Annotated in this window: 50 protein-coding genes and 5 pseudogenes (2 of these 55 cut by a window edge); 20 read left to right on the top strand and 35 right to left on the bottom strand. The window is 60.8% G+C overall.

All coding sequences use genetic code 11. From position 1 onward, the window contains the following. The 3 genes in view from LUU92_RS15265 to LUU92_RS15255 are tightly spaced (at most 48 nt apart) and all read left to right on the top strand, a layout consistent with a single transcriptional unit that may run on beyond the window. A protein-coding gene (locus tag LUU92_RS15265) for an apurinic/apyrimidinic endonuclease family protein (protein WP_257102220.1) crosses the window boundary here: on the top strand, positions 1–656 show its 3' portion. It extends 373 nt beyond the left edge of the window; 656 of the gene's 1029 nt are visible here — the last part of the coding sequence; its start codon lies beyond the left edge, outside the window; it ends in the stop codon at positions 654–656. A 48-nt stretch (positions 657–704) separates the two neighbouring features. Next, on the top strand, positions 705–1184 hold the full coding sequence (locus LUU92_RS15260; protein ID WP_071487885.1) for a P-loop nucleotide/nucleoside kinase family protein: 480 nt from the start codon (positions 705–707) through the stop codon (positions 1182–1184). After that, positions 1181–1957, top strand: a complete 777-nt coding sequence (locus LUU92_RS15255) for a nucleotidyltransferase domain-containing protein (protein ID WP_071487884.1) — start codon at positions 1181–1183, stop codon at positions 1955–1957. The genes LUU92_RS15260 and LUU92_RS15255 overlap by 4 nt, the downstream gene beginning before the upstream one ends. Positions 1958–1991: 34 nt before the next feature. On the opposite strand, the gene LUU92_RS29245 is transcribed toward LUU92_RS15255, so the two are convergent. The 3 genes and pseudogenes from LUU92_RS29245 to LUU92_RS15245 all read right to left on the bottom strand — a co-directional run bounded on the left by LUU92_RS29245 (position 1992) and on the right by LUU92_RS15245 (position 8055). Further along, the gene (locus tag LUU92_RS29245; RefSeq protein ID WP_428842195.1) at positions 1992–2696 is read right to left on the bottom strand and encodes a methyl-accepting chemotaxis protein; all 705 of its coding nucleotides are present in this window, start codon (positions 2694–2696) and stop codon (positions 1992–1994) included. Between the two features lie 198 nt (positions 2697–2894). Then, positions 2895–3848 (bottom strand): annotated as a pseudogene (locus LUU92_RS29240) (cache domain-containing protein); the annotation flags it as partial. 232 nt (positions 3849–4080) lie between these two features. Then, positions 4081–8055, bottom strand: coding sequence for a bifunctional nitrate reductase/sulfite reductase flavoprotein subunit alpha (locus LUU92_RS15245; protein ID WP_257102218.1), 3975 nt, complete (start codon positions 8053–8055; stop codon positions 4081–4083). 581 nt (positions 8056–8636) lie between these two features. Between LUU92_RS15245 and nirB the strand changes: the two genes are divergently transcribed. Together nirB and nirD are read left to right on the top strand one after the other, a co-directional pair. Beyond that, positions 8637–11177, top strand: a complete 2541-nt coding sequence (nirB, locus tag LUU92_RS15240; protein WP_257102217.1) for a nitrite reductase large subunit NirB — start codon at positions 8637–8639, stop codon at positions 11175–11177. Further along, entirely contained in the window at positions 11177–11539 is a 363-nt protein-coding gene (gene nirD, locus LUU92_RS15235; RefSeq protein WP_071487881.1) for a nitrite reductase small subunit NirD, read from the top strand. The genes nirB and nirD overlap by 1 nt, the downstream gene beginning before the upstream one ends. Positions 11540–11619: 80 nt before the next feature. Here the strand turns inward: nirD and LUU92_RS15230 are convergent, their stop codons facing one another. Then, on the bottom strand, positions 11620–12117 hold the full coding sequence (locus tag LUU92_RS15230; protein WP_231999501.1) for a MarR family winged helix-turn-helix transcriptional regulator: 498 nt from the start codon (positions 12115–12117) through the stop codon (positions 11620–11622). A 49-nt stretch (positions 12118–12166) separates the two neighbouring features. Between LUU92_RS15230 and LUU92_RS15225 the strand changes: the two genes are divergently transcribed. Beyond that, positions 12167–13669, top strand: a complete 1503-nt coding sequence (locus LUU92_RS15225; RefSeq protein ID WP_257102216.1) for an FAD-dependent oxidoreductase — start codon at positions 12167–12169, stop codon at positions 13667–13669. Between the two features lie 143 nt (positions 13670–13812). On the opposite strand, the gene LUU92_RS15220 is transcribed toward LUU92_RS15225, so the two are convergent. Next, positions 13813–14373 (bottom strand): cysteine hydrolase family protein, encoded by a 561-nt coding sequence (locus LUU92_RS15220; protein WP_257102215.1) that lies wholly within the window; start codon positions 14371–14373, stop codon positions 13813–13815. Between the two features lie 162 nt (positions 14374–14535). Between LUU92_RS15220 and LUU92_RS15215 the strand changes: the two genes are divergently transcribed. Continuing rightward, complete coding sequence (locus tag LUU92_RS15215; protein ID WP_257102214.1) at positions 14536–15063, top strand: GNAT family N-acetyltransferase; 528 nt, start codon at positions 14536–14538, stop codon at positions 15061–15063. A gap of 9 nt (positions 15064–15072) precedes the next feature. Here the strand turns inward: LUU92_RS15215 and LUU92_RS15210 are convergent, their stop codons facing one another. From LUU92_RS15210 to LUU92_RS15200, 3 genes are all read right to left on the bottom strand, one after another. Next, the gene (locus LUU92_RS15210; RefSeq protein ID WP_222539614.1) at positions 15073–15555 is read right to left on the bottom strand and encodes a GNAT family N-acetyltransferase; all 483 of its coding nucleotides are present in this window, start codon (positions 15553–15555) and stop codon (positions 15073–15075) included. A 171-nt stretch (positions 15556–15726) separates the two neighbouring features. Further along, positions 15727–16518: a suppressor of fused domain protein gene (locus LUU92_RS15205; RefSeq protein ID WP_257102213.1), complete on the bottom strand. Its 792-nt coding sequence runs from the start codon at positions 16516–16518 to the stop codon at positions 15727–15729. A 29-nt stretch (positions 16519–16547) separates the two neighbouring features. After that, positions 16548–17180: a TetR/AcrR family transcriptional regulator gene (locus tag LUU92_RS15200; protein ID WP_071488120.1), complete on the bottom strand. Its 633-nt coding sequence runs from the start codon at positions 17178–17180 to the stop codon at positions 16548–16550. Positions 17181–17291: 111 nt separating this feature from the next. Between LUU92_RS15200 and LUU92_RS15195 the strand changes: the two genes are divergently transcribed. Further along, entirely contained in the window at positions 17292–17954 is a 663-nt protein-coding gene (locus LUU92_RS15195) for an O-methyltransferase (RefSeq protein WP_257102212.1), read from the top strand. Here LUU92_RS15195 and LUU92_RS15190 read toward each other — a convergent pair. From LUU92_RS15190 to LUU92_RS29360, 3 genes and pseudogenes are all read right to left on the bottom strand, one after another. Beyond that, positions 17941–18561 carry a LysE family translocator gene (locus tag LUU92_RS15190; protein ID WP_257102211.1) on the bottom strand — a complete coding sequence of 207 codons (621 nt, stop codon included), beginning with the start codon at positions 18559–18561 and terminating at the stop codon, positions 17941–17943. The genes LUU92_RS15195 and LUU92_RS15190 overlap by 14 nt on opposite strands. A 267-nt stretch (positions 18562–18828) precedes the next feature. Beyond that, positions 18829–19863 carry a methyl-accepting chemotaxis protein gene (locus LUU92_RS15185; RefSeq protein ID WP_439653465.1) on the bottom strand — a complete coding sequence of 345 codons (1035 nt, stop codon included), beginning with the start codon at positions 19861–19863 and terminating at the stop codon, positions 18829–18831. Positions 19864–20121: 258 nt separating this feature from the next. Beyond that, positions 20122–20394 (bottom strand): annotated as a pseudogene (locus LUU92_RS29360) (PAS domain-containing protein); the annotation flags it as partial. 162 nt (positions 20395–20556) lie between these two features. On the opposite strand from LUU92_RS29360, the gene LUU92_RS15180 reads away from it, so the two are divergent. After that, positions 20557–22755, top strand: a complete 2199-nt coding sequence (locus tag LUU92_RS15180; protein WP_071488124.1) for an OsmC domain/YcaO domain-containing protein — start codon at positions 20557–20559, stop codon at positions 22753–22755. Positions 22756–22978: 223 nt separating this feature from the next. On the opposite strand, the gene LUU92_RS15175 is transcribed toward LUU92_RS15180, so the two are convergent. The 4 genes from LUU92_RS15175 to LUU92_RS15160 all read right to left on the bottom strand — a co-directional run bounded on the left by LUU92_RS15175 (position 22979) and on the right by LUU92_RS15160 (position 28183). Further along, a complete protein-coding gene (locus LUU92_RS15175) occupies positions 22979–24145 on the bottom strand; it encodes a cystathionine gamma-synthase (protein WP_257102209.1) in 1167 nt (388 codons plus the stop codon). Beyond that, positions 24142–25518, bottom strand: coding sequence for a pyridoxal-phosphate dependent enzyme (locus tag LUU92_RS15170; protein ID WP_257102208.1), 1377 nt, complete (start codon positions 25516–25518; stop codon positions 24142–24144). Before LUU92_RS15170 ends, LUU92_RS15175 begins: the two co-directional genes overlap by 4 nt. A gap of 116 nt (positions 25519–25634) precedes the next feature. Then, on the bottom strand, positions 25635–26498 hold the full coding sequence (dapA, locus tag LUU92_RS15165; protein WP_222539620.1) for a 4-hydroxy-tetrahydrodipicolinate synthase: 864 nt from the start codon (positions 26496–26498) through the stop codon (positions 25635–25637). A 293-nt stretch (positions 26499–26791) separates the two neighbouring features. Next, positions 26792–28183: a hypothetical protein gene (locus tag LUU92_RS15160; RefSeq protein ID WP_257102207.1), complete on the bottom strand. Its 1392-nt coding sequence runs from the start codon at positions 28181–28183 to the stop codon at positions 26792–26794. Positions 28184–28391: 208 nt separating this feature from the next. On the opposite strand from LUU92_RS15160, the gene LUU92_RS15155 reads away from it, so the two are divergent. Further along, positions 28392–29288, top strand: coding sequence for an SGNH/GDSL hydrolase family protein (locus LUU92_RS15155; protein ID WP_257102206.1), 897 nt, complete (start codon positions 28392–28394; stop codon positions 29286–29288). On the opposite strand, the gene LUU92_RS15150 is transcribed toward LUU92_RS15155, so the two are convergent. From LUU92_RS15150 to LUU92_RS15135, 4 genes are all read right to left on the bottom strand, one after another. Further along, complete coding sequence (locus LUU92_RS15150) at positions 29285–29767, bottom strand: VOC family protein (RefSeq protein WP_092243970.1); 483 nt, start codon at positions 29765–29767, stop codon at positions 29285–29287. The two genes, LUU92_RS15155 and LUU92_RS15150, sit on opposite strands and share 4 nt — an antisense overlap. A gap of 34 nt (positions 29768–29801) precedes the next feature. After that, entirely contained in the window at positions 29802–30194 is a 393-nt protein-coding gene (locus tag LUU92_RS15145) for an ester cyclase (RefSeq protein WP_071488131.1), read from the bottom strand. A gap of 3 nt (positions 30195–30197) precedes the next feature. Beyond that, complete coding sequence (locus tag LUU92_RS15140; protein ID WP_257102205.1) at positions 30198–30818, bottom strand: LysE family translocator; 621 nt, start codon at positions 30816–30818, stop codon at positions 30198–30200. 109 nt (positions 30819–30927) lie between these two features. Next, complete coding sequence (locus tag LUU92_RS15135) at positions 30928–31227, bottom strand: hypothetical protein (RefSeq protein ID WP_071488133.1); 300 nt, start codon at positions 31225–31227, stop codon at positions 30928–30930. Between the two features lie 345 nt (positions 31228–31572). Between LUU92_RS15135 and LUU92_RS15130 the strand changes: the two are divergent. Then, positions 31573–32678, top strand: a pseudogene (locus LUU92_RS15130) (Y-family DNA polymerase); the annotation flags it as partial. A gap of 162 nt (positions 32679–32840) precedes the next feature. Beyond that, positions 32841–33278, top strand: coding sequence for a hypothetical protein (locus tag LUU92_RS15125; RefSeq protein WP_231999500.1), 438 nt, complete (start codon positions 32841–32843; stop codon positions 33276–33278). 165 nt (positions 33279–33443) lie between these two features. Here LUU92_RS15125 and LUU92_RS15120 read toward each other — a convergent pair whose 3' ends face one another. Beyond that, entirely contained in the window at positions 33444–34346 is a 903-nt protein-coding gene (locus LUU92_RS15120) for an alpha/beta fold hydrolase (RefSeq protein ID WP_071488135.1), read from the bottom strand. 237 nt (positions 34347–34583) lie between these two features. Here LUU92_RS15120 and LUU92_RS15115 point away from each other — a divergent pair, with 237 nt between their 5' ends. Continuing rightward, the gene (locus LUU92_RS15115; protein WP_071488136.1) at positions 34584–34934 is read left to right on the top strand and encodes a hypothetical protein; all 351 of its coding nucleotides are present in this window, start codon (positions 34584–34586) and stop codon (positions 34932–34934) included. 120 nt (positions 34935–35054) lie between these two features. Here LUU92_RS15115 and LUU92_RS15110 read toward each other — a convergent pair whose 3' ends face one another. The 8 genes and pseudogenes from LUU92_RS15110 to LUU92_RS15080 all read right to left on the bottom strand — a co-directional run bounded on the left by LUU92_RS15110 (position 35055) and on the right by LUU92_RS15080 (position 41491). Continuing rightward, the gene (locus tag LUU92_RS15110; RefSeq protein WP_257102204.1) at positions 35055–35774 is read right to left on the bottom strand and encodes a PA1136 family autoinducer-binding transcriptional regulator; all 720 of its coding nucleotides are present in this window, start codon (positions 35772–35774) and stop codon (positions 35055–35057) included. Beyond that, entirely contained in the window at positions 35771–36649 is an 879-nt protein-coding gene (gene hchA, locus LUU92_RS15105) for a glyoxalase III HchA (protein WP_071488138.1), read from the bottom strand. The genes LUU92_RS15110 and hchA overlap by 4 nt, the downstream gene beginning before the upstream one ends. 272 nt (positions 36650–36921) lie before the next feature. Continuing rightward, the gene (locus LUU92_RS29235) at positions 36922–37785 is read right to left on the bottom strand and encodes a methyl-accepting chemotaxis protein (protein ID WP_371322058.1); all 864 of its coding nucleotides are present in this window, start codon (positions 37783–37785) and stop codon (positions 36922–36924) included. Then, a pseudogene (locus LUU92_RS29230) lies at positions 37777–38559 on the bottom strand (MCP four helix bundle domain-containing protein); the annotation flags it as partial. The pseudogene LUU92_RS29230 and the gene LUU92_RS29235, both read right to left, overlap by 9 nt. 324 nt (positions 38560–38883) lie before the next feature. Further along, positions 38884–39069 (bottom strand): annotated as a pseudogene (locus LUU92_RS15095) (LysE family transporter); the annotation flags it as partial. A 108-nt stretch (positions 39070–39177) separates the two neighbouring features. Next, complete coding sequence (locus LUU92_RS15090) at positions 39178–39732, bottom strand: ATP-binding protein (RefSeq protein WP_257103858.1); 555 nt, start codon at positions 39730–39732, stop codon at positions 39178–39180. An 84-nt stretch (positions 39733–39816) separates the two neighbouring features. Then, a complete protein-coding gene (locus LUU92_RS15085) occupies positions 39817–40455 on the bottom strand; it encodes a hypothetical protein (protein WP_071488141.1) in 639 nt (212 codons plus the stop codon). A gap of 103 nt (positions 40456–40558) precedes the next feature. Further along, the gene (locus LUU92_RS15080; protein ID WP_071488250.1) at positions 40559–41491 is read right to left on the bottom strand and encodes a LysR family transcriptional regulator; all 933 of its coding nucleotides are present in this window, start codon (positions 41489–41491) and stop codon (positions 40559–40561) included. Positions 41492–41661: 170 nt separating this feature from the next. Here LUU92_RS15080 and LUU92_RS15075 point away from each other — a divergent pair, with 170 nt between their 5' ends. After that, positions 41662–42672: a zinc-dependent alcohol dehydrogenase family protein gene (locus tag LUU92_RS15075; protein WP_257102203.1), complete on the top strand. Its 1011-nt coding sequence runs from the start codon at positions 41662–41664 to the stop codon at positions 42670–42672. A gap of 58 nt (positions 42673–42730) precedes the next feature. Here the strand turns inward: LUU92_RS15075 and LUU92_RS15070 are convergent, their stop codons facing one another. Then, the gene (locus LUU92_RS15070) at positions 42731–43087 is read right to left on the bottom strand and encodes a VOC family protein (RefSeq protein ID WP_071488143.1); all 357 of its coding nucleotides are present in this window, start codon (positions 43085–43087) and stop codon (positions 42731–42733) included. Between the two features lie 116 nt (positions 43088–43203). Between LUU92_RS15070 and LUU92_RS15065 the strand changes: the two genes are divergently transcribed. Then, positions 43204–43977: an NAD(P)-binding domain-containing protein gene (locus LUU92_RS15065; protein WP_257102202.1), complete on the top strand. Its 774-nt coding sequence runs from the start codon at positions 43204–43206 to the stop codon at positions 43975–43977. On the opposite strand, the gene LUU92_RS15060 is transcribed toward LUU92_RS15065, so the two are convergent. After that, positions 43972–44865 (bottom strand): LysR family transcriptional regulator, encoded by an 894-nt coding sequence (locus LUU92_RS15060; RefSeq protein WP_257102201.1) that lies wholly within the window; start codon positions 44863–44865, stop codon positions 43972–43974. The two genes, LUU92_RS15065 and LUU92_RS15060, sit on opposite strands and share 6 nt — an antisense overlap. A 94-nt stretch (positions 44866–44959) precedes the next feature. Between LUU92_RS15060 and LUU92_RS15055 the strand changes: the two genes are divergently transcribed. Then, the gene (locus LUU92_RS15055) at positions 44960–46126 is read left to right on the top strand and encodes an MFS transporter (RefSeq protein WP_102593287.1); all 1167 of its coding nucleotides are present in this window, start codon (positions 44960–44962) and stop codon (positions 46124–46126) included. Between the two features lie 123 nt (positions 46127–46249). Here the strand turns inward: LUU92_RS15055 and LUU92_RS15050 are convergent, their stop codons facing one another. Together LUU92_RS15050 and pdxR are read right to left on the bottom strand one after the other, a co-directional pair. Further along, the gene (locus LUU92_RS15050; RefSeq protein WP_257102200.1) at positions 46250–47587 is read right to left on the bottom strand and encodes an MFS transporter; all 1338 of its coding nucleotides are present in this window, start codon (positions 47585–47587) and stop codon (positions 46250–46252) included. 123 nt (positions 47588–47710) lie between these two features. Beyond that, complete coding sequence (pdxR, locus tag LUU92_RS15045) at positions 47711–49171, bottom strand: MocR-like pyridoxine biosynthesis transcription factor PdxR (protein WP_257102199.1); 1461 nt, start codon at positions 49169–49171, stop codon at positions 47711–47713. Between the two features lie 85 nt (positions 49172–49256). Between pdxR and LUU92_RS15040 the strand changes: the two genes are divergently transcribed. After that, a complete protein-coding gene (locus tag LUU92_RS15040) occupies positions 49257–49529 on the top strand; it encodes an FMN-binding negative transcriptional regulator (RefSeq protein WP_257102198.1) in 273 nt (90 codons plus the stop codon). After that, positions 49514–50278, top strand: a complete 765-nt coding sequence (locus LUU92_RS15035) for a sulfite exporter TauE/SafE family protein (protein WP_257102197.1) — start codon at positions 49514–49516, stop codon at positions 50276–50278. Before LUU92_RS15040 ends, LUU92_RS15035 begins: the two co-directional genes overlap by 16 nt. Here LUU92_RS15035 and LUU92_RS29355 read toward each other — a convergent pair. From LUU92_RS29355 to LUU92_RS15020, 3 genes are all read right to left on the bottom strand, one after another. Next, entirely contained in the window at positions 50275–50967 is a 693-nt protein-coding gene (locus LUU92_RS29355; RefSeq protein ID WP_223204536.1) for a methyl-accepting chemotaxis protein, read from the bottom strand. The two genes, LUU92_RS15035 and LUU92_RS29355, sit on opposite strands and share 4 nt — an antisense overlap. A gap of 971 nt (positions 50968–51938) precedes the next feature. Beyond that, a complete protein-coding gene (locus tag LUU92_RS15025) occupies positions 51939–54101 on the bottom strand; it encodes a TonB-dependent siderophore receptor (protein WP_257102196.1) in 2163 nt (720 codons plus the stop codon). A gap of 174 nt (positions 54102–54275) precedes the next feature. Beyond that, positions 54276–54767, bottom strand: a complete 492-nt coding sequence (locus LUU92_RS15020) for an Lrp/AsnC family transcriptional regulator (RefSeq protein WP_058426187.1) — start codon at positions 54765–54767, stop codon at positions 54276–54278. Between the two features lie 121 nt (positions 54768–54888). Here LUU92_RS15020 and LUU92_RS15015 point away from each other — a divergent pair, with 121 nt between their 5' ends. Together LUU92_RS15015 and LUU92_RS15010 are read left to right on the top strand one after the other, a co-directional pair. After that, positions 54889–55923 (top strand): histone deacetylase family protein, encoded by a 1035-nt coding sequence (locus LUU92_RS15015; RefSeq protein WP_071488153.1) that lies wholly within the window; start codon positions 54889–54891, stop codon positions 55921–55923. Between the two features lie 58 nt (positions 55924–55981). Next, positions 55982–56771: the 5' portion of an amino acid permease gene (locus tag LUU92_RS15010; protein WP_222539634.1), read on the top strand. It continues 608 nt past the right edge of the window; the window shows 790 of its 1398 coding nt (coding positions 1–790); it begins with the start codon at positions 55982–55984; its stop codon lies beyond the right edge, outside the window.

Below are 56771 nucleotides of genomic sequence, written 5' to 3'. Positions count from 1 at the left end.
TCCGCCTGTCATTCCACCCGGGCCAATACTGTGTACTCGGCTCCGAAAACCCCGGCGTGGTGGAAAACAGCCTTGCCGAATTCGAATACCACGCCGACATGATCCGCATGATGGGTTATGGCCGGCGCTTCCAGGACCTCAAGTGCAACGTGCATATCGCCGGCCGCCTCGGCGTGGAAGGCACCCGCGCCGTGTGGTCGCGCCTGTCGGAGGTGGCGCGCAACTGCATCACGTTCGAGAACGACGAAAAGACCTATGGCCTGGACCATTGCCTGCAAGTCGCCGACCTGGCACCGGTGGTCCTGGACATCCACCACTGCTGGATCAACGAAAACGACTACATCGACCCCTACTCGGAGCGGGTCGCCCGGGTGATTGAAAGCTGGCGCGGCGTGCGACCGACCATGCATTACTCCCAGCCCCCGGAGAGCCTGCAAGAGCTGGGCTTTGATGCCGAGCACAAGCTGGAAATGGACGCGTTGTTGCAGGTGGTGTCCAAGCGCGACCTCTACGCCCACAGCGCACAGATGTGGAACCGCTGGACCAACGATTATGCGCTGCAGTTTCTCGACCGCTTCGACATCATGCTCGAAGCCAAGGACAAGAATGTCGCGGCCCTGGCGTTCCACGAGCATTGGAAACGGGGCGTTGTGTGATCAATCCATGGCGGTCATGCTGGCGGGACTGACATAAGGAACCGCCCCATGCCAACCCTGCATTTGCTCTGCGGCAAGATCGCCTCCGGCAAGTCCACGCTCGCCAAGACCCTCGCCACTGAGCACGCTGCCATTGTGCTCAGTGAAGACCACTGGCTCGCCACGCTTTACCCCGGTGAAATCCACGCGATTGCGGATTACATCAAATGCGCCCAGCGTATTCGCGGCGTACTGGGCCCCTTGGTGATCAATGTGCTGCAGTCGGGCCTCGACGTGGTGCTGGATTTCCCTGCCAATACAGTGGCCAGTCGCGAATGGCTGCTGGGGTTGGCACACGCCGCCAAGGCCCGGCACTGCCTGCACTACCTGGAACTGGATGACGCCACCTGCCGGGCCAGGCTGCATGCGCGCAACGCCCAGGGTGAGCATGACTTTGCCGCCACTGATGCTGAGTTTGATCTGATTACCCGCCATTTCAGTGTACCGAGCGAGGCTGAAGGCCTGGTGATCGAGAGGCATCACCCATGAGCCCGGCGCAATCCGTGGGGGTGGACGCCGAGGGCTTTATCCTTACGGTTCCCCACGTCCCCGTGCAGCGTGAGTTTCAGCCACTGCTCGAGGCTGCCTGCAACGTGCTCTCGCAGCCTGACTTGGGAGTGGACGGCCTTTATCTTTATGGCAGCGTCGCGCGTGGCGATGCGCTGCCGGGCGTTTCCGATCTTGATCTGACGGTGGTGCTATGTGAGCCGCCGACTTCTGCAGTTTTGGAGCGGTTGGAGCGGGTGCGATGTGACCTGGCCGTGCGGTACCCGCAAGTCACCAAGGTGGATTTCGATATCGGCAGCCGCGCACAGGTACTGGCCATCGAAAACGGCAACAGCTGGGGATTCTGGCTCAAGCACCACTGCCGGTGCGTGTGGGGCAATGATCTGTCGGCGCAGTTCGAGCGGTTTCGGCCATCACTGGATATTGCCCTGGCCGTGAACGGTGACTTTGAAGCGGTGCTCACCGCTTACCTTGGCCGCATCGCACATGCCGCCAACGAACAGGAGCGACTCCGCCTGCAGCGCGAAGCGTCACGCAAGCTGCTCAGAGCCACCCAGATACTCTGCGGTGAGCAGGCATCGTGGCCGCATACGCTGGAAATGCATGTGGCGCTGTTCGTAAAGGAGTACCCATCCAAGATGACTCAGGTGGCCTTCTTTTTGTTCGAGGCCCGGAACCCGAGTGCCGACCGTGAAACATTCACGGCTCGACTTCAGGCGTTCCAGGCCTGGATGGTTGCGCAATCGCGCATTTGAGCGTTTGCCATGTGGCGCCAGAGCACTGACTTCCTCAGGACTTGAAGCGCCCCACCAATCCATTCAATTCATCCGACAGAGTGGACAAGCGCCCCGAGTCGTCCTGCGCCGAGTTGGCCAGGCTCTCCACCAGGCGTGCCTCGTCGTAGATCTGCTGGATGTGCCGGTTGATCTCTTCGGCCACGCTGTGTTGTTCCTCGGCGGCGGCGGAAATCTGCAGGTTCTGGTCGCGGATCTCGTTCACCGACGTCTGGATACCTTCGAAGCTGTCCCGCGCACTTTCGATGGATGACACACTGGCCCGCGACAAGTCCAGGCAACTGCCCATCTTCTGGGTGACTTCCTGGGTCTTGTTTTCCAGGGTGCCGAGCAGTTGCTCGATCTCGCCGGTGGAGTCGGACGTGCGCTTGGCCAGGGCACGCACTTCATCGGCCACCACCGCGAAGCCACGGCCCTGGTCACCGGCACGGGCGGCCTCGATGGCGGCGTTGAGGGCCAACAGGTTGGTCTGTTCGGCAATCGCGCGGATGGTGCCGAGGATCTGGTTGATGCTGCGGCTGCCAGCTTCCAGTTCGACCATGGCCTGGGACGACTCGGTGAGACGGCGCCCCAGGCGGTTGACGTTGTCGGTGGTGACTTCGATCTGCTGCTTGCCCTCGGCCACGCGACGGTGGCCGTTTTCGGCGGACTCCGCGGCGCCGCTGCAGGAGCGGGCGACTTCGTTGGCGGTGGCGACCATTTCATTGAATGCGGTCGACACCAATTCAACGGCCTCGCGCTGGCGTCCGGCCGCCTCGTTCATATTGTGCGCCACCTCGCTGTTGACCTTGGAAGCGTTCTGCAAATTGGCCGACGCCGCGCCGATGTGCTGGATCAGTTGGCGGATCGCCGCGAGGAACTTGTTGAACCAGCCGGCCAGCTCGGCGGTTTCATCCTTGCCCTGCACCTGCAGTTCGTGGCGCAAGTCGCCTTCGCCCTGGGCGATGGACTGCAAGCCGGTGCTGACCTGGCCGATGGGCTTGACGATGACCTTGGAGAACGCCGCCGCGATCAGCCCGAAAATCAGCACCAGCACGCCGACGATGATGGCCGTGAGGTAGGTCATGCGCGTGGCTTCGGCCATAACTTCACGGTGTTCGATCAGGCCGACATAGCGCCAGCCAAGGCCGGGGGAGGTCCACACGTTGGCCATGTAGCGCACGCCGTCGATCACCACCTCAGTAGATCCCTGAGGTGTGTCGGCCAGCTGCGCATAGGGCGCGCCCAGGTCCTTGAGCGGCTTGAAGCTGTGGGCGGCGTCACGCGGGTCCACCAGCACCACGCCGTCTTCGATCAGCATCACGTAGCCGCTTTCGCCCAGCTTGATGCTCTTGACCAGTTCGGTGAGGTTTTTCAGGGAGACGCTGACCACGAACACGCCCTTGGCCTTGCCGTTTTCCAGCATCGCCCGGGCGGTGCCCACCAATGCTACATCGTCCTTGTCGTAGTAATACGCGGGGGTGCGCACGGTTTTACCGGGGCTGGCCATGGCCGCCTTGTACCAGGGGCGGGTGCGCGGATCGTATTTGGCCAGTTGGGGGTCATCCGGCCATTTGGCGTAGGTGCCGTCTTCCAGGCCGATGGACAGGATCGCCGCCGCCGGGTGGGTGGCGCCAAAGCGTGCGAAGCGCTCGATCACGGCTTGCGCCTCGGCCGGCAGCGGTTGGCTGGCGGCATCGGCGGCCTGGTAGTTCTTCAGCGTGCTGACGGAAGTGTATACAGGATCAGTGGCCATCTGATCGACGTTTTGCAACGTGCCATCGAAGAACTGGCGAATGTTGCCGTCGATCTGGCGAATCTCCCGGGTGCTGCCATCGATGAACTGATCCACCGCCTGGGTCCGCGTGTTCATGACCGAAATCACGGCCACCAGGCTGACCGGAATAAATGCAACAGAGACAAATGCCAGGACCAGCTTATTTTTTATTTTCATCGAGACGACCATCAGCGTGAAGGGCGGCCAAATCGCTGCGTTCCTTGATCAGGAATCAGGCGATTTGCTATCACTGCTGTTTCGGCCTGGCATCGATAAATCTTTAGGGTTTTTTGTACACAATACAAAGTGCGTATTGTTCTGTATCCAATCAATACACATCACGCAGATAACGTTTCTGTTCGCTCATCTGTCGCCAGTACTCTACGGCGCCCTCAACGCCAAGCCCGCCGTGGGTTTGCGCGACCTGACGCAAGGCCTGGTCGACGTCCTTGGCCATGTGGCTGGCATCGCCGCAGACGTACAGCCTGGCGCCGTCCTGTAGCCAGCGCCACAGCTCGGCACCCTGTTCGCGGATGCGATCCTGCACATACACCTTTTGCGCCTGGTCGCGAGAGAACGCCAGGCTCAGGTGGGTGAGCAGGCCATCGCGCTGCATACCTTGCAACTCGTCCTGGTAGTAGAAGTCGCTGGCGACGTGCTGTTCACCGAAGAACAGCCAGTTGCGCCCCTGATGACCCAGCGCCCGGCGTTCCTGCAAGAACCCACGGAACGGCGCGATGCCGGTGCCGGGGCCGATCATGATCATCGGCACCTCTGCGTCGGTGGGCGTGCGGAAGTGTTTCGACGGTTGCACGAATAGCGGCACTTCCCCGTCACCGACGCGGTCGGCGAGGAAGGTCGAGGACACGCCTTTGCGCTTGCCATAACGCACGGCGGCCACGGTGAGGTGCACCTCGTGCGGGTACGCCTTGGCGCTGGAGGCGATGGAATACAAGCGCGGTTGCAGGCGCTTGAGGGTGCCCAGCAGCTCGTCCGCCGAGCACTCGATGGGGTATTCCTGCAACACATCCGCCAGTTGCCGACCCCACAGCCAGTCATTGAGTTCGGCCTTGTGCTCGGGGTTGAGCAAGTGCTTGAGACCCGGGTTGGCGCTGCGCTCGGCGATGAAGGCCAGGGTGTCGCTGCTGGGCCGGGCGATTTCGAAGTGCTGGGTGAGGGCCTGTTGCAACGGCACATCGCCGAATGTGTCGATGTTCACGCAAGTACTGGCGTTCAGACGGGTGAGGTCGAGCAGTTCGCTGACCAGTTCGGGGCAGTTGCGTGGCCGTATGCCCAGGGCATCCCCGGCTTCATAGGTCAGCCCGGAGTCGGCCAGGTCCAGGGCGAACTGGCGGGTTTCCTTGTACGCGCTGTGCGGGTTGAGATGGCGGTTGAGCAGCAGGCGCGAGCCGTACAGCTTGGTTTTACCGGCGGGAGTGGCCGGTGCCACCGGTTTTGCCGGGTTGAGTGCCTGTTGGAACCGCGCCAGCCAGGCATCCGCGGCGGCTTCGAATTCAGTGTCGCAATCCACCCGTTCCAGCAAGCGCGTTGCCCCCAGTTCCAGCAGGCGCCGGTCCAGTTGCTTGCCGTGGTTGCAGAACTGGTCGTAGTTGGCGTCGCCCAAGGCCAATACCGCAAAGCGCAACGACTCCAGGCGAGTCTCGGCGGTGCGCAGGCTGTGCCAGAAACCTTCGCCGTTGTCGGGCGGGTCGCCGTCGCCAAAGGTGCTGCTGATCAGCGCCAGGGTGTGGGTGCTTGCCAGTTTGCTCGCGGGGAAATCCGCCATCGCGCTCAGTTCCACGCTGATGCCTGTTTCGCGCAGGCGCTTGGCAAAGCGTTCGGCCAGGGCTTCGGCATTCCCGGTCTGCGAGGCCCACAGCAGGGTGACGGCCGGGGAGGGCGCGGCGAGGGGTTCAGTAGGACTGAACAAGCCGGCGAGCAAGCCGTTCAGCCATAAGCGTGACGCCTCGGTCAGCGGCGCAGTCGCCGGCAGGGTCGGTACGCCGAAACCCTGGCGCGCGGCGCTGGTGTGCAAGCCGCTGAGGAAGCCGGCGAGGTAGGTGCGTTCGTTGTCGCTCAGGGGCGGTGGCGATAGGTGGCGGATGCCGGTGATGTCAGCGAAGGCGTCGAGGCGCGACATGGCGGTGTCCTCTGCTACGGAGGAAGGGAGGTCGAGGAACTGGTGGTCGATCAGCTCGACACGGCTGAGGGCGACGGCGCAGCACTTGAACTCCGGCTGCAGGGAAATCGGGTCCACCGCATCATGGGTCACTGCGTTGATCGCCAGGTGTTCGCCGAACACGTCGTTCCAGTGAAACGGCGCAAAGCAGTTGCCCGGCTGCACGCGGTCGGTGACTACGGCGGGCAGCACGGCATGGCCGCGTCGGGAGCGTATTTCGACCCGGTCCTTGTCCTTGATGCCCAGGCGGGCGGCGTCTTCGGGGTGCAGTTCGACGAAGGGGCCGGGGTTGAGTCTGTTCAGGGTGGCGATCTTGCCGGTCTTGGTCAGGGTATGCCATTGGTGCTGCACACGACCGGTGTTGAGTACGAAGGGAAATCCGTCGTCGGGCATCTCGGCGGGCGGCATATGCGGGCGAGCGAAGAACCGCGCCTTGCCGCTTTCGGTGGCGAAGGTGAGGGTGCCGCCATGGCGGTAGCGGATCGGGTTGCGGTGCGCTGCCTCAACCGATGCGCAGGGCCATTGCACAGGGTTTTCACGCAGGCGCGGGTAGCTGGCGCCACGGATGTCGTAGCCGGTCTTGGGGTTCCAGGCCTGTTTGATTTCTTCAAAGACCTCGGCGGCGGATGCGTAGGTGAAGGCCTCGGCAAAGCCCATCTCACAGGCGACCCGGGCGATGATCTGCCAGTCGGGCAGGGTCTCGCCGGGCGCGTCCACGGCCTTTTGCATCAGGGTCAGGTTGCGCTCGGAGTTGATCATCACGCCCTCGGCCTCGGCCCACAGTGCGCCGGGCAGCAGGATGTCGGCGTAGCGGTTGGTCTCGGTGTCGAGGAAGGCGTCTTGGCTGATCACCAGCTCGGCGGTGTGCAGGCCGTTGATCACGGTTTGCCGGTTGGGCACGCTGGCCACCGGGTTGGTGCAGATGATCCAGCAGGCCTTGATCCGGCCGGCGGCCATCTGCTCGAACATCGCCACGGTGCCACTGCCGGCCTGGCGCGGCAGGCTGTCGTGGGGGATCTGCCACAGGTTTTCGATGAAGGCGCGGTCCGCGTCCACCAACACTGAGCGCTGCCCCGGCAGGCCCGGGCCCATGTAGCCCATCTCACGCCCGCCCATGGCATTGGGTTGGCCGGTGAGGGAAAACGGCCCGCTGCCTGTGCGGCAAATGGCGCCGGTGGCCAGGTGCAGGTTGCACAGCGCGTTGGTGTTCCAGGTGCCGTGGGTGCTCTGGTTGAGGCCCATGGTCCAGCAGCTCATCCACTCGGTGGCCTGGCCGATCCAGTCGGCGGCTTGGCGGATATCCGCTTCGGCGAGGCCGGTGATGGCGGCGACGTGCTCGGGGCAATAGTCCTCCAGAAATGGCGGCATCGCCTCCCAGCCTTCGGTGAAGTTCGCGATGAAGGCAGGATCGGTATGGCCGTTTTTCACCAGCAGGTGCAACAGGCCATTGAGCAGGGCCAGGTCGGTGCCGGGGTTGATCGGCAGGAACAGGTCGGCCTTGTCTGCCGTGGCGCTGCGCCGGGGGTCGACCACGATCAGCTTCGCCCCGGCCTTGACCCGGTCCATCATGCGCAGGAACAGGATGGGGTGACAGTCGGCCATGTTCGCGCCGATCACGAAGAACAGGTCGGCGCGGTCGAAGTCTTCATAGGAGCCCGGTGGGCCGTCGGAACCGAGGGACAGTTTGTAGCCACTGCCGGCGCTGGCCATGCACAGGCGCGAGTTGGACTCGATGTTGGCGGTGCGCACAAAGCCCTTGGCCAATTTGTTGATCAGGTACTGGGACTCCAGCGACATCTGGCCTGATACGTAGAAGGCCAGCGCGTCCGGGCCGTGTGTGTCGAGGGTCTGGCGCAGGCGCCGGGCGGTTTCGCTGATGGCCTTGTCCATGCCGAGGCGTACGGGGTCATGGTCGCGGGCCTGGCGCACATAGGCGTTCTCCATGCGGCCGGACTCGGCGATGGCCTGGCCGCAGGTAGTGCCCTTGGTGCACAGGCGCCCGAAGTTGGTGGGGTGGGCCTTGTCGCCGATCACCTTGACCACTTTATTGTGCTCGACCTGCAGGATGATGCCGCAGCCCACGCCACAATAGGGACACACACTGCGTATGTTTTGGTTGGCCATCTGAAACCCGTATAAACAAAAAAGGCGCCTTGTAACCCTCCGTTCAGAACGGGGGTTACACGGCGCCTTTGTCGTGAGAGGGCAGTCTGCGTTGACTGCCTGGTTGGAGTGTTCCTAGCAAGTCACGCGCCAGGTTTTTTTGTGGCGAGCGGGCTTGCCCCGCGTTGGGCTGCGAAGCAGCCCTGATCCAGACGCCGCGAGCTTCCAGAAAGATCGCGGCGTTTTCCTTTAGGGCCGCTACGCGGCCCAACGCGGGGCAAGCCCGCTCGCCACAGAAGGGGTTTGTGCACTTTTATGACGCGAGGTGCACCAGTTGGAGGCGATTACGCGCAGTTTCATCGCCGTTGTTTTGCGTGTGATGCCTTGAGTGCGGGCTTTGTCTTCGCTTGGCACAGACCCTGCAAGTTCCCCATCAACCCACCTCGGTCAACGACGATCGACAACCAGGGCAATAGCGGTGAGTCCGGCGCAGTCGCCTGATCCGAACCCGCACAAGAACAGGCAAAGACGCCTGGAACCGCAAGGTTTCAGGCGTTTTTTTTTGCTTTTAAAACCGTGATGAGCGTTGTCAGGTGCTTACTATGAATTCTCTCAAAACCTTGATCGTCGTCGGCAATGGCATGGTCGGCCACCACTGTGTGGCGCAACTGATCGAACGCGGCGCGCTGGCTCACTACCGTTTGCACGTGTTCAGCGAGGAGCCGATGCGCGCCTATGACCGGGTGCATCTGTCCGAGTATTTCACCGGGCGCGATGCCGAGTCGCTGGCGCTGTCCGACGCTGCGCTGTACCAGACGCCGGGGGTGACCCTGCACCTGGGCGTGCCGGTGCTGGAGATCGACCGCGCCCGCTGTGAAGTGATCACCGCCGACGGCTGTGTCGCCTACGACAAGCTGATACTGGCCACCGGCTCCTATCCGTTCGTGCCGCCGATCGAAGGCGCCGAGGGCGACTCACGCCTGGTGTATCGCACCCTTCAAGACCTGGATGCGATCCGCAAGGCCGCCGCCAATGCCCGACGCGGTGTGGTAGTGGGCGGTGGCCTGCTGGGCCTGGAAGCCGCCAATGCGCTGAAAAGCCTGGGCCTTGAAGCCCATGTGGTGGAGTTCGCGCCGCGCCTGATGCCGGTGCAACTGGATGACTTCGGCGGCCTGGCGCTCAAGGCGCAGATCGAGCGGCTGGGCGTGGGCGTGCATTTGTCACGGGCGACCCAGTCGATCAGCGCCGGCGAGCAGTACCGCTACCGCATGAACTTTGCCAATGACGAATTCCTCGAAACCGACCTGATCGTGTTCTCCGCCGGCATCCGCGCCCAGGACGCACTGGCCCGCCAGGCCGGCCTGGACATCGGCCCGCGTGGCGGTGTGGTGATCAACGATGAATGCCTGAGCTGCGACCCGAATATCTACGCGATTGGCGAGTGCGCTTCCTGGAACGGCAGCCTGTTCGGCCTGGTCGCGCCGGGCTACCAGATGGCGCGGGGCGTCGCCGCGCTGCTCTGCGCGCAAACCGCCGAGCCGTTTGTGGGCGCCGACATGTCGACCAAGCTCAAGTTGCTCGGCGTGGACGTGGGGTCCATCGGCGACGCCCATGCGCACACGCCCGGGGCGCGCAGCTATCAATTCATCGACGAGGCCAGTGCCAGCTATCGGCGCTTGGTGGTGGATGCTTCGGGCAAGCAGGTGATCGGTGCCGTATTGGTCGGCGATAACAGCTACTACGACACGTTGCTGCAGTACATGCAGAACGGCATCGCGTTGCCGTCTGAACCGGCCAGCCTGATCCTGCCGTCTTCCAGCGGCGCACCCACCCTCGGCCCCGGTGCGCTGCCGGAATCGGCTACCGTATGCTCTTGCCATAACGTGACCAAAGGCGCGATCTGCTCTGCCATCGACGGCGGTTGCAGCGACCTCGGCCTGCTCAAGTCGCAGACCAAGGCCTGCACCGGTTGCGGCGGCTGCGCCGGGTTGCTCAAGCAGGTGTTCGAGCATGAGCTGATCGCCCGTGGCGTGAGTGTCGACAAGAGCCTGTGCGAACACTTTGCCCATACCCGCCAGGAGCTGTACGCGCTGGTGCGCGTGGAAGGCATCGTCACCTTCGACGAACTGCTGGCCAAACATGGCCGTGGTCACACTGGTTGCGACGTGTGCAAGCCGGCGGTGGGCTCGATCCTGGCGTCGTGCTGGAACCAGCCGATCATGGATCCGTCCCTGGTGCCGTTGCAGGACACCAACGATACGTTCATGGCCAACATGCAGAAGAATGGCACCTACTCGGTGGTGCCGCGTATTCCGGGTGGCGAGATCACTGCGGACAAACTCATTGTGATCGGTGAAGTGGCGAAGAAATATGACCTCTACACCAAGATCACCGGCGGCCAGCGCATCGACCTGTTTGGCGCACAGCTGCACGAGTTGCCGGATATCTGGGGCGAATTGATCGCGGCCGGTTTCGAGACCGGCCATGCGTACGGCAAGTCCACGCGTACGGTGAAGTCCTGCGTGGGCAGCACCTGGTGCCGCTACGGCGTGCAAGACAGCGTGAAAATGGCGCTGCTGATCGAAGACCGCTACAAGGGCCTGCGTTCGCCGCACAAGCTCAAGTTCGCGGTGTCCGGTTGCACCCGCGAGTGCGCCGAAGCCCAGAGCAAGGATGTGGGCGTGATCGCCACCGAGAAAGGCTGGAACCTCTACATCGCCGGCAACGGCGGCATGCGCCCGCGCCATGCGGAGCTGTTCGCCACCGACCTGGATGACGCCACGCTGATTCGCTACATTGATCGCTTCCTGATGTTCTACATCCGCACCGCCGACAAGCTGCAGCGCACCTCGGTGTGGCGCGAGAGCCTGGACGGCGGCCTGGATTTTCTCAAGGACGTGATCCTGCACGACAGCCTGGGCCTGGGCGCCGAACTCGAAGCGCAGATGCAACGGGTGGTCGACCGCTACGAATGCGAGTGGGCCAACGCCCTCAAGGACCCGGAAAAACTCAAGCGCTTTCGCACCTTCGTCAACGACAAACGCCCCGACCCGGACATCCACTTCGTCCAGGAACGCGGCCAGCGCCGGCCAATCATGGCCGCCGAACTCAACCTGATTGCCGTCACCGAGGAGATTGCCTGATGAGCCAAGCCACTACCCAACGCAACCTGGCCACCTGGACGCAGGTGTGCCGCGAGCAAGACCTGGTGAGCAACTCCGGCGTGGTGGTGTGGCTGGACGGCGCGCAAGTCGCACTGTTCTATCTGCCGGGCGCGCAGGCGCAGACGCTGTATGCCATCGACAATCACGACCCGCAGTCGGGGGCGAATGTGATCGGTCGCGGTTTGATCGGCAGCATCAAGGGTGACCTGGTGGTGGCGGCGCCGATCTACAAGCAACATTACCGCCTGGCAGACGGGCAGTGCCTGGAGGCGCCGGAGCAGCGCTTGCGGGTATGGCCGGTGCGGTTGAACGGTGGGGTGGTGGAGTTGGCGTTGGATTGATGCCGTGCGCGGGCTTGCTGAGGTGAAAGAGCTTGTTGTGGCAAGCCCGCTCGCCACAGCAAACCTGCAGATGGATGGCTTCAGGAAATACCCTTCGTCGCACGCACGGAATCCTCCTTGATGTCCTCGGCAAACTTGCGCATCAGTCGCACCAGGTTGTCGAAATCGCCTTCCTCCCAGGTGGAGAAGATCGACATACCGATCCTTTCCCGCGCGTCATCGACGCGGTCGGTCATGGCCTTGCCTTTCTCGGTGATCACCGACTCGCGCACACGGCGGTCGAGTGCGCTTGCCTGGCGCGTAACCAGCCCCTGGCTTTCCAGCTTCGCCACCTGCCGGCTCACCGTGGTGTAGTCGCGGCCCACGCGGTCGGCGAGTTCGACCACGCCAATCGGCCCCAGGCGCTCGACCAGCACCAGCAACGGAAACAGGGCGCGGTCCAGGGAAATCCCGGCTTCGCGCACCATTGCTTCGTCGCGCTGAGGGCGGTTCATCACCCCTACGATCTCGACCAACGAGCCATGCAGGTCACGCAGCTGGGCGGATATATGTGCCTTTTGCACGCTTTTAATTGACACGGTGTTGGCCTCTCTTAATATGTGCGTATTGCACATATAGGTGATCCATATGAAAGCGCAATTGGCTGTCGATGTACTGATTTGCGGTGCCGGTGCCGCCGGCCTGACCCTGGCGATCGACCTGGCGAGAAGGGGCATCAGCTTCCGCCTGATCGAAAAAAACCACCAGCCATTCCAGGGCTCACGTGGCAAGGGTATCCAGCCCAGGTCCCAGGAAGTCTTCGAGGACCTGGGGATTCTCGACCGTTTGATGGCGGTGGGTGGAGTCTATCCGACTGACCGGCGCTACCGCGACGATGGCAGCTACAGCGATGCCGAATTCACTGCATCCAAGGCGCCGACACCGGCCGAGCCCTACCGGCAACCCTTGATGGTGCCGCAGTTTCTGACGGAACAGGTGATGCGCGAGCGCCTGCTTGAACTGGGCCACTGGCCTGAGTTCGGTTGTGAGCTGGTCGGCTTCGAACAGGATGCCGATGGCATCACCGCCAGGCTGGCCGGCCAGGGCGGCGAAGAAAGCCTGCGTGCCCGCTGGCTGGTGGGGGCCGATGGTGGTCGCAGCTTTGTCCGGCATGCGCTGGCTATCGGCTTCCCCGGCAAGACCCTGGGCGTGCGCGCCCTGGTGGCGGATGGGGTGCTTACCGGCCTGACGCGTGAGGCCTGGCATCGCTTTGGCGAAGGGGATATGCAACGCCAGATTGTGATCTGTCCGCTGGCTGGCACCGACCTGTTCCAGCTTCAGGGGCCGATCCCGGCCGAGGGCGACATCGACTTCAGCGCCGAAGGGCTCACCGCACTGATCGCCCAACGCACCGGTCGCGCCGATGTCCAGGTGCACAGCGTGAGCTGGTCATCGGCCTACACCATGAATGCACGCCTGGCCGATCACTACCGCCTGCGCCGGGTGCTGCTGGTGGGTGACGCCGCGCATATCCACCCGCCCACCGGGGGCCAGGGCCTCAACACCAGTGTGCAGGACGCCTACAACCTCGGCTGGAAGCTGGCAGCGGTGGTGCAGGGCGCCCCCGAGGCTTTACTCGATACCTATGAAGAAGAGCGCCGGCCGGTGGCCGCCTCCGTGCTCGGTTTGTCCACCAGACTGCTGGGAGAAATGCAGCACGGCGAACTGCGCCGGGGCAGGGAAGTGCATCAACTGGACATCGGCTACCCCGAGTCCTCACTGGCGTTGCAGCACCCCGTGCGTAGCGGCATTGCAGCGGGCGACCGGGCGCCGGACGCGCCGGTCCGAGGTGCCGCCGGGCAGGCGCTGCGGCTGTTCCATCTGTTCCAGGGCACGCACTGGACACTGCTGGGGTATGACGTCACGCGTGATTCAGTGCCCGCTTGGCCGGGCGTGCAGGTCCATATCGTTGGGCCTGAGGGAGATGTGATTGACGAGCAAGGTCAGTTTCAACGTGCCTACCAACTGGCGATTGGCGAGTGGGTGCTGGTGCGGCCTGATGGGTATATCGGCGCGATTGTAACGTCCCGGCAACGAGAGGAACTGGAGTCTTATCTGTTGGTTCACGCCGGGATAAGCCCGGCGGCCTGATAACTCTGGATCAGTTCGTCATATAAACTGATATCGAGGCGCGTGCGGGCCGTTTTATGACTGGACGCATGCGCTGCCACATGCCGAAAGCGAGCATGGAGACCTGCGCAAGGCGATTCGCTTGCCGGTCTGATGCGTCATGCTCACAACCTATCCAGGATTTCAGTGGTCTCTACAACCTTGGCATAGTCCATCGCCAGATTGCTCAGCGACAGCGCATGCACATCCTCGGCCGGCCACAGGCGCCCGGACAAATCGGTCTGGTCGAAGGTGTAGCAGGCGTCGGCAACCACCGTCACCTCAAAACCCAGGTTGCCGCCCGAACGTGCGGTGGACTCGACCGAGTTGTTGGTGATCACGCCGACGATCACCAGTTGGCGGATCCCACGCGCATGCAGCCAGCGCTCCAGACCCGTGGCCGTGAAAGCATCCGGGACGTTCTTTTCCACCACGTGCTCATGCGCCAGCGGTTGCAGGGTCGGCTGGAACTCGCAACCCGGTTGGCCCGGCCAGAACACCGAGTCGGGCGAGCGGGATATGTGGCGGATGTGCACCACCGTGCGGTTGGACTGCCGCCACGCCTGCAGCAGGCGCTGTATCTGCGCTTCGGCGCCGGGGTTGTTGCGTCGCCCAAGCTTCGGCTGGTTCATGCCTTGCTGCATGTCGATGATCAGCAGTGCGGCATTGCTGGCTAACGGTGGCATGGTGCATCCCTTTGCTCGTGAGGTTCGCAACATATCAGCCAACCTGGGCACCCAGACAGCGATTTGTTCGAGGCCGGATAGCCCCCTCGCCACCCGGCGAATACAAACGGTCATGAGGCGTGGGTTTACTGGAAGGCCATTGCTCGAAAAAGGAATACCGGCATGATCCGCAAGGCATTACCCGACGACGCAAGGGCCATTGCCCAGGTGCATATCAGCAGTTGGCAGGACGCCTACCGTGACCTGATGCCGGCCGAGTATTTGAGCGGGTTGCAAGCGACCCTGGCGCAGCGTGAATCCTTCTGGATGCGCTCGATTGAGTCGGACGAGCCCAAGGTTTGGGTCGCGGAGGTGGACGGACAGGTGGTCGGTTGGATATCGGTCGGTGCCAGCCGTGACGAGGAGGCTGCGGGTGCCAACACCGGTGAGGTCATGGCCATCTATGTGTTGGCCGGGTACTGGCAAACAGGCGTGGGGCTGGCGTTGTGGAAGGCCGGCGTTGAGTATCTGAGCGAGCAGGGCCATCAGGGCCTGACACTTTGGGTGTTGAGCCGTAATGAAAGAGCTCTCCGGTTTTATCGCCGGGCGGGCTGTGTCGCAGACCCTGGCACTGAGCGCAACCTGGTGAGAGGCGGTGCAACACTCGAGGAATTCAGGTATCGGTTGGCCTTTTCTGCACAACAGGGTTGACACATCCAGCTAGCAAGCTGGGCCAACCCCCGGAACGCTCTGACGAACATAATAATTGTCGAATTCACTGCTTTCGACGAATTGGAAGCCATGGCGGATATAAAAGCGATTCGAAGCGCTGTCTTTGAGAGCTCCAACTCTAATAGGGAGCGCAACCGCATCCGCTACTTTAAAAATCTGAGTGAGAACAACAGAGCCTATACCTGATCCTTGCGCGCTCGGTCTCACATACAAGTGGTCGAGCAAGAGTTCATTGTGGTGATGCTTGACCACTACAAAACCAACCCTCTCTCCAAGTACCTCGATGTAGTGTGTGTTGCGAGCTTCAAAACCGCTAAGAAACCGCTCTCGCGCGCGAACCGGATCAAATCGCCCGACACGCTCCAGACTTTCACGCATAGCCTCAATTCGAATGGCTACGAGATTGTCTAGGTCGTCTTGTTGAGCTGGGACCAGAATGACTGGGGAATTTAGATCGGGTGTGACGGGCATATTTTGCGCTCTATTTACCACCATGGAAGGCCAGTATGGAGAGCCTGATGTGTGGTTCCCAAGTTAGCCTCACTGAATTGCCCCTGATTTCCCGGCGGCATCCGACAGGCTCCGTGTGGCCGTTTTATGCCTGTCGCGAGAGGCAGCTATTTCCGCCACCCATGAAAACACCTAAACCAAACTTTCCCGACCAACACAACTCACATGCCCAACCCCCGCCGCCTGCAACCGTGCCACCAGATCCTCCCGCGCTGCGCGCCCACCTTCACGCACATATTCAAGCTCCGCCGCCGTGATCAACACCACCGGCACCAGTTGCACCGGTGAGAGCGGCATGTCGTCGAGGCGGGTAGGGAAGTCCGGGGCGGGTCCGCCCAGCAGGACGCCGGTGGCGTCGTCTGCGGTGACGAACAAGTTGGGCAACTGATCGCTCATCAGGTGCGACTGGCTGAAACCGGGCAGCTCCAGGGAGAGGACGCCATGACTTTCCAGTTGCTGGGTGATGCCGCCGGCGTTGGCGACGGTTTTGGCGACGTGTTCGAGCAGTTCGAATGCCCAGCTATGGCGTAGCGGGTCGACGTGTCCGAGGTTGCCGCGGGCATTTTCGGGGATGTCGGGGGTTTCCAGGAACAGTTCCATTTCGAAGCCATTGCCGAGGCCTTCGGCATCGTCGAACGGGTCGGATAACCCTTCGGTTGCCAGCACGATGCTATTGGCGCGGCGTACCACGCGGTAGGCCTGGCGCGTGGACGGCCAGTGAGGGCCGCCGGTGAAGCTAGGGCTGATCAGGTAGGCGAGGACGTCTTGTTCGACGGTGCCCACAGACTGCCAGTGACGGTCCAGGCATTCGGCGCTGGCCAGGCGTGCGGCCAGGTTGGCGCTGTCGGGGTCGGGCGAATCCACTTCAACCACTGGGGTATCGATTGTTTTTGACGAGCCGAACAGTTTCTTGAAGAAATTCATGGGCAGTCCTTTGCTGGAGGGAGAGCGCTTCAGGGATGGTTCAGCGCATTCACATAAGCGCGAAACATATCAGCCATCCCCTCGGCATACACAGCAATTTCTTGCGCCGTGCGTGGGCTGCAAGAAAAATCCTTACCCACCGAACTGAGCGTTGTGAGAATCAAGTCGCAGGCCAGCGCGCGCGTCTGCTCGGAGACCTGAGGCAGTAACTCCAGCATGAATGCGTCGAAAGTCTCCCGGCTCGCCGCCCTGACTTCCAGCGCTTCCGGTGCATCGCGATAGAGCGGCGCCGCATCGCTCAATGCCCCGCGCATCTGCGCTTCCTCGCATTCCGACTGGATAAAGGCATGCACCAACGTGCGCAGGCGATCCAGCGGTGCTTCATCGTGTTTCTCCAGGATGTTGCGCAGCATTCGGGTGGTCTGTTGCCACTCATCACTCTGCAAACGGAACAGAATCGCCGCTTTGTTGGGGAAGTATTGGTACACCGACCCTACGCTCACGCCGGCCTTTTCAGCGACCCGAGCGGTGGTGAAACGGGTGGCGCCTTCCTTGGCCAAAACCTGAACAGCCGCTTCGAGAATCGCCGCCACCAGCTCGGTGGAACGCGCCTGTTGTGGCTGTTTGCGCGTGGAAATACACGGGGGCTGACGGCGGGTCATACGGGGCTCCGTAAGCAGGGCGAATGCGAATAGCGAAGGATGGGAATCACTCGCATACTTTTAATGCGACGAATGAGTCGCATCTTAGCCCCAACCCTACGGAAATCCATTATGTCGAGTCTGACCACTGCGCCTTTGGCGCCCCTGATCGAACGTCTTTATACCCAAGCCAGCGCCGCTACCAGCCCCTTGGTGAACTCGGTATCCAAGGAGGAACGTGATCGGCTGATGCGCAGCAAGACAGAATACGTGGCGCTGTATTCGCTGCTCAAGGACCTGTGGCTGCCGGTCTCGCGGGACACCGGCAAGCTGCTCTACCTGCTGGCGCGCAGCAGCAAGGCGCGGGCGATTGTGGAGTTTGGCACGTCGTTCGGCCTGTCCACCTTGCACCTGGCCGCTGCGCTGCGTGACAACGGCGGCGGTGTGCTGATCGGCAGCGAATTCGAAGCCTCGAAGATTACCCTGGCGCGTGAGCACTTCATCGAAGGTGGGGTGAGTGACTTGATCCATATCCGCGAAGGCGACGCACTGGTCACCCTGGCCAGCGACCTGCCGGACAGTGTGGACTTGCTGCTGCTGGACGGCGCCAAGACGCTGTATGGCGACGTGCTGGGCCTGGTGGAAAAGCACCTGCGCCCCGGCGCGCTGGTGGTGGCGGACAACACCGATTACTGCCCTGAATACCTGGCCCACGTACGCGCACCGGAGAACGGCTACGTGTCTGTACCGTTTGCCGATGACATCGAACTGTCCATACGGCTCAGCGCCTGCTGAATGCCAACCGCGCTGCAAACACTATGAAGATCATACCAGTGGTGCGGTCCATCCACTGGATGACCTTTTCCCGGCGCAGGAAACCGGACAGCGTCTGCGTGGCACCCATCAACACCAGTGACCACACCAGGCCGAGCAGCACATGGATGCCCACCAGGCCGAACGTCCACAGGATCAACGGCTGGCCCTGGGGGATGAACTGCGGCAGGAACGACACATAGAAAATCCCCACCTTGGGGTTGAGCACATTGCCCAGCATGCCCTTGATAAACCAGTTGCCGGCCGGCTTGCCCTGCACCTCGGCGCTGGCCAGTGAGCGGCGCGGACGCAACAGCATGTTCAACCCCAGCCAGGCCAGGTACGCGGCGCCGCAGTACTTGAGCAGGTTGAAGGCGACTTCCGACACAGCGATCAGTGCGCCCAGACCGAAGGCAACCGCTGCGCCCCACAGCAGGCAGCCGGCGTTGATGCCCAGCGTAGCTTGCAGCGCCTGGCGCTTGCCTTCAACCGTCGCCGTCCTGAGCACCAGGGCTGTATCGAGGCCGGGTGTGAGCGTGAGCAGGGTGGCGGCGAAGGTGAAGGCGAGGAGGTTATCCGTGATGGACATGGGCGGGCTTCGTGATTGGGTGGAGGTGAACCCAAGCATACTATGTTGTAGTGAAGGAGATTGTTGTGGCGAGCGGGCTTGCCCCGCGTTGGGCTGCGCAGCAGCCCCATCAATGAGAGCTGCGATGTGTCAGGTATTCCTCAGTGTCTGGTTTTGGGGCTGCTATGCAGCCCAACGCGGGGCAAGCCCGCTCGCCACAGGTCACCGGTTAGCTACAGGACACCGGCTAGCCACAACAAACCGGCTAGCCAGGTGTTCAGCAAAGGCTCAGCGGTTGAACCGCTCCACCAACGCATACTGGGTGGACGCAGTGTTCGTCAGTTCCTTGCTCAGGTCCGTGGATTGACGGGCCTGGGTCGACGTCTGGTCGGCCAGTTCGGCGATGGTGGTGATGTTGCGGCTGATCTCTTCGGCTACCGCGCTCTGTTCCTCGGTGGCGGCAGCGATCTGGGTAGTCATGTCGGTGATATGCGACACCGCCTCGCTGATGCCCACCAGGGCCTGGTCGGCTTCGAGTACCCAGGCCACGCCTTCCTGGGCCTGGCGTTGACCGTTCTCCATGCTTTGCACGGCGTTGTTGGACGACGCCTGCAGTTGGGTAATCAGCCCGTGGATCTGGGTGGTGGATTGGGACGTGCGCTGCGCCAGTTGGCGCACTTCATCGGCGACCACGGCGAAGCCACGGCCTTGCTCACCGGCCCGCGCGGCTTCGATGGCGGCGTTGAGGGCCAGCAGATTGGTCTGGTCGGCAATGGCCTTGATCACGTCCACCACGCTGCCGATTTCGTCGCTGTCCCGCGCCAGTTGCGCTACGGTCGCGCCGGTTTCGCTGACCACGCTGGACAAACGTTCGATGGCCTCACGGGTGTCCCGTGCCACTTCACGGCCGCGCCCGGTCAGCACATTGGCTTGCTGGGTGGCATCCGCCGTGCGCTGGACGTGGCTGGCGACTTCCTGGGTAGTGGCGGCCATTTGGTTGACGGCGGCCGAGACCTGTTCGGTTTCGACGCGCTGGCGGTCCAGGCCCTTGGAGCTGGCGGTGGCCAACTGATCGGATTGCCCGGCCAGGGCGCTCAATTGTTCGGCACTGTCCTGCAGGCGGGTGAGGCAGGTTTTCAGGCGCGCGGCCTGGCTTTGGAACGCAGTTTCCAGGCGTGCCTGTGGCCCGCTGGCGTCGCTGTACATCTGGGCGATCAAGGCGTCCGAAGTCGAGGGTTCTACGCCCTGCAGCAGGCGCAGTGTGCTGCCTTGGCGCCAGCGTGAGCAGAGCACGCCCACCGGCACCGCGACGGCGACGGCCACGGCAATTGCGAGCGGCGCGTCGAAGAACAGACCGGCGAGACTACCGGCCACTGCGGTGGCCACGTAAGGCACGCAACCGAGTGCTGCCGGCAGCCAGGCGTCCTGGCGCGGGACGGCCGGTTTGCCTTGGCTGATCCGTTGATACAGGGCCTGGGCCCGGCGGATTTCATCGGCCGTGGGCTTGACCCGCACCGACTCGAAACCGACGACCTGGCTGCCATCGAAGATCGGCGTGACGTAGGCGTTGACCCAATAGTGATCGCCGTTTTTCGAGCGGTTCTTGACGATGCCCATCCACGGCAGGCCTTGCTTGAGCGCACCCCACATGTGCGCAAATACGGCGGGTGGCACATCCGGATGGCGCACGATGTTCTGCGGCGCGCCGATCAGGTCGGCGCGTTCAAAGCCGCTGATGTCGACAAAGGCGTCGTTGCAGTAAGTGATGACCCCTCGGACATCCGTGGCGGAGATGAGTTTTTGCGAAGGCGCGAGGGAAACCTCACGCTGTGTTACGGGCTGGTTATTGCGCATTCCGACTACTCCCTGGTTGTCCTCAGTCCATCGGCGCCAAACGCAAAAAGGTTAATCCACATTGGCCAATTCGCCAGCCATTGGTCAAAAGCCTGAAACTTCGCGGTGAAACACCTCATAATGGCGGCCATTTTTGTTTAGCCGTTATTCTGGTGTGCCCCCATGGAAATCAAGGTCAACTTTCTCGACAACCTCCGGCTTGAAGCCAAGTTCGATGACTTCACGGTGATTGCCGACCAGCCCATTCGCTACAAAGGCGATGGCTCGGCACCGGGGCCGTTCGATTACTTCCTGGCGTCGTCAGCGCTGTGCGCGGCGTACTTCGTGAAGTTGTACTGCCAGACGCGCAATATCCCCACCGACAATATTCGCCTGTCGCAGAACAACATCGTCGACCCGGAAAACCGCTACAACCAGATCTTCAAGATCCAGGTCGAGTTGCCGGCGGATATCTCCGAGAAGGACCGCCAGGGCATCTTGCGTTCCATCGACCGCTGCACCGTCAAGAAAGTGGTACAGGCCGGGCCTGAGTTTGTCATCGAAGAAGTCGAGAACCTCGACGCCGATGCCCAGGCGTTGCTGATGCCGAATTCGACTTCCGAGGGCGGCACCTATATCGCCGGCAAAGACCTGCCGCTGGAACAGACCATCGCCAACATGTCCGGCATCCTCGCAGGCCTTGGCATGAAGATCGAGATCGCGTCGTGGCGCAATATCGTGCCCAACGTCTGGTCGTTGCACATCCGCGATGCGCATTCGCCGATGTGCTTCACCAACGGCAAGGGTGCGACGAAGGAGGGCGCCCTGGCGTCGGCCTTGGGCGAGTTCATCGAGCGGCTCAACTGCAATTTCTTCTACAACGATCAGTTCTGGGGCGAGGAACTGGCCAACGCACCGTTCGTGCATTACCCGGATGAGCGCTGGTTCCAGCCAGGCCCCAACGACGAGCTGCCGAGCGAGATCCTCGATGCCTACTGCCTGAAAATCTACAACCGCGACGGCGAACTGCGCGGTTCGCACCTGTTCGATACCAACTCCGGCAATGAACAACGCGGCATTGTTTCGCTGCCGTTCGTGCGCCAGTCGGATGGCGAAGTGGTGTACTTCCCGTCCAACCTGATCGAGAACCTCTACCTCAGCAACGGCATGAGCGCCGGCAACACCCTGGCCGAAGCCCAGGTGCAGTGCCTGTCGGAGATCTTCGAGCGTGCCGTGAAGCGTGAAATCATCGAAGGCGAGTTCGCCTTGCCGGACGTACCGGCGCAGGTGCTGGCCAAGTACCCCGGCATCCTCGCCGGCATCCAGGGCCTTGAAGCCCAGGGGTTCCCGGTGTTGGTCAAAGACGCCTCCCTGGGCGGCGAATTCCCGGTGATGTGCGTGACCCTGATGAACCCGCGCACCGGCGGCGTGTTTGCGTCCTTCGGCGCCCACCCAAGCCTGGAAGTGGCCCTGGAGCGCAGCCTTACCGAACTGCTGCAAGGCCGCAGCTTCGAAGGCCTGAACGACTTGCCGCAGCCGACCTTCGAAGGCCAGGCGGTGACCGAACCCAACAACTTTGTCGAGCACTTCATCGACTCCAGCGGCGTCGTGTCGTGGCGCTTCTTCAGTGCCCAGTCGGATTACGAATTCGTCGAGTGGGACTTCACTGGCGAAGGCGCAGACTCGAATGCCCAGGAAGCCGCGACCCTGTTCGGCATTCTCGAAGGCATGGGCAAAGAGTCCTACATGGCCGTGTACGAACACCTCGGCGCCACCGCCTGCCGCATCCTGGTGCCGGACTACTCGGAAATCTACCCGGTGGATGACCTGATCTGGGACAACACCAACAAGGCGCTGTTTTTCCGCGAGGATATCCTCAACCTGCACCGCCTCGACGAGGAGGAACTGCAGGCGTTGGTCGAGCGCCTGATCGAAAGCGAACTGGACGACTACACGGATATCACCACCCTGATCGGCATCGAATTCGACGACAACACCGCCTGGGGCCAACTGACCATCCTGGAACTGAAACTGCTGATCTTCCTGGCCTTGCAACAATATGAAGAGGCCAAGGAGTGCGTGGAGATGTTCCTGCAATACAACGACAACACCGTCGAGCGCGGCCTGTTCTACCAGGCGATGAATGCGGTGCTGGAGATGGAACTGGACGACGACCTGGAACTGGCCGACTACGAAGCCAACTTCCGCCGCATGTTTGGCGATGAGCGGATGGATGCGGTGATTGGCTCGGTGAAGGGCGATGTGCGTTTTTATGGCCTGACGCCGACCAGCATGAAGCTGGAAGGGTTGGACCGGCATCTGCGCTTGATCGACAGCTACAAGAAGCTGCATGCGGCGCGGGCCAAGGTCGCCTTGGCCTGACGCCTATCTGGCTTGCTGTGCTGAGCAGGTGTGCTGTGGTGAGCGGGCCTGTTGTGGCGAGCGGGCTTGCCCCGCGTTGGGCGGCGAAGCAGCCCTAAAACCAGACGCCGCGTTCTGCCTGAAAGAATGCGGCGTTTTTTATTGGGGCGGCTTCGCTACCCAACGCGGGGCAAGCCCGCTCGCCACAACCAGGCTGCTCGCCACATAGATCAAGGCAAGCTGTTTATATGAGCGCCAGGGCCTGCGCCAGGTCCGCGCGCAGATCCTCCACATCCTCAACCCCCACCGACAACCGCACCAACCCATCGCCAATTCCCAGTTGCGCCCGTGTCGCCGCCGGGATGCTGGCGTGGGTCATGATCGCCGGGTGTTCGATCAGGCTTTCCACACCACCCAGGCTTTCGGCCAGGGCGAAGATCCTGACGTTTTCCAGGAAGCGCCTGGCGCCGGCCAGGTCGCTGTTCAGGTCGATTGAAATCATCCCGCCAAACCCCCGCATCTGTTTGCGCGCCAGTTCATGCTGCGGGTGGGACGCGAGGCCCGGGTAGTAAACCCGCGCCACTTGCGGCTGTTGTTCCAGCCAGGTGGCCAGGTCGAGGGCGTTGCTGCAATGGCGCTCCATGCGCAGTGCCAGGGTTTTCACGCCACGCAGGGTGAGGAAGGCGTCGAAGGGCCCGGCAATGGCGCCGACCGAGTTCTGCAAAAAGCCCAGGCGTTCGGCCAGTTCGGGGTTGTCGCCGACGATGGCAATGCCGCCGATCACATCGGAATGGCCGTTGAGGTATTTGGTGGTGGAGTGCACCACCACATCAAAGCCCAGCTCCAGCGGGCGCTGGATCCACGGGCTGGCGAAGGTGTTGTCGGCCACGCAGATGATCCCGCGAGCGCGGCAGATGCGTGCGATGGCGCTGAGGTCGGTGAGGCTCAGCAGCGGGTTGCTCGGGGTTTCGACCCAGACCATGCGCGTGTCGTCCTGCAGACTCGCTTCAAAGGCCGACAGGTCACTCAGGTCGACAAAGCTGAAGCGGTGCCCGGCGCTGCGTTGGCGCACCTTGTCGAACAGGCGGAAGGTGCCGCCGTACAAATCATTGCCGGACACGACATGGACGCCGGCGTCCAGCAACTCCAACACCGTCGAAATCGCCGCCAGCCCGGAGGCAAAGGCAAACGCCTGGCTGCCGCCTTCCAGGTCGGCCACGCAGCGTTCCAGGGCAAACCGCGTAGGGTTGTGGGAGCGACCATAGTCAAAGCCCTTGTGCACGCCGGGGCTGTCTTGCAGGTAGGTGGAGTTGGCATAGATCGGCGGCATCAGCGCGCCGGTGGTTGGGTCGGGAGATTGCCCGGCATGGATCACGCGGGTGGCAAACGCACTTTTATCGGACTGACTCATGCAAGGGATCTCCGTAGGTGGTTGAGCAGGTCGACGCGGGTGATCAGGCCATGGAAGCCCGACGCGTCGGCAATGATGGCGACCAGGCCGCGATCCAGCTCCGCTTGCAACTGCGCGAGGCTGGCGCTGGGGGCCAGGGTTTGCAGGGACGTGGTCATGGCGCTGGCGACGTTCAGGGTGAAGTGGCTGGCGTCCTGGTGCAGGCCGAGCAGGATATCGGATTCGTCGATCACACCGACCAGTTGCTGGCCGTCCACCAGTACCGGGAGTTGCGAGACATCCGCCAGGCGCATGCGCTGGAACGCGGTGAGCAGGGTGTCGTCGGGGCTCACGCTGATCACGCGGCCGTCCTCGAAGCGCCGCGCAATCAGGTCGCGCAGGTCGCCGTAGTGTTTGTAGTGCAACAGGCCGGCGTCGGTCATCCATTGGTCGTTGTAGACCTTCGACAGGTAGCGCGTGCCGGTGTCGCAGACAAAGGTGACCACACGCTTGGGCGTGGTCTGTTCGCGGCAATAACGCAGGGCGGCGGCGAGCAGGGTGCCGGTGGAGGAACCGCCGAGAATGCCCTCGGCCTTGAGCAACTGCCGGGCGTGATCGAAGCTTTCCTCATCGCTGATGGAATAGGCGTGGCGCACGCTGGACAGGTCGGCAATCGACGGGATGAAGTCTTCGCCGATGCCTTCTACCGCCCAGGAGCCTGGCGTTTCCAGCTTGCCGCTGCGGCTGTATTCGGCCATCACCGAACCCACCGGGTCGGCAAGCACCATGTGCAGTGCCGGTTGCACGCGCTTGAAGAAGCGCGTCAGGCCGGTGAGGGTGCCGGCCGAGCCGACGCCCACCACGATCGCATCCACATCGTGCTGGGTTTGTGCCCAGATCTCCGGCGCGGTGCTGGTTTCGTGGGCCAGGGGGTTGGCGGGGTTGTTGAACTGGTCGGCGAAGAACGAATCCGGAATATCCCTGGCCAGGCGTGCGGCCACGTCCTGGTAATACTCGGGGTGGCCCTTGCCCACATCGGAGCGGGTGATATGCACCTCCGCGCCCATGGCCTTGAGGTGCAGTACTTTTTCCGTGGACATCTTGTCGGGCACCACCAGTACCACCCGATAGCCCTTGGCCCGGCCGACCAGCGCCAGGCCCAGGCCGGTGTTGCCGGCGGTGGCTTCGATGATGGTGCCACCGGGGCGCAGGCGGCCATCGCGTTCGGCGGCGTCGATCATGGCCAGGCCGATGCGGTCCTTGATGGAGCCACCGGGGTTCTGGGATTCGAGTTTGAGAAACAGCGTGCAAGGGCCGGTATCGAACCGGCTGACCCGAACCAGCGGCGTGTTGCCGATCAGTTCGAGCACGGCGGGGCGGGGCAGCGTGGGCATGTCGTCACCTGAATACGGATGGGTTGGACAGCAAAAGGCAAAGCCTGGGTTCGACGATAGGCCGGGATCGGTCCGGTCGCAACCGGACGGTCCGCTCGTTGTCTGTTTTTGGCGCATTAGCCGAGCAGGTTCTGCACCTGCCGCAAACGGGCGACAACTGCCACGCTGGCTGCCTGCATCGGTGCGCGCAACTCGCTGCCGATCAAGCCTTGCAGGGCCAGGGCGGCTTTCACCGGTGCCGGGTTGGGCTCCATGAACAGCGTGTTGATCAGCGGCACCAACTGCATGAACGTTGCCCGCGCGTCGGCCAACTGGTTGTCGCGGACTTGCTGGCACAGCGCCACGAACTGTTCCGTGTTGACGTGCGCCGAGGCTGCAATCGCGCCCGTCGCGCCCAGGCACAGCGCGTTGAAGATCTGCAGGTCTTCGCCACACAACACATCCACCTCACCGCTGGCCAGCAGTGCGAGGGTATTGTCCAGGTTGCCGCCACAGTCCTTGATCGCCACGATGCGTTCGTGGGCGACGATGTTGAGCAAGGTGGCCTGCTCGAACGTGGCGCCGGTGCGGTAGGGAATGTCGTACAGAATGATCGGTACGCTGGAGGCATCGGCCACGGTGCGGAAGAACGCTTCCAGGCCGGCCTGGGACGGGCGGATGTAACTCGGCGCCGGTACCAAAAGCCCAGCCACCGGGCGTTGCAGGATTTCACGCTGAAAGTGCAGCAGCTCAATCTGGTTATAGCCCGCCAGGCCCATCACTACGCGGTGCGCCGGCACCCATTGCAACACCGCATCGAGCACCGCCAATTGTTCCTGCCGACTCAGCGACGCCGCTTCGCCGGTGGTGGTGCACACCATGATCCCGGCCACGTGTTTTTCCAGCAGGTGGTTGACCAGGCGGTGCAGGCCAATGAAATCAATGGCGCCGTCATGGAACGGCGTGACCACGGGAACCCAGATACCTTGAAACGATGACATGCACTTTCTCCTGATGATTGACCGCTTGAGTCACCGTCAGAAGGGCAGGGGCAATTGTGCAAGGGAGAGTAGACCGTCGCGCTCAATGTCCTGTCAGCTCATCTGACGGGACAGCGCGCCCCGGTCACATGAGCGACTGTTTCTTCGATTTGAGGGCGTGCGCAACGCAACCTTGCGCCTTGGCAATCAAGCCAATGACGGAACGGTTAACGGAAGGCATTGCGGACATAAGCTGACACACCCTGAACAAGGCCTCCATCTTCATGGAATATTGCAGAGTGTGTCAACGGGGCTTATTCGAATTTATCGATACGCGAGTCAGAGTAGAAAAACTCGTTCTTGTCGGTGCTCGATTCAAAGAAGTAGGCGTAGTCGGTCAGGAAGTACAGGTGGTTGACGCGCTTGTACTTGTCGTCGTCGGTTCGGCAGGACAACGCCTTGGCGCTGCCCGCCAGTTTCGCGTTGAGTTCGCTGGCCGGCAGTTCACGCTCGACCTGGCAACGGTTGGTCTGCGTGTTGGTGCTGCTGCCGATCAGGCTGTTGAGGCTGGAGCGTACGGTGGTGTAGGTGACGGTCTCGCCCACGGGCAGGGCCTTCCAGTTACCGGTGAAGCTCAGTTGGGTCAGGGTCGAGCTTTCCGCCATGCCCGAACCTCCATAGGTGGCTTTGGACACCAGGTGGAACAGGTTGCGCCAGCTCACGGCCTGGCTCTCATAGCCGTCGCCACGGGTGGCCAGGGCCAACTGGCCGCTTGGTGCGTCCTGGCTGATGAACTGCGTGCTTTGGTTATCGCTGGTCTTGCCACGGTAGTTGCTGGTGCCCGCGAACTGGACGTATTTGAACGAGCGGGTGGGCTTGTCCAGGTTCAACTGGGCGATGGCCGCCAGCACCGCCGGTTGCACCGAGGTCAGGGCAATGGTGGCCGGTGCTTTCATGCGCGGCTTGAACGCGGGCAGTGCGGCGATCTTTTCCGGGCTGACGCAGATTTTGTTGAACAGCAATTCGTAGTCGGCATTGCTGCCAGCGATGTTCTGCGGCGTAGGGAAACTGTCGACCCGGCCGTCGCTGACGCGGTTGTCGGCATCCATGTCGTAGCCGGCCAATTGCTTGTAGGTGCCGCCTTTGCACGACACCGCAAAGTGCTCGCGTTTTTGCGCGTACGGGGCGTTGTAGGGCAGGTCGTTGAGCACCTTCGGGTTGTCGAAGGCGGCCCAGAAGCGCGTTTCGCCGTTGACGTTCTTGATACTGTTGGCGTCGATCAGCACCTGGTTGTCGCGCTCGTTGGTCTGTACCAGGCGCCAGTCGGGCTTCGGTGTTTCGGCGCAGGCACGGACGAAGGTCTGGTTCGCGGCCAGGGTTGCACGCAGCTGTGGCGACAAGCTGCGGGGCGAACTGTAGCGGCCGGCACTGGCGGGGTAGACCCGTTGCGAACCATCCAGGTACAGCAGGTGCAGTTGCGGCGAGGAACAGGCGGCCTCGACTTGCAACGTGCGGCGCAGGGCGCCCGGATCGCCAGGCATCAACAGCTCGAAGCTGAGCACGTCGCCTTCGCGCACGATGCTGTTTTCCACCAGGGGCTGGGCGAGGGCGCCGGCGAGCATGGTTTCGACCTGGGTTTTCTGGGTGGCACAACCGGCCAGGGTGGCGATGCCACCGATCAGCAAAAGCGGAGTGATAAAACGCACGAGAGCCTCGTTGAGTCCATTCGGGGATGTCAGGGTGACGGCGGGTGACGCGGAAACTTTAACGGGATGTTGCAGGCGCCAAGCCTAACCAGCCGGGTGGTTGCTGTACAGCCGTGATGTGGCCGCCGCTGGATATGTGCGCGTCGCAATCGTTCCTGTGTGGTTGCCGCCAACCGATAGTCTGTGCAGACATTCCGGGAGAAACGCAATGATCCGACGTGCGTGTTTGGCCGCTCTGCTGAGCCTGTCCGCCTCGACCGCCTTTGGCGCCTCGACCTACGATCACCTGTATGCCTTCGGTGACAGCTATTCCGACAACGGCGCGGGCGAAGCGCTCACCACACAGCTCGCCGCACAGAACATAAAGGACGCCCAGGCGTTGCCTGGGCCGCTGTACTGGAAGGGGCGCTGGAGCAACGGCCCGACCGCCGTCGAGGGCCTGGCCCAGGCTCTGCACACACCGCTGACCGACTACGCGGTGGGCGGCGCCAAAAGTGGCCACGGCAATTACTACGCCTGGATAATGCCTTCCCAGGACACCGGCGTCCTGGGGCAGGTCGCCGAGCACTTGCAGGCTGCCAAGTCCCACAAGGCCGACCCCAAGGCGCTGTACTTCATCTTCATCTCGGCCAATGACTTTTTCGAGTGGGCCGACTTCTCCTACTCGCAAACCCTTGAGGCACTGAGCGAATCGAGCCTGACGAATATCCGCAAAGCCACTGAGCAACTGGTGGCAGCGGGTGCCCGGCATGTGATGGTGGTGGGCACCACAGACCTCAGCCATGTGCCTGCGGTGGTGCAGGGCAACCAGGTCGACAATGCGAAAAAATACCAGCAGTTGCTCGCGCAGAAACTCCCGGCCGTGCTGGCGCAGATCGCTACGGCGAAGGTCAGCTACTTCGACCACCTGGCTTTCAGCGACGCACTGCGCGCCAACCCGACAGCCCATGGTTTCACCGACCTCGATACGCCGTGCCAGGCCACGTATCCGGAGGCTGAACCGGTGTGCGCCAACCCCGACGCGCATTATTACTGGGACGAATGGCACCCCACCCGCAAGGTCCATGCCCTGGCGGCCAACGCCATGCTGGATGCCCTGCCTTAGCCCGCCGCTATCGCCGCCTCAATCGTCGCGATGTCGATCTTTCTCATGGTCATCATCGCGTCAAAGGCGCGCTTTGCCGTCGCCGGGTCGGGGTGGGTCACCGCATCGGTCAGCACGCGTGGGGTGATCTGCCACGACAGCCCCCACTTGTCCTTGCACCAGCCGCAGGCGCTTTCCTGGCCGCCGTTGCCGACGATGGCGTTCCAGTAACGGTCGGTTTCGGCCTGGTCATCGGTGGCCACCTGGAACGAAAACGCCTCGGTATGCGGGAAGATCGGCCCGCCGTTGAGGCCGATGCAGGGGATGCCCAAGACGGTGAAGTCCACGGTCAATACATCGCCCTGTTTGCCGGACGGATAATCGCCGGGCGCCAGGTGCACGGCATTCACCCGGCTGTCCGGAAAGGTCAGGGCATAGAAGGTCGCGGCCTCAAGGGCGGTGCCGTTGTACCAGAGGCAGAGCGTGTTTTTGTGGGTCATGATCGGTCTCCACGTGAGAATGGCCCTGTGGAGTTTAGCCGCCCAGTTGCTGCGCGATGGTCGCTTTGTCGATCACCGACCAGACGTGGGCGAACGTGCCGTCGACCACCTCATAGAACACATTTTCGTCGAACGTCACCTGGCGTCCATTGATCGGCAACCCGAAGAACTCGCCCCTGGGCGTGACCTTGAAGTTCAGGCGACTGGCCACGGTCGGCGGGTCGGCCACCAGCAGCTGGATGCGGAACACCAGATCCGGTATCTCGCGAAAATCCCGCTCCAGCATGGCGCGGTAGCCGGCGAGGCCGACGACTTCGCCGTTGTAGGTCACGTCCGGGTGCACGAAGTCACCCAAATGCTCCCAATCCTGACGGTTCAGGCAGTCGATATAGCCTTGGTAAAAGGCAGCGAGTTCGTCGCGAGTCATCGTTCAGGCCCTGCGCGCCATCAACAACACCGACGCCGCCGCCGACAACAACCCGGCGCAGCAGCGATTGAAGATCCGCTTGCCCCGAGGCTCGGCAAACCAGCGCCGCATATGCAGGCCCATATAGGCGTAGGCACTGATGGCGATCCACTCCAGTCCCAGGAACAGCGCGCCCAGCAGCGCGAACTGCGGCGTGATCGGCTCGCCGGGCACCACGAATTGCGGCAGGAAGGCCGTGAAGATCAGGATCGCCTTCGGATTGCCCGCCGCCACTAAAAATTCCTGCCGTGCCAGTGCCCACAAACCGACCTTGGCCGTACCTGCCTGCGTCTCGGCCTCGGGATTCGCGCGCCACAACTGCAACGCCAGGTAAAACAGATACGCCGCTCCCAGAATCTTGATCCCGTAGAACAACAGCTCCGACGTCTGCAGCACCACCGCCAAGCCTGCAGAGGCGAGGGCTATCATGCCGGCAAAGGCCAGCAGGCGACCGATACCGGCAAGGCATGAGGTGCGATAGCCATAGCGAGTGGCATTGCTCACGGACAGCAGGTTGTTCGGGCCCGGCGCCATGTTCAGGGCGAAGCAGGCGGGGAGGAAAAGGGAGAGGGTGGCGAGGTCCATGGCAGCTCCGGGTTCGCGGCGGACGGGGAGGTGTGAGGATAAGGGGGAGTGGGGTGGTTGGACAATGTGCGCGTGGGGGCTGCGATGGCACCCACGCGTGTGAGCCGACTTAGCTTTGGCTTGCAGGTACTTCGTCAGTGGTACAAACCTCAGCCCGTAAGCGTTGCCCAATGATATCCATCAGGTCGCAGCCATCTCGCAAGGGGATAGCCAGCAACTGCGCGAAGTCAGAAAGCACGACGGAATCAGCTTCCAACTCGCTGCGAAAGGCAATGTTTTCCAACACCTGAGTGACGGTGCGAATGCGGTAATCTGCCATCGCTTGCAGTACATCGAGCGGCGCTTCTGAGTCAATGAACAGAGAGGCTGGGACCAGATCGATTCCAGTGAGAGGGATGTAACGTTCCATTTTGAAAACTCCGATAAGTGCAGTCATTAACCGTCACTTAATCGTCGCCAAACGATAGGGTGACAGCTGTACGCAGGTTGGCGAACCGGTATCGGAAAACCCGGCAGACCCGAAGGTCTCCCGCGCACAGCCGCCATTGAGACAACTTTGCAGGTGTGCAACAGCCTCTACAAAAGAGCGCAGTGCTCTTGCATCCGATAGTCAGGTCGCCAAACCTGATCGCCATGTGGGCGACGGGGCGGACTATAAGCGGCATTGGCTTTTGGGGGCAACTGGAAGGTTGTAAGAGTATGGTGGCGCACAAAGCCGCACATAGGGTCATATTGTCCAGGACTGCTTAGTCTAGAGCGGTATTTCCAGATCAAGCACAAGCTCAAGCAGCACGGCATTGTCCCGTTCTCCTCCAACTATGCGCTGTACGGCGACATGAGCGAACGCATGATGAGCCTGATCGAGGCGATGGTGCCGGCGGTTGAGGTGTACAGCATCGACGAGGCGTCCGCCGACCTGACTGGTATTGGTGAGTTGGATGCCTTAGGCCGGCAGATTCGTGCCCAGGTGCTTCGCTGCACGGGTATCCCTGTCGGTGTTGGTATCGCTCACACAAAGACTCTGGCGAAGCTGGCAAACCACACCGCGAAGCGCCTGCAATCCCAAACCGGTGGGGTGGTCAACATCACCGATCCGGTTAAGCGTGACTGGGTGCTACGCAATACGGACGTGGCGGAAGTGTGGGGTGTCGGTCGAAAGATGAAACTCCATCTTGATGCCATGGGTATCAAGTCGGCTATGGACCTGGCTAAGGCCGATCCTTGGACGCTCCGTAAGAAGTTCAGCATTGTGATCGAGAAGACTGCCAGGGAGTTGGGCGGCACGCCTTGCCTGGAACTGGATGAGCCGGATCCTCCAAAGCAGGAGATCTGCTGCAGCCGCATGTTCGGCATGAGGCTGACAGAGCTGCCGCCAATAAGAGAGGCGGTGGCCACCTACATGATGCGTGCCTCTGAGAAGCTCCGCGCTCAGAAATCGCTGTGTAAGAAGGTACGCGTGTGCATTCGAACTGGCATGTTCAATCCGGAGGAGGCGAAGTATGCCAATGGGGTGGTGGTGGATATGCCATATCCCACTGATGACGTGCGGCTGCTTACTCAAGCGGCGCTGGGTGCGCTTGATCGGATATTTCGACTAGGTTTAAGTACAGCAAGGTTGAGGTGATGTTGCTGAACCTCTGCCAGCCTGGAGAGTACACCGATGATTTGTTTGCTGTATCACAGCCGGCGGAGGCGACTCGGGTGATGACGGTCATGGACCAGATCAATGAGCGATGGGGTAGGGGAACGTTGCGCTCGGCTTGTGTGCCGGCAGATTCTGATTGGGGCATGCGCCGCGATATGATGAGTCAGAGTTATACGACGAAGCTCGATCAGCTTTGGTCCGTCGCCTGTAGGTAGCGACAGCTTTCGGACAGAAGCGGACGTAATGGCGTTTGTGTAGTATCTGCCTCTCTTCCCACCTGTATGAGGTGCCCGATGTCTAGCCGACACTCCCCATCCCCTACAAGAGCTGCCCTAGACCTGCAAAACGCACGTTCGCTTTTGGGAAAGCGGCTGAGCGTGCTGCTGCACTATCAGTACTATTTCAACGACGAGAAAGATCTGGGATACGTAGGTTCTCTAGAGTGGCGTTTTGGCGAGCGAGAAGTTTTATCCATGTATCTCTTGAGTGATGGCGATAGAGTAGGCGCGGACTTGTTGCCTTCTGATACGCCGGTTTCCTTCGAGATAGAGCCGAACGTGACCTGCTCCTGGAATAGGGAAAACCTACTTGCAGGTCTATCAGCAACCCACCTCGAGAACACAAAAATTTGCGCAGTTGAGGGAATTCTTGACTCTCTCAACGGGCAAGAGCCTTGGCTGGCCGGATTCAGAGTTACGTTCGAGACCGGAGACTCATTGATCTACCTTAACCAGGGCGACGACGCCGTCGTATTGATTAATGCGCTACCGCCAGTAAGTGTAGGCCTCGAAACCCGCTTCGTTACCTCAATTTAATGACAGCTATAGGGCGATTACGACAGGCAGCCTTTGGCCGTTTCCTCCCCCTCACAACCGGCAGCAGTCGGCCAAAAGCGGACGGTCAGTGACACGCAAGCACGGTAACGAATTCACTTCCCCGTTTGCGGCGATTCGTCACTGTTGCAATCCCCATACTGCCGCTCACTGGTTTAGGAACTCGATGACAGCAGCGGCGAACAGTTCTGACTGATCGAGCATGATGAAGTGAAAACTTCCGTCAATGCGCCGGAAGCTGATGTTTGGGGTCGAAACATAGGCGTTACGGTACATTGCATCAACGTTGGACGCATCGATACCGTAAAGCGGGTCGTAGGCATAGACAACCTCGACCGGCGCCTTGATGCGTCCAAGCTCAGGCCGTAGGTCAGTGACCATCAGTTCGTACATGGCATCGGCTACGGTCTTTCGGTCCGAGCTCATCCCCGCTGCAGCCAAGCTTGGCCTGAACGCTTCAGTTTTGACGAGTCGGGCGATGGACGCATGCTGCATGGCTTCGGCCTGCTCAGGTGTTGCCGCTATCATCGCATCGCGCGTCGCAGCTGCATGCGGGATAGCTGCTTCACTGGTCGCAGAGGGGGCGATCAGCAACGTATAAAAAGGCAGAGCATCGACAATCATCAGGCGTCCAACCTGGTCGGGATGACGAGCGCCAAGCATCAATGCCACCTCACCACCCAACGAATGACCGATGATGTCCGGCGCCTCGAGGCGCTGGCTGCGGATATATTCAGCAATCGCCTCGGCTGTGGGCGCTGCTACTTTCCTGTCTGGATCGGATACGGCAGGCGAACCGGCAAAGCCAGCTACCTGTACGAGATGGAGACGGTGGGTCTGTCGTAATCTGGATGCCAAATCAGCCCATACTTCGTAGGACGAAGCCAATCCTGGAATCAATACAATGTCAGGTCCCGAGCCTTCGACCAGCACGGAGATATGCCCCTGTTTGACCGTTACTGGTGACAGGGACACAGACAGGGCAGGTGATGCTGTCACCAGCGACAAAGTGGCGCCGATCACGCCGACGAGTGAGCTCAAGGGGTTCATAGCCATTCCTTTGACCGAAAAAAATGTTTGCACTACATAACATAACGGCACACGGAGGCGCGGGAAAACTATGCCCGCCTGCAATCCTTAGCGTCAGCTCCGGGTCGCTCGTTGCCATTCATGACTGCTCTCGCCCTCAAGCGAAGACCTGCAAGCCAATGACTGATCGACAACATTCGCATACCTCCTCTCGCAGGTATCATGAGTCACACGCACGGGATGGAGTAAAGAAAGCGCATGAGCTACGACATCATCATCTTAAAGCCGATGGGGCCTGGCACTGATGATTTGGCAAACGTCGATGAAGTGCTTGAAATCGGGGATGAAGCATCGGTCCTCAGATCTCTGGCGCAGGTGTTTCCTGGGTGTATTCAAGGGATATTCGCAAAGGATGAGTCATTCACGGTTGAAGGAAGCCATTCAGGAAAACCGGTGACGTCCATCCATTTATCACTCAGATTCGGCACAGATTGGTCCGACTCATCCTTCAATGTTTTTCTGGCGCTTCTGTCAGAGCTTTGCGACTCCCTTCAGACTCACGCATTTTCGGTATCTGACAACACCCTGGTTACCGCGCCCAGCGACTAGGCGTTGATACACACGAATGTCCGCTTTGGCTGCTTTCGGCCAATAGCCGACATTCAGATCAGCCGATTAAGGAAATTACTCGGAGGTCCAAACCGTCCACTACTCGATCTCGCCGCGTTGTTAACCATCGATTTCGCCGTTACGGATGGCCATCCTGATGGCTTGTGCCGTCGTCGTCACGCCTAGACGTCGGCGCGCTGAGCGCAGGTGATTTTCAACCGTACGCTCCGACAAACCGAGAGTTGCTGCAATATCCGCTTGCCGTCTTCCTGCAGCCGTCCATTCCAGGACTTCGCGCTCTCGCGGGGAAAGGCTTCTTAACGCTTCGTCCAGTGGAGCCTCAAGCAACCGCCGAGCTGCGAAAAAAGCGGCCGTCGCAACTAGGCTGAGTCCCAAGCGAACCCGCGCGCTTCCATCCACCGGCTCCCCCCCCAAGCTCATCGCGCCCTCAAGCCCTTGCGGGCCGAAAACTGGCACCTGTAACCCCTGAATCCCTGGTTCACCTGGAGAACGAATCACCCGGTAACGCTCTTCTCCCTTGACTTGCTCTTTCTGCCAGAAGAAGGATTGCCGAGCATTAAGAAGGTGGCGAGTTACCGGACAATGTCGAACATAAGTCTCGGCATCCACCGCTTGACCGTTATCGAACCAATTGCCTTCGACCCAGTAGATATGCTCAACCACTTCTTCACTTGCCGTCGATGCAGAAAACAGCACGAATCGATCATAGCCGTAGGGTGTGGCGAAACCCCTGACGGCTTTCTTGATTGATTCGAGCGTTCGCGCCGACTCTATCTCCAGAGCAGCTCGCATCGCCGTTTCGGCCGGCCATTCGCTCACTCCGATGCGACCTCTTTCAACAATGCTTGAGCTGCCAACTTGCCCAGATTATTGCCTGCCAATGGGCTGTCGCCGGTCAGCAGCTTGCGGTCTTGGAGCGTTGCACCTGAAATATCCTGATTGACGATCTCAACTCCCAGGGCTTTCAATTGCTCACCAAATTTCCAGGTCAGATGCCCAGGCATATAACCGATGTCGGGCGTCTTTGCGTCGAGACTGTCTGGAAATGCGCAGATCTTGTAGCCGTTGAAAATGTAGGTGTTCCTCGACTCGCCAATGCCCGCCGCGAGCATTGCTGCTGGGCCGTGACATAGGGAAATCACAAATTTGTCGTTGGTGATTGCCCAATGCAATGCCGCTTTCACGTCGGCACTCTCCGGCAATCCAATCAGCGCGCCGTGCCCGCCAGGTATAAAAACGCCGATGTAATCCGAATCCTCTCCCAGAGCCTTTTCGACCACATCGGAAAGCTTCAAGGGTGTTTTGAACTGTTCGCGGTATTTGGCGTAGAAATTCTTTACCTCGGTATCTTCGGAAGGCATGGCCCAGAACTCGAACTTCACCGGATTGCCTGACAGAGTCGCAACGTCGAACGCGAAACCGGCTTTGTGGAGGTGGTACATGGGTAGCAACGTCTCGACCGGGTGATTACCGGTGGAAAACATGGTGCCGTTATCGGTCAGTAAATAGCGCTCGTCGGCGCCGATCAGCAAAATCTTCCAGCGGCCCCCTTGGTAAGGATTAGGGTAATCCGCGTCACTCAAATCAGATTTTGGCGAGGTAAATTGGCTTAGCGAGTATGGAGAGGGGAAAAAGGCATTGTCCTCCGCCCGATCCGGAGTAGGGCGCTTGTCGTCACTCTGCAAGGTAGTCATGGTTTTCTCCTACGAATGGGCCGATTGCCGAAATCAATGCTAATAGCGTGACGCAGGCCCAGCAATGAGGGTTTTCCCTCAAAGAAATTTTCCACACCCAATACCGATCAGTTGCTTTTGGCCGCTTGCTGCCCCTCACGACAGGCAGCAATCGGCCATAAGCGGACGTATGCAAGCAACCGCTACCGGCCCTTTACGACAGGCAGCAATTTGCTGGTTAGTGGGGCTTATCCGAGACGAGTATGAGCGGAACAGAAAGGACCGTTCATTACTCAAACTTTAAATCGACTAATCAACACGCCAAAGGATGTGGCCAAGCGCGACAATTCGTAGCTTGAAGCATTGGTTTGATGTGCTCCGGCCGCTGTTTGTGTTGAAAGGTCCTGAATGTTTATCAGATTACGATCAACCTCACGTGCAACCTGAGCCTGTTCTTCAGCGGCACTTGCGATCACGAGGTTCCTTTCACTGATGGTTGAAACACCCTCGGTGATTCGTTCAAGAGCCTGGCCAGCCTCCACGGACTGCGCCCGCGTATCGGCTGCCAGCTCTTTACTTTTATTCATCGCGAAGACGGCTTCATCAGCTCCAGAGCGCACCTGTTGCATCATCGATTCAATGTCCGCCGTCGATGCTTGGGTCCTATGGGCAAGAGCGCGCACCTCATCCGCTACAACAGCGAACCCACGCCCTTGCTCACCCGCCCTGGCCGCTTCGATGGCTGCGTTCAAGGCCAAGAGGTTAGTCTGCTCGGCAATGGCTCTGATCACATCAAGAACTTTAGTGATCTCGTTGATGCGGGTGGCAAGCACCTCAACTTTGGCAGTTGAATTTGAAATCTCATCCGCCATCAATCCAACTGAATTAACAGCTCTGCGTACCTGATCACGACCTTCTACAGCATTGCGGCTGGCTTGCTCTGAGGCTTCAGAGGCACCCGCCGCATTTCTGGCGACTTCATCCACGGCTGCAGTCATTTCGTTCACCGCCGTCGCAGCTTGCTGAATCTCATCATTCTGCCGCGTCAGGCCGCGTGAGCTTTCTTCAGTAACCGCGTTTAGCTCTTCAGATGCAGAGGCCAATTGGTCAGCAGCGCTGCCAATTTCGCTTACCGTAGTTCGTAGGTTATTCTGCATTTTATCGAGTGCGCTCAGCAGTACACCGACTTCATCTCGTCCACTGATTACAATGTGTTTAGAAAGGTCACCATCAGCCACTTCCTCAGCGCTTCGCAACGCGATGGATAGAGGAAGAGTGATTGAACGTGTGATAATCAGTCCCAAAGCGATGGCTGCTAGGAAGGCAATTATTACACCTATACCCAATATCCAGTAAGCACTCTTTGTCTCGGCCTTTGCTGCATCTGCTACCTCACCGCTTTGGCGATAGTTGGAAGCAACAATAACTTGAAGATTATCACTTACTCCCTTGAATGCCGGCGAGACTTTCTCCTGGAAAATCTTGGTAGCGCCATCAATATCACCTGCCTTAGCTAATTCGATCACTGTGCGTGCATCCTGCAAATAGGCTGGCCAGTTTTTTTCGAACTGATCACCTGCCGCACGCTCGTCATCAGCGAGAGGAGTCTGTCGGTACTCCTTGAAAAGTCGGTCAGCCTCTTTCTCGTTTTCAGACATGGATTGAACAGCAGTGTCAAATTTAAGATCTTCTTTTGCGTACTTGTAGAGTAGAGCAGCGTGTAAAGATCTGGAGTACGAAAAAACACTTGCGCGGGCATTAGCTGTATTATAAACAGAAATTAAATTATTGCTTACAATGCCTTCTATTGCTTCTTTTTGCTTAGTGATACCTGAATAGCCTAAGAATCCCACTCCTAAGGTGATCATTGCGCACACTAAAAAAGCAGAAATCAGTCGCGAGGAAAGCTTGGTTCTACGTAATGTGTCCATAAGACTCTCGAAAATTATTAATTGGTTATCCAATCAGGCTTGGTGCGAGTACTGTGTCGGAAGAAAAACCCATAACTATAATTTTTATTTTATTGTCCTGATAAATGACCTTTTTTAAGGCGGAGGCTGGTTTTTTGATAGTAATCAACAGCTGAACGAGACAACACAATAGAATTTCTATCGAGTCGATAGCGCATGCATAAATGATAGGGTTTAAATAATTTAACCCGGGTTTTAAGCGAATGTAAGCCAGGCGATTGCCTACTTCAACGGCCGTAAAGGGCCGAAAGTAGTCTGTCATACAAGTTTATATTGAGCATCGCCTGGCTTGCCCGCCGCCACTAAAAATCCCTGCCGTGCCAATGCCCACAAACCGACCTTGGCCGTACTCGCCTGCGCCTCAGCCTCGGGATTCGCGCGCCACAACTGCAACGCCAGGTAAAACAGTTACGCCGCTCCCAGAATCTTGATCCCGTAGAACAACAACTCCGACGTCTGCAACACCACCGCCGGGGAGAAAGAGGGCGAGGGTGGCGAGGTCCATGGCGGCTCCGGGTTCGCGGGTGCGGGGAGGTGTGAGGATAAGGGGAGTGGAAGTCGTTGGACAGTCTCAGCCGTTCATGTTTTGAGCTGTTTCGGCATTTGCGACACCGCCTGATCGACTTCAGCGGCCATCTGTTCAGCACTGCGCATCCCGTTAATCTGTAAGACCGGTACCGTCTGCTGTGACAGCCATGATTCGTGCCACGCCCGGTTGCGCCCTGAGAAATTCGGGTCGTCGTATTGCGAAGCCCATTCCCGGAAGGCCGCGTGTATCGCATGCATATCACCACCGGGTGTGATCCGATCGCCAAAGCGGGCCTTTTCGCGGGCCGCCAACCGTTCGAGGCGAACGGGCGTGGGTGTGACCACAAACACAATCAAGTCAGCATCGGCGATCAACGCATCGCCCCAGATCATGCACGAACCGGTCAGCACCCAGTTGTCGTCACCGAGTGCTTGTTGCATCAGGGCAACGCGGTCGCCGGGAGGTCGCTTTGTTGTGAATGGAGGGTTTGTGGGCATCCAGTAGTAATCGTCGACATCGACCTGCCCGATACCGAGCCGAGTGGAGATGTTTCGGCCCAGCGTCGTCACGCCCGCACACGAAGCGCCTGTGATGTAAATCCGCATCTTTTCTTCCATGAATACAAACCTCGCTCCAGGTCAGGAAGCTGCCCTACAAATAGGACGACTATTTCGTCCCACTGTGGCCTATCAGGGCAAAGGTGCTGGATTGACGGTGTACCAACCCGATGGCGTCTTGGCACACACCTGCGGCCTCAGCGGTGTTTCAACAGTGGCATTGCCCTGAACCGAGAGTTGGCGAACGGCAATCACGCAACCTCCCTTGAACGTGCTGATTTTGAGCATCTGAAGTTCCATTTCATAGTCTTTACCGGGCTCGGGAATGAGTGTGACAGGCGCGGGAAAACAGGACATTTGCGAACCGCCCATGGCGAACCCTGCAATAAAGGGTTTACCCGCTGGAATGACGTGCTCGTCAAACACTTTGGGTGACTGGTTGATGGCTTTGCTTGCCTTGCTGGCAGGCATGCCAATCACGCTGTTCTGGCTGTCGGTGGTCCTGAACGGGTAGAGCCCCGCCGAGTCGATATGGGCTTTTTGCCACCCAGCTTCTTCGGGTGTTTGGGTCAGCAGGGACTTGTTGTAAAACATCTCGCACGTCTGGCCGCTGAGGAAACCCGCGTTGGTGGTGTCACCCGTAATAAACCGGATTCGGGCCGAGTTGGCCGGGTCGTATTGGCTGATTTGGGTTTCGTTACGCACGTCGGTTTTGGTGGTGGCGCAGCCGAGTAGCGTCAAGCTGAGGGCCAGGGGAAAGAGAGAACGCATGGGTAACCTTCAAGTCCTGTGATGGTTGGTGGGCGCAACCATACTATGAAGGGCGCGCCTTGGCTTGCGTTCAAATTGAACTCACCGGCGGCTAGGTTTACGGCTAGAGGCGCAGAGGGGTGGGGGTCTCCAGCCACGCAGCATGCAACTGCGGGAAATGCTTCTGCAGCCAATCGATAAAAACCTGCACCTGGGGCGCCAAGTGAGTTCGGCTTGGGTACAGCAGCGACACCGGGCGAGGGGCTGGCCGATAGGGCCTTAATATCTCCACCAAAGCGCCGCTGTCCAGATGCTCGGCAACGGTTATACCGGGCGCCTGGATGATGCCGAAGCCGGACACGCCGCACTGCACATACGCGTTCGACTCGGTGACGGTGATGCCGGCATTACTGATAAATGTCCGGCTCTGTCCGTTGACTGAAAAGTGCCAAGGCAGTGTCCTGTTGCTCTGCCCGGATAAAAAGTTGACGCCTCGGTGGGCGGCCAGATCGTCGAGCGTTTCAGGCAGGCCTTGGGTGTGCAAGTACTCAGGGGCTGCGCAGGTCACCATGGTTGCCAATGCGATAGGGCGGGCGATCAGGGTCGAGTCCGGCAAATCACCGATACGCAACGCACAATCGATGCCTTCGCCTATCAGGTCAACGGCTCGGTCGGTGGCGCCCAGCACGATGTTGATACCCGGGAACGCAGCGGTGAATCCTTTGAGACTTTTGATGAACTCCATTTGCGCGAAAGCCGTGGGAATATCAATGCGCAGACGGCCCACGAGTGTCGCTCCGCCGCGGTCGAACATCGTGGTCGCAGCGGAGATCTGCGCAAGAATGTCCTGCACGCGTTCATAGAACCGCTCGCCCTCGGCGGTCAGTGCGACCTTTCGCGTGGTGCGCTGGAACAGGCGCACGCCCAATGACGTCTCCAGTTCCTGGATATATCGAGTGACCTGGGGTCGACCGATGTCCAGCGATTCGGCTGCTTTTGTGAAGCTGCCGAGTTCGGCCAGGCGGGCGAATAGTCGCATCGATTGCAGCAATTCCATGATGTCTCCGATGCGCCCGAGTGAAACGAAGCGCTGCCAATGATTGTTGCTAAAGAATAGAACAATCATGTCTTTTCCAGTGCATTTATTGCGCGTCTCTAATCACGAAAGATGTGTCCAAGGCGAACCGGCCTCGGTTGGCAACCATTAAGTGGAGTGGGAGATTCATCATGAGAGCCTGGCAGTTAAAAGATTTCGGATTGAACAACCTGCAACTCGCAGAGGTACCGACCCCTCAACCCAAGGCGGGCGAGCTTCTGGTAAAGGTCGGCGCGGTGTCGCTGAACTTTCGCGACAAGGCCATCGTTGATGGTATCTACGAGCCGCACAAGGTGCCCAAGCTGCTGATCCCGGTCAGCGACGCGGCCGGCACCGTGGTCGCAGTCGGTGCCGGCGTCACGCGCTTCAACATAGGTGACCGGGTCAACTCGCACCTCTACTCGCGCTGGCTGGATGGCGAGCCAGGGCCAAACGAACCGGACTATTGTTTCGGCTCGCCATTGCCTGGCGGATTGGCTGATTACATGATCATCCACGAAGACAGTGCCGTGGCCGCGCCCGCCAACATGACCGATGAGGAGGCGGCCACGCTGCCGATCGCGGCACTGACCGCCTGGTACTCGCTGGTCGACTTCGGGCACATCCAGCCGGGTCAAACTGTGTTAGTCCAGGGTACCGGGGGCGTGTCTATATTTGCGGTGCAGATCGCAACAGCGCTGGGGGCGAAAGTGATCGCAACGTCGAGCAGTGACGAGAATCTTCAAGCGGTAAAACGTTTGGGCGCGGTCGCGGGCATCAATTACCGAACCTCGCCGAACTGGGCGGATGAGGTGCTTGGACTCACTGATGGCAAAGGTGTCGATCTGCTGCTCGATGTGGCCGGTGGCAGCGGCATCAACCAATCGGTCGTAGCAACCAAGGCCTCCGGACGTATTGCACAGATCGGCTTTTTGACGGGGCAGACCGTGGAACTCAACCTGATGCCGCTTATATTCCGTCAGACCACCCTTCGCGGTATTGCCGTGGCGCCACGCTCATCTTTCGACCGGATGAATGTGTTCCTTGAACGACACGGTATTCGTCCCGTGATCGATAAGGTGTACCCGTTCGAAAAAGCGCGTGAAGCTTATGAGCATCTGGCCAAAGGTGCGTTCGGGAAGGTCGTCATAAAGGTCGATTGATACGTAAAAAGGGGCGGTAGCCGCAGCCGACAGCGACGCCCCGATCTCGCAAAGAGACCTATTGATCAGCGTTCCACACCGCCAGTTCATAGCCATCCGGATCGGTAAAGTGGAACCTGCGTCCACCAGGGAACGAAAATGTCTCGCGGGTGATGACAGCCCCCAGGCTTTTGAGTCGCTGCTGCGTGGCCTCGAGGTCATCGGCGTACAAAATGACCAGAGGCCCACCCGGCCGAACCGGCTCCCCCGAGGTGAACCCGCCAGTCAGACGCCCATCGCTGAACTCGGTATAGGTGGGGCCGTAATCGACAAACGTCCAGCCGAACGCGCCGCCGTAGAAGGCTTTGCTGCGGGCAATATCGCTGACGTTGAATTCGATGTTGTCGATTTGCCGGTCTTTCCCTTGAGTGCTCATGCTTGCCTTCCTGGCCGATGTTAAGAGCGGCGAGTGTAGCGTGAACGCCTGCCTGCATGAAGACAGCAATCGTGCCTATGATGCACTCGACTACAGAATTAATCGGAGCGGACAGCGTGCTGAAGATTGGAATCCTGGGCGTCGGTGAGCTGACGGAAAAGGTGGTGATCGGCCTGCGGCGCAGCGAGTTTGGCGGGCGGGTGCTGCTGTCCCCGCGTAACCACCAACGTGCGCAGCAACTCGCTGAACAGTGGGACTGTGAGGTGATGGCTGACAATCAACAGGTTGTCGATGGGGCGGACTTGTTGGTCCTGGGCGTGCGCCCGGAGGTGGTCGATCAGCTTTCGAATGAAGTGCAGCTCAGACCTGAGCAAACGCTGGTGTCGCTGGTGGCGGGATTGAAGCTGACCGAGCTTCAACGCCGGTTCCCGCAAGCGCGTGTGGTGCGCGCCATGCTGTCCTATGCCGCGCAGATCAACCAGGCGACCGTGGTGGTCACGCCCGGTGGCGAACCCCATGCAACGCTGCTGGGCGCGCTCGGTTCATTGGTTGTATTGGACGAGGAAGAGGCGTTCGAACTGGCCACTGTCGCGGCCTGCATGAGCGGCTGGTTCTATTTCTTCCTGAGTGATCTTCAGCAGTGGTTTACCGACAAAGGCCTGTCCAAGGACCAGGCCGCCCAACTGGTGATGGGCAACCTGCAAGACTGTCTGGCCAGCGCCCGCCACCAGCCATCCGCGAGTCTGGCAGCATTGGGTAGCGCCATTGCCACACCGGGCACCTTTACGGCGGCCGGGTTGGAGGTGTTGAGAAACAATGGCGCGACGCAGGCATGGCGCGAGGCGGCTGACGAGGTGCTTGAGCGGCTGCATGAGCCTGCACGTTTATAGCCGGTGATGCTCCAGCAAAAAGTCCACAAACACGCGGATCCGCGCTGGCATGCTCGCACCGCCGACAAACACCACGTGGATCGGCTCCCGGTCGCCGGGGTTCCAGGATTCCAGCAGGGGCACCAGGTGACCGCGTTGCAGGTCTTGTGCAACCGTGAACTCGCCGATGCGTGCGATACCGGCGCCTAATCGCGCCAGTTGAGCGAGGGCTTCGCCACTGCTGCATTCGATATTGCCGTTTATCTTCAGGGAAAACTCCCTACCGTCACGGGCGAAGGGCCAGTCGGATTGGGCGCGGCGGAAGTTGAAGCGCAGGCAGTTGTGGCGCAGCAAGTCGTTGGGTTCCAGAGGCGTGCCGTGTTGCGCAAGGTACTCCGGCGACGCCACCAGGACCTGGCCGGTGTCGCCGATGCGCCGCGCGGTCAGCGGGCTGTCTGGCAGGTCGCCAAAGCGGATCGCGATGTCAGCCTGGCCGCCGAGGATGTCGACCACTTCGTCGCCTAAGGTCAGGTCCACCACAATGTTTGGGTAGCGCGCGCTGAACGCCGCCACCAACGGCACGATGGCCATGCGGCCGTGGCCCAGGGCCGCACTGACCCGCAGCCGGCCTTTGGGCGCGCCCTGGTCGGCGATGGCGTCTTCGACTTCCGCCATGTCGGCCAGGATGCGCCGGGCGCCGCGAAGGTACGCCTCGCCTTCGGCTGTGAAGGCGAGGGCGCGGGTCGTACGAATCAACAGACGGGTGCCCAGGCGTTGTTCTGTGCGTGCGATGACGCGGCTGACGGCCGAGGGCGTCAATCGTAATGCCCGCGCTGCTGCCGACAAGCTGCCTTCCTGCGCCACCATCGCGAATACCGCCATCTCACCCGATCTGCCGTTGAAATCCATTTTTGCCTCGCGCGCAAAGGTGATTGCCAATTAAACGGTCTAGTGCCGTCAAAGCGTTGATCGTAGCATTTGCGGCATAAATGAGGAGTCTTCCATGCGTATCAATCCACCCCTTGTAGCCCTTGCTGTCGGTGCCTTTGGCATTGGCGTCACTGAGTTCGCGCCCATGGGCATGTTGCCCACCATCGCCAATGACCTGGGCGTTTCGATTCCCACTGCGGGGCTGTTGGTCAGCGCCTACGCCCTGGGGGTATTGTTCGGTGCGCCACTGATGATCTTGACCACTGGCAAGATTCCCCGTCGTCACTTGCTGGTCGGGCTTATGGCCATTTTCACCCTGGGTAACGTGATGTCGGCGCTTGCAACCGGCTATTACGATCTGTTGATTGCCCGCGTCATCACTTCGCTCAACCACGGCGCGTTTTTTGGTGTCGGTTCCATCGTCGCGGCCAGTGTGGTCGCGCCGGACAAGCGCGCCGGAGCCGTCGCCGCGATGTTTATGGGCCTGACCCTGGCGACCATTGGTGGCGTGCCACTGGCGACCTGGTTGGGTGAACTGCTTGGCTGGCGTACGGCGTTCTGGGGCATTGGCGGACTGGGCCTGGTGACCATGGTCGCGCTGTGGTTCGCGCTGCCTGACCTGCCGCTGCCGAAAAGCGACGGTGTGCTGGCCGAAATCAAGGTGCTGGGGCGTGGTTCGGTACTGGCGGCTCTGGCCCTGACCGTGGTGGGTTCCGGTGCTATGTTCACCGTGTTTACCTACATCGCGCCGATCCTGAGCAACGAGACCCATGCGTCTACCCCCTTTATCACGGCCATGCTGGTGCTGTTCGGCGTCGGGTTGACCCTGGGCAATGTATGGGGTGGCAAGGCGGCAGATCGCTCGATCGACCGGACCCTGATCGTCTCGCTGAGCGCACTGATTCTGGTCCTGCTGGCCTTTGCATTCCTGATGCGTTGGCCGATACCGGCAGCGGTGAGCATCCTCATCTGGGGTATCGCCAGCTTCGCCGTTGTGCCGCCGTTGCAGATGCGTGTGATGGAAGCGGCCAAAGATGCGCCGAACCTGGCCTCGGCCGTGAACATCGGCGCCTTCAACTTCGGCAACGCGATTGGTGCAGCGGTGGGGGGAGCAGTGATCAACGCAGGGCTGGGCTACCCGGCGATTTCCCTGGCCGGCGCGGCGATGGCGGGCATGGGGTTGCTGATGGTCGTGACGTTCGCCTGGGGTTCTAGAGCGCGCATGGCTGCGGCGGTTTAGCAGATGCGCACCAAAGGGTTCACTGCGGCGCCTGCAGAAAACGCTGTTGATGGTCTGGATGCGGCAGCAGGCAGGTGTCGAACTGATCCTACCTGCGTCCAGTGGCGTTCATCCTCCTGCCGTTTACCGTGAAAGCAAAGGTGCGGTGCTTGTTTGCTCACCACCCACGTCGTGCAAGGACATCCGCGACGTCTCCGGCAACGCCAACCCACCGGCCAGTGCCAGCAACGCCACGGCAATCAGGTAAAACGCCGGTGACAGGTTGCTGCCCGTGGTGCTGATCAACCATGTCGCCACCAGCGGCGCGGTGCCGCCGAAGATCGTGTACGCCATGTTGTAGGTGATCGCCGAAGCGGTATAGCGCGTACGGGTCGGGAAGGTCTCCGAGAGCAAGGCCGCCGTGACCACGCCGCACAGCACCGCCCCAACCGCCAACAACATCACGCCGACAATCGACGCCGCAAACGAACCGGAGCTGGCCATCAGGAACGACGGATACACCACCACGATCAACAACACACAGGCAGTCATCACCGTGACGCGCCGCCCGACCCGGTCCGAATACAGCCCCGCCAGCGGGCAGATCGCCGCCGCGAAAATCAACGCGATCAGCGACACCAGTAACGCCATCGCCCGGTTCAGCCCGCCCGCTACTTGCAGGTACGTCGCGAAGTAGGTGGTGAACATATAAAACGACAACGCCGTCAGTGACACAAAAGCGCCCAGGCAGCAGATCGCCGCACCATGGTTGCGCAAGGTTTCCTTGAGCGGGGAGTGGGCGACGGCGTGCTCTTCCTTCACGGCCTGGAAGGCAGGCGTCTCGTCCAGCTTCCAGCGCAGGTAAAGGCCCACCAGGCCGAGTGGCGCGGCAATCAGGAACGGCAGGCGCCAGCCCCAACTGCCCATGGCTTCGGTGGACAATGACGCCTCAAGGGCATAGGCCACCACGGCGGCGGCGGCGAAAGCGGAAAACGTCGACACCGGCACGAAGCTGCCATACCAGGCGCGTTTGTCACTCGGCGCGTGCTCCATCAGATAAGCACAGGCACCGGCGTATTCACCGCCGGCGGAGAAGCCCTGGGCACAGCGGATCAGCGACAACAGAATCGGCGCCGTGACGCCGATGGCGGCGTAGGTGGGCAGCAGGCCGATCAACGTGGTGGCAGCGGCCATCAACAGGATGGTCATGGCCAGGGTGCGCTTGCGGCCGATGCGGTCGCCGAGCATGCCGAAAAAAATACCGCCCAAGGGCCGGAAGGCGAAGGCCACGGCAAACACGGCGAAGGTCTTGAGCAGCGCCGCGCTGGCGTCGCCGCTGGGGAAGAATTGCTGGGCGATGGTGGTGGCGAGGAAGCCATAGACGGCGAAGTCAAACCACTCGACGAAATTACCGATGCCGGCGGCGATGATGACCTTGCGCAGGGTTTGCGGGCTGACCTGTTCGGTGGAGGGGCTCGTCATGGGGGAAGGCCTCGGGATAGCTGGGGGGATGACCGATTATCGGTGCAGGTGCTTGGGCGGCGGGGGCCAAAAGAGTCGTCCGCGTAGTCAGTAGCGACTTGCCGGGAGCGGCAGACGCAGGAATCAGGCCAAGTGCGTCGCGCTCATCAGGCGCCGGGCCACCTTCGCCAGTGTGCTTACCCCTTCATCAATCTGCTCCACGGTGAGCCCGGCGTAGCCCATGACCAGGCCTGCCGGTCGGTCGCCCTGCGACGTGAACAACGGCGTCAGGGGATACACACCCACGCCGAGCTCAAGGGCAAGCGCCTGCAAGGCGGGCTCATCCCGCGAGCCAAGCGACGGCAGCAGCAATACCCCATGCAGCCCGGCGGCCATGCCCAGCAGTTTGCCAAGCCCCGCCAGGTGGCGGTCGACGGCATCCAGCAGCGCTTTACGGCGTCCTTCATTGTCACGGCGCAGGCGACGTACGTGGCGTTCATAGGCGCCGCTGGCGATCAACGAGGCGAGTACGTTCTGCTCCCAGCGTGCGGAGTGGCGGTCGGTCAGCCGCTTGGCTTCACGAAACACGCCCACCAGGTCACGGGGCAGTACCAGGTAACCCAGCCGCAATTGCGGCGAGAGTGCCTTGGAGAAGGTGCCGACGTAGATCACCCGCGCTTCGGTATCCATCGATTGCAGCGCGTCGATGGGGCGCTGGCCGTAGCGGAATTCGCCACCGTAATCGTCTTCGATGATCCAAGCGCGATGGCGGCTCGCCCAGTCCAGCAACTCGAGGCGCCGCGCGATGGGCAGTACCGCACCCATGGGGAACTGGTGCGACGGTGTCACGTAGGCCAGCCGTGCGCGAGGGTCGTCCGGTAAGCGTTGTGTCTGCAAGCCGCAGGCGTCGACCGGAATGGATAACGCGGTTGCGCCGGTGGCCTCGAAACAGTACCGGGCCATGCGGTAGCCCGGGTCCTCGAACACGAACGCATCGTCGGGGTTGAGCAGCACCCGAGCGCACAGATCGAGCCCCTGCTGGGAACCGTGCACCACCAGTATCTGCTCGGCATCGCAGCTCAAGCCTCGCGCGCGGCGCAGATAGCCTTGCAGTGCCTGGCGCAAGCGTTCTTCACCCTCGGGCTGGCCGTAAGGCCGACTGGGTTGACGCTTGACCAGTTCGGCGCGATAGGCGCGATGCCAGCCAAGTGCAGGGAAGTCCCGTGAAGCGACCGCACCATACTGAAAGTCGATACGCGCCGAGGGCGACGCCATGCTGTAGGGCGTAAGGCTGGCCACACGTTGTCCGTACAGCGACAGCAAGGGGGGACGGTGGTCGTCGGGCATCGGGCCTGTCGCCGGCCGCCCCCCGACTCTGGCGGCAACCCTGGCGGCCTTGCCCACGGCAGTCACCACAAACCCCTCGGCGGCCAGTTGTTCGTAGGCGGCGGTGACGGTGGTGCGTGACACCCCGAGTGTGTCTGCCATCGCACGGGTCGAGAGCAGCTTGGTGTCGGGCGCAAGCGTGCCGTCTTCAATCTGTGCACGCAACCTGGCGTAGATTCGGCGTTCAGCGCCGCGCGAAGGATTCGACAACTGGCCCATGGAAAAACCTCGAAACTGGTGCTTTTTGCGCTGCAGGTGATGGGCGAGATTATGGGTTCTCTTCCCGCCAAAATGAATGCTCGCCATGTACATTCCTGATCACTTTGCCGAACAACGCCTGGAACAACTGCACAGAATCATCCATGACAACCCACTGGGCATCGTGGTGATGCCGGGTGACAGCGGCATGGACGCCGATCACCTGCCGTTTGATTTTGACCCGCACGACGGCACCCACGGACGGCTCATGTCAGCCATCGTGCACTTGCGCGAGCGCGGTGAGACGGCACTTGCGCAGATCATGCTGGAAAACCTCGGCCCGTTGGATCCGGAGGCCGCGCCATGGAGCTTGAGCTGAGCCTCACCACGATCCTGGTCACGTTCGCCGGGGTGTTCTTGATCTGCTTCATGAAGGGCGCCTTCGGCGGCGGTTTTGCCATCGTCGGTATTCCGCTGCTGTCGCTGGTGATGGACCCGATCACCGCCGGCGGCCTGCTGGCGCCATTGTTCATTGCCATGGACCTGTTCGGCCTGCGCTACTGGAAACCGTCGACCTGGTCAAAGCCCGACCTCACTTTACTAGTACCTGGGTTGGTGGTCGGGATTGGCGTTGGCTATCTGCTTTTTCGCGTATTGGATCACCGTGCGATTGCCATCGTGATGGCGGTGGTCACGCTGGTGTTTGTCGGCCTGTGGTTCAGGGCCGGGGGAAATGTCAGTGTGAAGCCGCGTTCAGCACCGAAGGCCGTGGCCGCTGGGATCACCTCCGGAATCACCACCATGGTTGCGCATTCCGGTGGGCCGCCGTTGGCGATGTACCTGTTGCCGCTTGGCCTGAGCAAGCAGGTGTACGCCGGCACCACCAGCCTGTTTTTCACCGTGGGTAACCTGCTCAAGGCTATCCCTTGGCTGATCCTGGCCAGGCCGACCGGTGATGTGCAGGGCCTGGCGCTGATCTGCCTGCTCGCCGTGCCCAGTGGCGTGTGGCTGGGCTGGCGCCTGCATGCGCGGTTGGATCAGCGCCAGTTGTATCGCGCGTGCTATGGCTTGCTGATTATCACGGCGCTCAAGCTGTTATGGGACGGCATCAGCGGCTACCTGGCCTAGGGATGAAACCTTCTCCCCAACGCATCCAGGCGCACCGCGATCGGCGGCAACCGCTCGCTGCTGCGTGCCAGGGTTTCCACATCGTCCGCGGTGCTTTGTGCAATGCTCTGCACCGACTGCAGACGCCCGACAATCTCCAGGTTCGCCGTGGTCTGCTCGCGGGTTGTGGTCACGATACGGCCATTGAGGTCATCGATGTGGGCGATGTCGTCGCCCACTGCGCGCAGCATGTCAACGGCCACCTGGCTGTCCTCCACGCAGCGCTCTACGCCCTCGCGGCTATCATGCATGGCTTGCACCGCCTGCCGGCTGCCGTGTTGCAGGCCTTCGATGATGGTTTTGATTTCCTGGGTGGATACCGCCGTGCGTTGCGCCAGGTTGCGCACTTCGTCGGCAACCACGGCGAAACCACGGCCTTGCTCGCCGGCGCGGGCGGCTTCGATGGCGGCGTTGAGGGCCAGCAGGTTGGTCTGGTTGGCAATGCTGCTGATCACTTCAAGCACGGTGCCGATCTGTTCGGTTTGCAGGGCCAAGCCCTGCACCGTGTCGTGGGTGCCGCTGAGGCGGGTGGCCAGTTGGGTGATTTCCTGCTGGGCGCGGCCGACGCTTTCCTGGCCGCGCAGGATCTGTTGGCTGGCCTTGCCGGCATGATCCACCGCTTGCTCGACGTGCACGGCAATGTGGCCCATGGCGTCTTCCATGCGCTGCATCGAGCCGCTCATCTCGGTGATTTGCGCCAGTTGGTGCCGTGCGCCTTTTTCCAGGGTGCCGCTGGCGCTGGCCAGTTCCTGGCCGAGTTGGCCAAGGCCGTGGGAGTCACGGGCGACGCCGTCGATCAGGCCGGTCAACTGATGCAGAAAATGGTCGAAACGCTTGGCGAGGGAGACGTGGGTCTTGCCCTGGTCGCCTTGGGCGGTTTCAACGGTGAGCTGGGAAGTGACCGCCAGCATCTTCTCGAGCATTTCCTGGCTCTCGACCGCTTCGGCCTGGCTGTGCACGGCCAGGTAGAGCAGGGCGACGGTTTCCATCACCACGTAGAACGCATGCACGAACACCATGGTCCAGCCGCCGTGGTGTTCCATCACGAACACTGGAAAGCCTTGATGTTGCAGCGCATGGAAAACCACATGGTGCACGGCGATGGTGGCCGCCGCCACCAGGATCGGCAGCCAGTCACGGTAAAACGTCAGCACCGCGAGCAACGCGAAGATGCCGAAGTGCGCTTCGATCAAGCCCTGGGCCTGGTTGATATGCAATGCCGCCATGACCATCAAGCCCGCGCCGAGCGCACAGCGCATGACACGGGTACCACCGATGGCGCGGTAAAGCGCGGTCAGCACCACGCTGGTACTACCGCCGACTAACACGGCCTGCACCAGGGTGTCGTGCCAGAACGCCAGGCCCAGGGAAAACAGGAACATCAGCCAGACCAGCGCCAGCATGATGCGGTCGGCTTTACGGTAGTGCTCGGAAAAACGCGTGCGGGTGGGCATTCACACTTACTCCATGTGGTCTGGCCGGAACAAAGCGAAGGGCAGGGTGGAGCGAATCAGGTGTTTTTGATTGTTATTGGATTCAGTGATGCCAAACGTGTATCGGCATCGGTAGGCGGGACTTTAGGGGCGGCTACCCGGGCGGATAGCCGTGGTTCGGAGGGCGGTCAGAAGCTGTACTTGGCGGTCAGCATCATATTGCGTGGGTTACCGTAGGAGTCACCGCCATAGCTCACGGAGTTGGAGATGGACTGATAGTAACGGCGGTCGAAGATGTTGTTGGCGTTGAGCTGCAGGTCAAGGTGCTGGTTGACCTGGTAGCCGGCCATCAGGTCGGTGACGGCATAGGCGCCCTGCTGCAGGCGGTAGGTGCTGCCATCCGCGACTTTGAAGTCGTTGTACATGCGGCTCTGCCAGGAGACGTTGCCGCCCACGCGGAGTTTTTCCAACGGGCCCTGGAAGCGGTAGTTGGTGGTCAGCTTGAACAGGTGCTCCGGGGTGTCAGTGTCGAACTGCTTGTTGACCTTCTGCGGGTTGGCGGCGTCCTTGATGGTGTGCGTGCGCGCGTAGGTGTAGCCACCGCCGACCTGCCAGTTCTCGGTCAGGGCGCCTTGCAGTTCGAAGTCGATGCCCTGGCTGCGAATCTCGCCGGAGGCCACAGAGCAGGAGGCCTGCGGGCAGTTTGCGACTGTCACGCCGACGGCACGGTTTTCCTGGTCGACGCGGAACAGCGCCACGCTCGCGTTGAGCGCACCCCCCAGGTATTCACCCTTGATACCCACCTCGTAGTTCTTGCCGACGATGGGCTTGAGCGGGCTGCCGGAGGTGTCTTTTTCGCTCTGGGGCGTGAAGATGTCGCTGTAGCTGACATACACCGAGTGGTGGTCGTCCAGGTCGTAGATCAGGCCGGCGTAGCGGGTGAGGTTGCGGGTGACCTTGTAGTCGCCGGTGTTGCTGCCATGGGCGTCGTAGTCGTACCAGTCCAGGCGCCCGCCGAGGATCAGCTTCAACGGGTCGGCCAGGTTCAGGCGGGTAGTGACGTAGACACCATCCTGGGTGGTCACGTCACGGTCATTGGTGGTATGGACGAAGTCAGGTTTGCCCGCTGTGAGCGGCCAGTTGGTGTTGTAGGGGCTGTAGTTGTGGGTGGTCATGTCGTAGATGCGCCGGCTGGCGCCTACCACCAGTTCATGGGTACGCCCGAACGCCTGGAAGGGGCCGCTGGCGAAGACGTCGGCACCTGCCTGGTTTTCATCGTAGGCCGCCTGGTAGACCGTGCGCGCCAGTGTGTTGGCGACCCAGCGCGACTGGTAGGAACCGGAGAACAACGCGTTCTGTTCGGCATAGTTGGCGTTGACTTGCAGTTTCCAGTCGTTGGCCAGTTGCTGGCGCAGTTCGGCGAATACGGTGTTGATCTCCTGGTCCTTGTTTTCCCAGTCGGTGCCGGGGTTGTAGGAGCGCGGCAGGTTAAGGTGATGGCCATCCAGGCCGACCATCGACGAGCCCCAGAAGTAATTGGTCTTGTCCTTCTGGTTGGAGAAACCCAGGGTCAGGGTGGTGTCTTCGCTCAGGTCGGCTTCGGTGACGGCGTAGAACAGGCCGTGATACTCCTCGGCGTTGTCGATGAAGCTGTTGGCATCGCGGTACGAGGTAACCACGCGACCGCGCCAGGTGCCGCTGTCGTTGAGCGGGCTGGAGGCGTCGAGTTCGCCGCGATAGTCGTCCCAACTGCCAGCGGCGCCGGTCAGCGTGACTTTCTGCTCGTCCAGTGGGCGCTTGCGGACCAGGTTGATGGCGGCGGAAGGGTTGCCCGCGCCGGTGACCAGGCCCGTGGCGCCGCGCACGATTTCGACGCGATCGAACATCGCCAGGTTCGGTTGTGCGCCGACAGTGACGCCGTTGTAGCCGCTAGGGATGCCGTCATACATCAGGTTGTCGATATCGAAGCCGCGTGACGTGTAGGACTGCCGGCCAGGGCCACTGGAAAAATTCAGGAACAAACCCGGGGTGGCCTTGACCACATCGTTGATGCTGGTCATCGCCTGGTCATCCATCCGCTGGCGGGTAATGACGGTGACGGCCTGTGGGGTTTCGCGCATGGTCAACGGCAGCTTGGTTGCCGTTTTCATCGCGCCAGTGGTGTAGGACTGGGTGCCTTCAGTGGTTTCGCCCAGTTGCTCTTCGCCGGAGATTTGCGTGGCGCCCAACTCAAGGGTGGCGGCCGGTGCCTGGGTATCGGCGGCAAAGACCGCGGAAGAACTGGCCAGACAGACCGCCAATGCCATCAGGCTGGGTGAAAAAACGTTACCGGCGTGTTGTTGCACAGACATGGAACTGACTCTCCCCGAACGCCGTCCCTGGCGAATAATAAATCTGTTGATAATTATTCGCATTAGTCTGGCAGATTGTTCTTGCAGGAAAAAGCCTTCAGGGAGAATTAGTTAACGAATTTTTCACATCGCAGTGGCGGCGATTTGCCACATCGCCCCCCTGAAATGCGCCGGTTATTCGCGCTGTGGAATCGCCACCCGACTCGTCGCCTTGACCTCCCTCAGCGCCAGGCTCGATTGAATCGACGCAATCCCTAACTGGCGCCGCAACACGCTCTCGACGAACTCGCTGTAGCTGTCCAGATCTTCGGCCAGCACCTGCAACAGGTAATCGGCATCCCCGGTGATCTTGTGGCACGACAACACCTGCGGCAGTTCCTTCACCACGGCCTCGAAAGCGTCGGGCGCATGGTCGGTATGGATCGCAAAACGCACATGCACGAACGCCAGGATGTCCAGCCCGAGCATCTTGCGGTCGAGGTTGGCCTGGTAGTCCTTGATCACGCCTTCTTCTTCCAGGCGCTTGCGTCGGCGCCAGCAGGGCGTGAGGCTCAGGGACAGGCGCTCACTCAACTGCGCGTTGGAAATACTGGCGTCTTGCTGCAACAGGGCGAGGATGGCGAGATCGGTGTCGTCAAGAACGACCTGTTTGGTTTTATTTTTCATAATCATGCGCCGCTAAGGTAAATATTCCCGATAAACCTAACAGTGCCGTAAGTAAAAGCAAAGAAAGCCCACTGCCGCCAGAACAAAATAGACCCTGTCTTTTATTGGCGGATGCCCTCACATGTTGACTGTTTTCAGCGAAGCCCACCGTTTGCACCATGGCACCGAACTCAAGGACGGCGTGCTCAAGCCCTCGTTCGAACAACCCAGCCGCGCCGACACCGTGCGTGACCGGGTCCGTCAGGTTGGCCTGGGCGATATCATCACGCCGCGCCGTTTTGACCGGGCCTGCTACGTCGCCGCCCACAGCGAACGCTACGTGGCGTTCCTCGAAACCGCCTGGGCCGAATGGACCGCCATCGGCCGCAGCCATGACGCCTTGCCCCTGGTGTGGCCGGTACGCGACCTGGCCAACCAGCAGGTGCCGGCGTTCATCGACGGCAAGCTCGGTTTTTACGCGATGGACGCCGGTTCGCCGATTACCCGCACCACCTGGCAGGCGGTGAAGACCAGCGCCGACATCGCACTGACCGGCCTGGCGTTGCTCGACGAAGGCCATCGCAGCGCCTTTGCCCTGTGCCGCCCACCGGGCCATCACGCAGCCCGTGAATACATGGGTGGTTACTGTTACCTCAACAACGCCGCGATTGCCGCGCAGCACGCCATCACCCAGGGCGCCCGGCGCGTGGCGGTGCTGGATGTGGATTTCCACCATGGCAATGGCACCCAGAATATTTTCTACGACCGCCCGGACGTGATGTTCATCTCCCTGCATGGCGACCCGGCGGTGTCCTACCCGTACTTTTCCGGTGCCGGCAGCGAGCGCGGCGTCGGCGCTGGTGAGGGCTTCAACCTGAACTACCCATTGCCGAAAAACACCACCTGGACCCATTACCGCACCGCCCTGATCGACGCCTGCCAGCAACTGCGCCGCTTCGCCCCTGAAGTGTTGGTGATTTCCCTGGGTGTCGACACCTTCAAGGACGACCCTATCAGCCACTTCCTGCTCGACAGCGAAGACTTCCTCCGCATGGGGGAGATTATCGCCAGCGTCGGCGTGCCCACGCTGTTCGTGATGGAAGGCGGCTACATGGTCGATGAGATCGGCATCAATGCGGTCAACGTGCTGCACGGTTTCGAACACCACAGCCAATAACAACGACCCCTCGACTTTTCTTCTGCCAAAACTCAAAAACATAACAAGAGGTTTTGTGATGAAAACAACCACGCCCGGGCTGTGTGAACAGCCTGCGTTGCAACGCACCCTGAGCAACCGCCATATCCAGTTGATGGCCATGGGCGGCGCAATCGGCACCGGCCTGTTCATGGGCTCCGGCAAGATCATCGCGCTGTCCGGCACCTCGATCATCCTGATCTACATGATCATCGGGCTGTTCGTGTACTTCGTGATGCGTGCCATGGGCGAGCTGCTGCTGTCCAACCTCAACTTCAAGAGTTTCGCCGACTTTGCCGGTGCTTACCTGGGGCCGCGCGCGGCGTTCTTTCTCGGGTGGTCGTACTGGTTGAGCTGGAGCGTGGCGGTGGTGGGGGACGCCGTTGTGGTCGGCGGTTTCTTCCAGTACTGGTTCCCCGATGTACCGGCCTGGATGCCGGCGGTGAGCATGTTGCTGACCCTGTTCGCAGTGAATGTGCTGACGGTCAGGCTGTTCGGCGAAGTGGAGTTCTGGTTCGCGATCATCAAGATCGTCGCCGTGGTGACCTTGATCGGGGTGAGTGGAGTGCTGATCGCCAGTTCGTTCGTCTCGCCCACCGGTGTCACCGCTTCGTTGAGCCACCTGCTGGATAAACAGGCGGCATTTCCCAATGGCCTGTTCGGCTTTTTTGCTGGCTTCCAGATGGCGATCTTTTCCTTTGCCGGCACCGAGTTGATCGGCACGGCCGCCGCCGAAACCCGTGCGCCGGAAAAGACCTTGCCCAAGGCAATCAACTCGATCCCGCTGCGCATCATCCTGTTCTACGTGCTGGCCCTGGCGTGCATCATTG

The sequence above is a fragment of the Pseudomonas extremorientalis genome, from assembly GCF_024584605.1.
Lineage (GTDB): Bacteria > Pseudomonadota > Gammaproteobacteria > Pseudomonadales > Pseudomonadaceae > Aquipseudomonas > Aquipseudomonas extremorientalis.
This window is presented reverse-complemented; position numbering and strand designations above follow the sequence as displayed.

What these genes read in the sequence shown, in the direction of transcription:
- LUU92_RS15260 (WP_071487885.1), top strand. Translation starts at nt 705, where the DNA reads ATGCCAACCCTGCATTTGCTCTGCGGCAAGATCGCCTCCGGCAAGTCC.
- LUU92_RS15255 (WP_071487884.1), top strand. Translation starts at nt 1,181, where the DNA reads ATGAGCCCGGCGCAATCCGTGGGGGTGGACGCCGAGGGCTTTATCCTT.
- LUU92_RS29245 (WP_428842195.1), bottom strand. Translation starts at nt 2,696, where the DNA reads ATGGTCGCCACCGCCAACGAAGTCGCCCGCTCCTGCAGCGGCGCCGCG.
- LUU92_RS15245 (WP_257102218.1), bottom strand. Translation starts at nt 8,055, where the DNA reads ATGGCCAACCAAAACATACGCAGTGTGTGTCCCTATTGTGGCGTGGGC.
- nirB (WP_257102217.1), top strand. Translation starts at nt 8,637, where the DNA reads ATGAATTCTCTCAAAACCTTGATCGTCGTCGGCAATGGCATGGTCGGC.
- nirD (WP_071487881.1), top strand. Translation starts at nt 11,177, where the DNA reads ATGAGCCAAGCCACTACCCAACGCAACCTGGCCACCTGGACGCAGGTG.
- LUU92_RS15225 (WP_257102216.1), top strand. Translation starts at nt 12,167, where the DNA reads ATGAAAGCGCAATTGGCTGTCGATGTACTGATTTGCGGTGCCGGTGCC.
- LUU92_RS15220 (WP_257102215.1), bottom strand. Translation starts at nt 14,373, where the DNA reads ATGCCACCGTTAGCCAGCAATGCCGCACTGCTGATCATCGACATGCAG.
- LUU92_RS15215 (WP_257102214.1), top strand. Translation starts at nt 14,536, where the DNA reads ATGATCCGCAAGGCATTACCCGACGACGCAAGGGCCATTGCCCAGGTG.
- LUU92_RS15210 (WP_222539614.1), bottom strand. Translation starts at nt 15,555, where the DNA reads ATGCCCGTCACACCCGATCTAAATTCCCCAGTCATTCTGGTCCCAGCT.
- LUU92_RS15205 (WP_257102213.1), bottom strand. Translation starts at nt 16,518, where the DNA reads ATGAATTTCTTCAAGAAACTGTTCGGCTCGTCAAAAACAATCGATACC.
- LUU92_RS15200 (WP_071488120.1), bottom strand. Translation starts at nt 17,180, where the DNA reads ATGACCCGCCGTCAGCCCCCGTGTATTTCCACGCGCAAACAGCCACAA.
- LUU92_RS15195 (WP_257102212.1), top strand. Translation starts at nt 17,292, where the DNA reads ATGTCGAGTCTGACCACTGCGCCTTTGGCGCCCCTGATCGAACGTCTT.
- LUU92_RS15190 (WP_257102211.1), bottom strand. Translation starts at nt 18,561, where the DNA reads ATGTCCATCACGGATAACCTCCTCGCCTTCACCTTCGCCGCCACCCTG.
- LUU92_RS15180 (WP_071488124.1), top strand. Translation starts at nt 20,557, where the DNA reads ATGGAAATCAAGGTCAACTTTCTCGACAACCTCCGGCTTGAAGCCAAG.
- LUU92_RS15175 (WP_257102209.1), bottom strand. Translation starts at nt 24,145, where the DNA reads ATGAGTCAGTCCGATAAAAGTGCGTTTGCCACCCGCGTGATCCATGCC.
- LUU92_RS15170 (WP_257102208.1), bottom strand. Translation starts at nt 25,518, where the DNA reads ATGCCCACGCTGCCCCGCCCCGCCGTGCTCGAACTGATCGGCAACACG.
- dapA (WP_222539620.1), bottom strand. Translation starts at nt 26,498, where the DNA reads ATGTCATCGTTTCAAGGTATCTGGGTTCCCGTGGTCACGCCGTTCCAT.
- LUU92_RS15155 (WP_257102206.1), top strand. Translation starts at nt 28,392, where the DNA reads ATGATCCGACGTGCGTGTTTGGCCGCTCTGCTGAGCCTGTCCGCCTCG.
- LUU92_RS15150 (WP_092243970.1), bottom strand. Translation starts at nt 29,767, where the DNA reads ATGACCCACAAAAACACGCTCTGCCTCTGGTACAACGGCACCGCCCTT.
- LUU92_RS15145 (WP_071488131.1), bottom strand. Translation starts at nt 30,194, where the DNA reads ATGACTCGCGACGAACTCGCTGCCTTTTACCAAGGCTATATCGACTGC.
- LUU92_RS15140 (WP_257102205.1), bottom strand. Translation starts at nt 30,818, where the DNA reads ATGGACCTCGCCACCCTCTCCCTTTTCCTCCCCGCCTGCTTCGCCCTG.
- LUU92_RS15135 (WP_071488133.1), bottom strand. Translation starts at nt 31,227, where the DNA reads ATGGAACGTTACATCCCTCTCACTGGAATCGATCTGGTCCCAGCCTCT.
- LUU92_RS15120 (WP_071488135.1), bottom strand. Translation starts at nt 34,346, where the DNA reads ATGAACCCCTTGAGCTCACTCGTCGGCGTGATCGGCGCCACTTTGTCG.
- LUU92_RS15115 (WP_071488136.1), top strand. Translation starts at nt 34,584, where the DNA reads ATGAGCTACGACATCATCATCTTAAAGCCGATGGGGCCTGGCACTGAT.
- hchA (WP_071488138.1), bottom strand. Translation starts at nt 36,649, where the DNA reads ATGACTACCTTGCAGAGTGACGACAAGCGCCCTACTCCGGATCGGGCG.
- LUU92_RS29235 (WP_371322058.1), bottom strand. Translation starts at nt 37,785, where the DNA reads ATGCAGAATAACCTACGAACTACGGTAAGCGAAATTGGCAGCGCTGCT.
- LUU92_RS15090 (WP_257103858.1), bottom strand. Translation starts at nt 39,732, where the DNA reads ATGCGGATTTACATCACAGGCGCTTCGTGTGCGGGCGTGACGACGCTG.
- LUU92_RS15085 (WP_071488141.1), bottom strand. Translation starts at nt 40,455, where the DNA reads ATGCGTTCTCTCTTTCCCCTGGCCCTCAGCTTGACGCTACTCGGCTGC.
- LUU92_RS15080 (WP_071488250.1), bottom strand. Translation starts at nt 41,491, where the DNA reads ATGGAATTGCTGCAATCGATGCGACTATTCGCCCGCCTGGCCGAACTC.
- LUU92_RS15075 (WP_257102203.1), top strand. Translation starts at nt 41,662, where the DNA reads ATGAGAGCCTGGCAGTTAAAAGATTTCGGATTGAACAACCTGCAACTC.
- LUU92_RS15070 (WP_071488143.1), bottom strand. Translation starts at nt 43,087, where the DNA reads ATGAGCACTCAAGGGAAAGACCGGCAAATCGACAACATCGAATTCAAC.
- LUU92_RS15060 (WP_257102201.1), bottom strand. Translation starts at nt 44,865, where the DNA reads ATGGATTTCAACGGCAGATCGGGTGAGATGGCGGTATTCGCGATGGTG.
- LUU92_RS15055 (WP_102593287.1), top strand. Translation starts at nt 44,960, where the DNA reads ATGCGTATCAATCCACCCCTTGTAGCCCTTGCTGTCGGTGCCTTTGGC.
- LUU92_RS15050 (WP_257102200.1), bottom strand. Translation starts at nt 47,587, where the DNA reads ATGACGAGCCCCTCCACCGAACAGGTCAGCCCGCAAACCCTGCGCAAG.
- pdxR (WP_257102199.1), bottom strand. Translation starts at nt 49,171, where the DNA reads ATGGGCCAGTTGTCGAATCCTTCGCGCGGCGCTGAACGCCGAATCTAC.
- LUU92_RS15040 (WP_257102198.1), top strand. Translation starts at nt 49,257, where the DNA reads ATGTACATTCCTGATCACTTTGCCGAACAACGCCTGGAACAACTGCAC.
- LUU92_RS15035 (WP_257102197.1), top strand. Translation starts at nt 49,514, where the DNA reads ATGGAGCTTGAGCTGAGCCTCACCACGATCCTGGTCACGTTCGCCGGG.
- LUU92_RS29355 (WP_223204536.1), bottom strand. Translation starts at nt 50,967, where the DNA reads ATGGGCCACATTGCCGTGCACGTCGAGCAAGCGGTGGATCATGCCGGC.
- LUU92_RS15025 (WP_257102196.1), bottom strand. Translation starts at nt 54,101, where the DNA reads ATGTCTGTGCAACAACACGCCGGTAACGTTTTTTCACCCAGCCTGATG.
- LUU92_RS15020 (WP_058426187.1), bottom strand. Translation starts at nt 54,767, where the DNA reads ATGAAAAATAAAACCAAACAGGTCGTTCTTGACGACACCGATCTCGCC.
- LUU92_RS15015 (WP_071488153.1), top strand. Translation starts at nt 54,889, where the DNA reads ATGTTGACTGTTTTCAGCGAAGCCCACCGTTTGCACCATGGCACCGAA.